This is a genomic window from Virgibacillus dakarensis (genome assembly GCF_900155625.1).
Taxonomy (GTDB): domain Bacteria; phylum Bacillota; class Bacilli; order Bacillales; family Amphibacillaceae; genus Lentibacillus_C; species Lentibacillus_C populi.
On sequence record NZ_LT732554.1, the window covers coordinates 2595172 to 2652842 of the forward strand.

The following is a 57671-nucleotide window of genomic DNA, read 5'->3' on the forward strand; positions in this document are numbered from 1 at the left end:
ACCTGCATTTCCATTGGTCATCACATCCTTTTTATTAAAAATAACCATAAAAAAAAGCAGCAGCTTATTATCTGCTGATACACAAATGAGGCTTGTTAATCCCTACCGCACTACCGTTTGGTCCACCATTTTTTTGCAGAACATAAGAAGACCGCTTATCTTCCACAAAAAAACGGTATAATTTAAGCCCCTATGATTCGATTAAAGAGGTTTAACAACACATCTTTCACTCCGGCCGCATTAAAGACTAATCCAACCGCAACCAAAGCAATAATTAAAAAGCCTATCAATTTGGAAAACTCCCGTTTAAAGCCTAAATAAATTCCAATCACGACAATTGCCATTAATACTAACGATTGTGCATTACTTAGAAAACAGTTGTATAAATTCTGCCCAAAATTCATTTGGATTTTCTCCCTTCATAAGTTAATCATTCGTTATCTGATGATGGTTGAATCACTTTCTCTATAGGAATGGTTTGTTGCATGAGTATTTTTTGATGGCGCTTGGATAACTCTGTCTGTTCCAACATATCCTTAATTACACTCGTTTGATTGAGTTCATCTATCTTTGTCGCTAGTTTCCAAGTTGGGGCGACTTGATGAGCTAGCCATCTGAGTGTCTTATCAAAAGTGTAAGGTTCGGGCTTTGTCGTTAATGAAATTTTTCTATTCACACCCAAATCCAAAAATCGTTGCCATTCCTTATTCATTTTCCAACTACTGCGACGTTTTTCCTCGTTTTTATCGACAAAACGAATATACCGATTAATGATCGAAAAGGCAGTCCGTCCTGCGTCTTCATACATCATTAGATCGACAACCGCATGGTAAGCACGATCATTTTTCAAACGGATTTCAAAACGATTTTTCACGTCCGTATCTTCGAGTGATGTTCCATATTTCACGTATTGTTCATAATCCTTTTCATACGCACAAAAGTACACGTCACTTTTTAAAGAACCAATATATAACGTATTTCCCATGTCAGGCTTGTCTTCACTCTGCACAAGTTCACCAGAACGATAGCTTTTAAAACTACGGAAAACAGAGATACATTCTTCATTACGACATTTGTTAGTCAGAAATGGAATATCCAATATCCCTGTTTTATCGTTTATCGCAAGATCAATTCGTTTAAAAACTCCACCAACACGAAACACTTCCATAAAAAAATCGAACCATGTTCGTTGCTGTGCTAGTAGGAAATTCTCAAATTGCCTGCATCCTTTTCCTTTAAGTTCAAGTAAACAGCCTTTGTCTTCATCAGGAGAAACCATGACCACAATATCACCAAAAACGTATTGTTCCATATAAGAGTAAAATGCAAAATCCTCATGTAACATGTATTCCATTTTAAGTTTCAAAATATCTTCAATAACTGGTTTCGGGTTTGTCGTTAAAAATCGAATTCGCACATAATCAAATAAGATTTCTAATGGAGCATCTGGGTTAAATTGTTCTAAAATATCGAACAAGGCAGCTTGTAGTGAATCGGAAGGAGTTACTTTTCCTGTTTCGATTTCACTCATATATTGTCTTGAAATCCCAATATGAACAGCCAGTTTATTTTGAGACACACCGTATTCCAGTCGTTTTTCCTTTAATTGTTGATACCAAGGTACTTGGTTCATGTGCATTCCTCCAAACTAAAAAAGATGTCAACTAAAGGTTAAAAGCTGACATCTTCTCCATATGTTCCAAACCGTTGCGCCATCAGGTGTTATTAGCTTTTGGAACAGTTTCTTATTGTTTTTCTACCCCCCTGTTAGATACGGGGGGTTAAGGCGTGGCTGTCGCCACGCAGACTTCGCCCAGCACAGCGGCTTTCGCTTCGCACGCCGCCGCACTGGGCAGCCTTTATTGGGCTAGTTTAGCAATTTCCTTTAGAAAATCATGTTCTTTAGGGACAAGTGGTGTATAAAATTCAGAAATAACACTATCTCCTTTGTCAACGTATCCACGCCCTTTGATTGGTTTCAAGAAAAATTGTTTCTGTACATCTGAACCGAAAAGCATGCCGTATCCGAGTTCACTCATTCTGCCTAATCCTAATCGAAAGTTAAATTGATCCCTTATTCCGTCCCCAAGGTATTTTGCATCTGGACGTTGACAGGCGAGGATAAGGAAGAAACCTGATTGTCTACCTAACATGACGATTTGTTTCAGTTTACTCATGACTTTCACGCTTTCTTTACCAATCATCTCCATAAACGAGGTGTACTCGTCAAAAATCAAAAAGTGGGCGGGCAAACCTAAATAAGCATAGTTTTCTCCTGTCTTGTAGTTCGGCATTTGCTTCATTTCTTCATTTCGTTTCATCATGTCCTCATAAAATTGATCAATACAAGTCATCATATCTTCCTTTTTGTAGTACACATCGGGCATGACCGTGGCTAAGTCCGATAAATCGGCATTTTTGGGATCTAAAACATACAATTTCGCATTTGTTTTTAATAGTGCTTCAATGAGTGTAAGAATAAAATATGTCTTTCCACCACCAGTTCCACCGGCAATCAACATATGCGGAAGTTTATCGTATTCCCAATACATCGAGTCCATAAGCCTTAAACTACCATTTTGTACAATGACTTCATTAATAGAAATACGACTATTAATTGTGTCATAGAGCAAGATGTATTCTACATAGGAATCATGTAACTCTTTTGACACTAACTCACAATACAAACCACTTTCTAATTTGGTTTCTAAATTTAAAAGGGGTTCTTGATACTTACCGAGTGTAATTTCCACTTGAGTATGAAGCAATCCTTTTTCAAACCGATAATATATCTTTGGAAAATGGCTGATTTTTTCCTTCGTTTTATTGGATAAAATATCCTTAAAAAAGCCTTCTTGTGTAATTTGTTTAGTTTCATACCAGCCATTTTCTAATATCATTTTGGCAAGCTTTTGACGGTGAATGACTTGCTTTATTTTGTCATACCGATAGCGATAATAGAGATACGCACAGCCTGCTGTTATAGTAATACTGATAAGCAATGTTACCAATCCATAGGTGCTGATAAAGTGTGCTTGAAACACATCCAATTGCCATGTGGTAGAGAGTAAAAAGTACAGATGAAAAGGGATAAAGGTAACGAGCCATACACCAACCAGCCCAAAGAATACAAATTGAAAAACGAGGGAAGCATCTTTTTCCTTAATGCGTTTCCCTCGTCCTTTGAAAATCTTCATTATTTATCCTTCGTTGGCGTAGCTTTTGAAACATTACTAGTCGATGTTGTTGCTTTTCCCTTTAAGACTAAATCATCTGCTTTAATGTACCAATCAACATCTGCGCCACGAATTGCATTTGCAACGGTATCTGCGACAGGGTTAATAATTTCTACTTCAGCATTATAATCAAATTCTTTTAAGGGAACGGAAGCAGGAATACTCACTTGAATCATACGGCCTTGTTCACGAGACTTTAAGTCATACGTGCGTTCCTTTACCTCGGTTGATACCGTTCCATCTTCGTTTTGCAGGAACACTTCACGTCGTAAAGCAGAAAACTTTAATAATCCAAATGTCTTTTCTTTATCAATGACAATGCCTTGTGCTAATCTCATCTTTTTTCCTCCTTATGCTTTTACCATGTCATCTGCATGTAAAATATAATTTGTAAAACCACGTTCTCCAATTTTATAACCCTCTGCGGTGATTCTTGCATTGACTAATTTTACTTTTTCTTCATGTTCAAAGAATTTTTCTCCTGCTTCTTGTGGGAGAACCACCTCAATATCATCTGCACGTTGAATATCGGAATATAGATTATAGCTTCTAGAAAGAGTGGTCATACGTCCATTAATCCGTCGCTGTTCAACTTTTCCTTCTCCTGCATATTCTAAATTTCCAAAGGTCTTTTCCATGTTCGGAATGACATATTTTAATTCCATGATACATACCTCTTTTCTTATTTTAATTCTTGCTTAACCGTCCATATGGGAAGCAAAAAGAGTGGGGGGAGAGCGAGAATAAAAAGCATTCATAGAGACATCACTCCCTCTGCAAATTCTCTAAAGAAAGGCTATTTTCTACTTCATTTCCCCAAGCGTCCCATCCAGCGGCACGTTGTCTAGCAAATAATTCAATCCGTGGTACATCACCCATTAATTCAACAATTTTATCTCTAGCCATATCAGGTTTTTTACTGTGTCCTTCCACTGGACTAACTATGAGTTGATGAACCTTCTTTGATACTCTTTTGGGACGTCCTTTTACTGCTAATAAACAAATTTCCGCATTCGATCGTGTCCAGTGACCCAAACCAAAGAAAAAGCCATTTCCTGACTTGTTTTGTTTCACCCAGACAAAGGCAACCGTTTTAAATGTATATCCCCACGCAATTATCACTTGTAATGCTTCTTGTAGCATAGGGAAGGTCGTCCATAAAAATAAAACACTATCTTTGTGAGAGATAGTATCAATAGGTAAACTACATATATCATTTAAACTCATGGTCGGATAGTGATTTTCTGCCACACCTTTTCCTTTACTTTGTTTATACCGCCATGGAGGATCTCCGTATACAATGGAATATTTCATTCGTTTATCCCTCCAAACATTAGCCGCAACTAAAAAAGCAACCTTTTATATAGAAGAAAGCCTTCAAAGGTCGCTTGGATGTGCTAATAAATTTATTAATATTGTATTTTTGTCCCAAAAAGGATTCATTGTCTCACGCTTCTTGAAAACGATAATCCACATGTCCATAAATGACACACCAAAATACAACCATCGTTTCACCGTGTTTGTCACGTACCAATTTCCCGCAAGGGAAAAACGGAAAATCCTCAATCTCAATTTCATTCATAACAAAATGATCGTCAATCCATTCCATCACCTTTTCGTCATTTCCTTCCAAAAAAACCACTCTCCCTCATTGATCTAGCCAATAAAAAAAGCATGACAGATGGAAGTTGTAACACGTTAGTTTGCTATCTATAAAACTTCTGCAATACCAGCCATTATATATTCTGCACATGGTACGGCAATCGCATTTCCAATCGCCTTGTACCTTGCATAATCACTAATCACTTCATCTTTGTGTCCTAAAGCTGTCCAGCCCTCTGGTAATCCCATTAAACGTTCACATTCCAGTGGTGTAAGTTGTCGGATATAACCTTCTTTTTCGTTCCCTTCATACCAAAAAGAAAAGATATTGACCGAACCAGCTAACAAAGTGGGGAAAGGGTCATTTGTCCGTCCAAAACTTCCAATGAATCCTGATTTGTTTTTATCTTTTGCTGTACTTCGCATACGTCGTTTTTGAAAGGGGCGGATGACGGGTATTTTCCTCCTTGTTTTTTCAGAAGATCTTCGACTGGCCGCGGTGGAGGGCAACCTGTCTTCTCCGCAAGACGCAGGAAATGATTGCAATTCGCGGGTTTTAAATAATATTTCTCTGGCACGTTTTCCTCCAAAATCTGCCACGAGGAAGATACGTCTTCTTCTTTGAGGAAGCGTGGGCTTTCCCCAATATCGGGCATCCAACACGCGCCAGCACACATCAACTTCATTCCCTCGGACCATTCCCGCTTTTGCCCAGACTCCAGAAGTAGGCATTGGAATTTCGGTATTTGTGAACGACTCCAGCACGGCTTTAAAATCCAACCTGTTATTTGATGAAAAAGCTCCCATGACGTTTTCCCAAACAGCGATAGCTGGATATGCTCCATTCGTTGCACACCTCATTTCTTCGATAATTCGTATCGCATGATAAAATAAACTGGATTGACTTCCTGTAAGACCTTCTCGTTTACCGATATTCGATAAGTTTTGACAGGGTGAACCAAAGGTAATGATATGGACAGGTGGTATTTTCCCACCATCTATTTTTGTAATATCTCCAAAATGAAGCATAGTTGGAAAATAGCGTTTCGTAATGGAAACAGGTGCTTTCTCTATCTCACTTGCCCATGTTGGTGTAATTCCATAGCGAGAAGCGGAGAGGGGGAAGACACCGATTCCATCAAAGAGACTTCCTAATTTTAAATTTGTGCTATAATTATTTTTAGGCATGTCATCTATCAAATATTTCACCCCTAATCTCAAAACCTAAAAAAGTCATTTGTAGGTGAAAACCATTCAAATGACGTTAAATATAATTATTGAAATGATAAAAGTGTAAGACGAAACTTTAAGCTTTATCACTAATTTTCCCAAAAAAAAAGACGCTTCAATATGAAACGTCTCTTGTTTAAGATATCAAATATTTTAGTGATAACCCTAAGCAGTGATTTGCATTTATTGCATTAAAATTGCATTATTTTAATTTTTTTTATCATATTATAAGCATTGATACTTCCTAAAAATCCTTTAAAATCAATGATATTGCTCTATATCAAGCACCGTGAAAGTAGAGTGGGAGTAGTAACAGGTGCCCTAAAAGCCTTGGTAGCACAGGGTTTTTAGGGCTTTTTTATTGCTTATTTCATATTTAGTCATAAAGCTTTAATAGATTCCAATTCGTATTCAATATCAATTTCTACGCGTTCAGATGGATCATTATTTTTTTCACTTTTGATTACTTCTAACGCATTATGATATTTTCCTTGGTAGTTTTCTATTTCTTTAAATTGAATGGAAAAAATACTTCCTAATTGGCTCTCATCAAATTCGCTGTAGACTTGTACGGCAGAAAATGCCCTATCTAAAGCTTGGTAAGCTTTCGCAAACTTTTTCAAAAAAGGAATATGATGAAACGCTACTTTTTCTGGAGAAGCTGCCACTTCACGCAATTCTTGTATAGCTTTTAGGAAGGCTTGTTTGGTTTCCTCCCATTCTGGTGCTAAAACATCATTTTCTCCACCATTTGAATATAAAACCAAGGCTTTTTTTACCTTTTCTTCAAATGTCTTCGGTGTTTGGAACGTCACGATTATGACAAAGTAGGTAGATATCATGTTTTTTAATTTGAATATTCAGATTTTTAATGGAGAGAAATAGATGTTGACAATCTACGAAGAAAAGCGTAAAATATACACTTGAATAAATTTTACTCATTAATAACTAATCATAACATTTTTTAAGTTGAAAGTCAATAGTTTTTTAAGAATATATTTAAAGGAGGTAATGTGTATATGTTTTTACCCAAAATGTTACATTCTCTAGATTCTTCGATGCTGGAAAAATATACGGATGAAATAGTAGAGGTAAACCAAAAAGCAAAAGAATTTGGGCTTGTGTTAACTCGGGATGAAATAAAAAATATAATTGTTTCTAGAAATCAAGTACTTCATAGCTATGGTCGAGTGGAATTAAGTGTTGAAGTAACAAAAGAGTTAGCTGAGGTTTTTTGTGCCTCTCCCTATGTTGATGATAAGAACTATGTATCCGCTCTATATGAGCTGCAAGAGATCTTTTATTACTTAAAAAATGAGACGGAAGATAAGATTGGCGACTCTCCATTGATTGCCGTGATGAAGGATTACTTTGACGGTGTTTGTAACGGCTCTTTGGAACTTTTAAAGAGCAAGCTTGAAGAATTTGCGGAAAGGTTTAGAAGTGAACCTTCATTCAGGAACTCCTTTCTTGAAAGGGATGAACGATAATGGAATCAGAAAAACGGTACAATGATCACTCCTTAGTGACACAAGGAAAGGTAAATCAAACTCGTCTATTACAAAACCAGTATACACTCTCCATTTTGAATGAAGGATTACGAATAGGTTTGTTGAATAATGAGGATATATACGGAACGCAAAGGCAATTGATGTCTATATTAGAGAAGTTAATTAGAAGGTATACCCAAGGAGAAAGCTCTTCTGTAACATCTGAAACAGCTGTCAGTATATTATCTTCGGTTCTATATGCTGTGGATGCGTATCTGCTCCATTTTAACGATCCAGAAAAAGCAATGGACGTCTTAAAAAACGGTAATATAAAAAATGGATATGACCAAGGGATAGACTTGATTTGCCATTGTTTTGAGGAAACAAAACAACTCTATAAAGAGATCAATAATAATAAATTGGATGTTGCAGTAGAAGCTTATAATCTAACGATTGATGAATCAATCCCTGTGTTTCTAAAGAAATATGGTATCATTTTCGATGCGCATAATACGATGGCAAGCATTGATTATCCGTTAGCGATTGATGATATGAGTATTCAGGGTGTTTATTACTTTAGGCAATATTTAACTCATTTAAAAATGGAAAACCAGTTTTGCCTCTTGTTTAACAAAGACGATATTCAATCGGTTTTGGTTAACTATGGGAGAATATGTGGGTTCGACTATCGAATAGAACTATTCAATATATTTGAGTTGGTATTAAATAATGCGGTTTTTTCCATTTTATCAGGAGGACACGCTAGCCAAATAAAAATCTCAATAAATCAATATAAACAGTTAGTAGGTTTATTTGAGAAATTGGATGATAGTCAGATTCAGTACATTATTTTAAAAGCCGTAAATCGGTTACGACATCATTTCAATATTAAAGATCCTCAGATGACTGATTATTTGAAACGATGTGGAATGAATCTAGTAAATAGGGTTAAAAGTGTTGTAAAACATAACCGCCTAGACACAGTGGTTATCGTGGAAAAGGAATTGAGATCTAAACCCATTGTAACGACATTCAAGGCATCTGATAGAATGAGTGATAGCCGCTTTCGGTTATTAGTTGAAAAAATCATGAATTGCGAAAAGACAGTGGATAAAGTGAACATGATTCGGACAAATTTTCATTCCCTTCATGATTATATCGATATGCTGAATACCAACTGTTTATTGGATGATGAATATGAAGAACTTTTTAAGACTTTTGGTGATGTAGATCTAGCTATTTTGACAAAAATAGTGTTCTATGAGGAATTACGGAATGGTTCAACGGATTTATCATCTCTCTATGACAAGGAAGAGCAACATGAAAGTGAATGGCAGCCCCATTTTATTGAATTTATTAAAAGCATCAATATCAATAGGAAGGGTGCCATTGAGAAATATGTTAATGATATTGATTATGAAGAAATTAGTTTTTACTAACATTGGATTGTAAAGTAACTGTATATAACCTAGAAAACCAACTTTATACCCTAGACAAACATTGCACAGGGAAGAGTCATAAGATTTTCAAGTGGCTGGAAAAAGAGTCTACCGAAACTGATTGCAAAGGCTATGTACACGTTATCAAAAGAAAAACGTACCGCTGTCCTCCTATCCTATTTCTTGCACCTATCTGATGTGGAATTAAGCAAGTTGTTCCATCTCTAGAATCGTAATTATCGTTGCCGAACCTTGCTTTAAAACCACAAGAAACATTTTATTGAAATAAGTGTGAAAGACAATAATACGATCTGGTTCTATCATGCATTTCCTCTCCCTTCGCAACTGCAAAGGTGGGTAATGATTTCTCCTTTCATAACCTTCGACAAGATTTTTATGGGAGTATTCTATATTCTTAAGAGGGAGGTGACGTCCATACAAGATGGACTAAAAGGCGGTTAACTAATCTGGTCAACCACCTTTATAATATTTCTTTCACCATTTTAAAAATTATCTTAAATGATCAAAGCTTTGTTTCTGACTTTACTTCAAACTCTTAACCAGTGCATCTAGACTATCCCACGTTTGCGTAATGCCTTCCAACAATCCCATGTCCAAAACAGCTTGCAGGGAATTCGCTGAATCGAATTCAGAACGACTGATCAATTTTGTTTGACTTCCCAAATCGTTGAATTCCATCGTGACCTCTGGAGAAGGCATAGATTCATTGATATTGCCTTCTGCATCTGAAAAATAATCCTTATAGACAATCTTTTCTGGCTCAATAATTTCTTTATAAATGGTTTTGTTCCAAGATTCCATTCCATATTCTTCTTGATTCTTATCAACACATTTCATGCAATAGTGCCATACGCCTCCCGTGCGAAAGTCCACGTTGCAGACAGGCAGTTCCCAACCGTCCGTACTCCACCAGCGCTTTAAATGCTCTGGTTCTTTAAATAATTGAAATAGTTGATCACGTGGCATATCATAAACGCGCTCTAAAACTAGAACCCTTTCATTCTCTACTCTTGAAACCATTTTGTTATTTGACATAATTTTTCCTCCTTATTTTTCACTCGTCCCTTTTTCGTTTGTTTTGCAATTCTTGTACATAATCGTCCAAGTTGTCAAATCTCTTTTCCATATCCTTTTGAAAGGAAGTCGCCCAATACTCTATTGCCCGGAAAGACTCAAGACGCAGCTTGTAAAATCGACGATTAGCTTCCGGCTTCACTTCTACAATTCCATTGTTACTTAACACCTTTAAATGTTTTGAAGCATGCGGCTGGCTCATTTCCAGCCGATTTGCAATTTCCCCTACGGTTAGTGGACCATCGCGCAGCAGTTCAACGATTGCCATCCGATTAGGTTCAGCCAGTGCGCTCAGCATAGATACATCTATGCCTTTAAATTTACCTAACAATGTTGCTCACCTCATTAATTCAATTATCTATTTTCATCGCATCCCCTTTCTGATGGCTGACATACTAATATGATTAGAATATAACTTAATAGGAATATAACTGTCAAGTTATATTCGAAAATAAAATCATTTTATTTGTAAGAAGTCACTAAAAATCTTAACAATAGGCTTTCTCTTGAATATTGAATGATACAACTATATATAAATAAATTGAAATTAGTATTTTAAGGTCTGGATTTCCACACGATAATCCGACTCCTCTTTTTTTCTTTAAAATTAACCATCTCTAAAGAATCCTTGACACAAAGGGTATTTGCCTAATTATATAACCCAACAAGAAGCAAAGTGGTATCGTGATCAGCACCGTAGCTAAAAACATGAAGGATGGTGGAAAGTGAATGACTTTCAATCCAGCAATAACAATAGCGATAATTGGTATATGAATGATGTAAATCACGAAGGAATGTGCTGACAAGAAGCTCCAACCCTTTCCTTGATGATAAATTCTTTTGCGAAAGAATATAATTAATCCAAGGATGATTCCAACGCAAAATAGGGCTTCCCAAAGAGAATAGACCAAAGATGTCCAGTTCCAGCCGCCAGAAAACTGTAATCCGTCTAACCCGAATATCAAGGCTAAGGGAAGGAGAAGAATCGATGCTCCAATTGCAATTCCAAACCCCGCCTTACCCATAGAATCAGGAGTATTTCGAAACCAATTGCGTTGGTAAGCAATGATGCCCAAAATGAAGAGCCCGACATATTGTGGAAGATCATAGCCACTTGCTGTAAAAAGTCCAACAAATGCTTGAACCCCGGGAGATCCGCCAGGCAAGCCGAGAGCCGGGACCCACAGTCTTATGATGAAATACGCTACTGCTAATATCATGACAAAGACGGTAACCATCGTGTAGGTAGGTGGCGTACTCTGACGAACTACTGAAAGCTTATTTTTGCTCATAAACTTCGTCCAGATTGCGTATAAACAAACGAATATGAAAAGTAGACCAACATACCACATCGGCCCATAGGTTAAATGTGAAAAGTAAGTTTGCCATGTTAATGGCTCCTGGTTAAGCATATAGGCTTCAATTGATTGAACTTGGCTAAGAATGAAAACGTAGAAGATAAACGGGACTAAGAACCGGATGCATCTATCTTTGATAAATCGGGCTGCCCCATTTCGTTCAAAAGATGAAGGGACAAAATAACCGGAAATAAGAAAAAATGTCCCCATGAAGAAAGTCTGATTAAAAGCAAGGAATAGAAGGCCCATAACAACCCCAATAGACCCTTGTGTTAATACCTCGTTATAGATGGAAAAATACACTAAATGATGTAGCACTACCAACACTGTAAGAGCTGCCCTTAGGTTATCAATAAAGTATAATCGTTCTTCCTTTTGGGGAGATGAGCTCCCTATATGGCTTGAATTCATCATAATTTTTATGTTTCCCCCTATAAAAATTTACAAATATAAATCAGGCGGAGCATTTCTAAAACTGCACCAAGTATCAGCACATCAAATTCGTACTTAACATGAGTTTCTTATAATAACTGTGGATAAATCTGAACTCTTTAAATTGCACGGCTATGTATAAGCCGTCCTATTTGCTGTATATTTTAATTTTCACTTTTAGTTGACCCGCTTATTTTCCAAGAGATTAAAGCTATGATCCCGCCAACAATTATAAATACAATGTCCATAACAATTTCAAATCCCTGAAACGCTTCAATATAATTTACCAAAAACCAACTTTTTCCGCCGTTAGTCAAATGATTAATTAATCCGCCTACTCCTTGTATAAAGAAAAGTAAACTAAGTCCACTGATAATTTCTTTCATGATGAACACCTCTTTTAATTTTTTAATTTAATATGCCTCTAAGGCCGATGTTGAAAAAAACCGCACCTACGATTCCTATCGCTACTAGGAGTGAAGAAATCGGGGCTTCGATTAATTTTGACCTGATTTTATTAAGAAATTGTTGCAGTCTCTCTTTAAACATAATATTAACCCCTAACAGAAGAAGAGAAGGAAGCACCATTACAAGATTGTAGCCAATTATAATAAAGATGGAGGAGACGGGCTCAATTGTTAGGTGATTCATTAACAAAATTGAATAAAAGTAAGGCAATGCAGTTACAAATTCAATTAGAAAAACAATGATACCTAATATGATTATCCCTTTCATCGTTGTTTTTTGGGGTATAAATGAAATTAAACGTTTTTTTGTAGTATCTTTTGGTTTACTGAAGCTAATTAGAACAATAACCGCTCCAAAAAGGATATAAAACCAATTGATATAGTCAAATTCAGATAATTGTCCGATTCCTTCCAATAGTGAATCCCCACCAAAGTATAGTAATAAGCCCACCAGAAAATAGCCAAACTGCGTAATAAACAAAAAAACAAGCAAGCGAGAGGATAATTGATTAGGCTGTGTCAGTAATAAATAAGCTGTTACAGCAAGTACACCAGGACTTAATATATCAACTAATGCGCAAATAGAAATAATTAGCAAAGCTATTGATGTGTCTATTGATGAAGAAGGCATTAATGCTTCAATACTTTCGATCAAATATAGAGTCCCTCCTTTTTATATGTTATAATTTAAATAACACAGTGTGTTGAAAACATAGTAACACACTGTGCTAAAAAAGGGAAGTGATTTTTTATGCCAAGGATTGTTAATCATGAAAAAAAGCGGAAGTTAATTGCTGAGGCCGCTTGGAATATTATTAAGGAAGAGGGAACAGAGAAAGCGTCAATAAGAAGAGTTGCAGTTGAAGCAGGCATGTCTACTGGAGCGTTAAGACATTATTTTTCAACTAAGGATGAAATGTTATTATTTATCATGAATTATTACCTGGAAGAAGGGAAAAAACGTTCTCAAAGTAAAAGTTGGTCAGAAAATCCATTGCAGGCAGTCGAGGAAGTTTTATTGGAGCTTGTACCAATTGATGAAGAAAAGAAAATCGAAACGAGTGTATGGTGGATCCTTGCACTTCAGTCACTTACAAGTGATACATTAAAAGAAAAAAAAGATGAAATGACTAACGGTACGTATGAATTAGCAAATTCAATGATCGAGATATTAGTTCTACAAGGGATTTTATCTGATTCAACTAATGTAAAATTAGAAAAAAGTAGGCTATCGGCATTAATTGATGGATTGTCCATTCATGCTCTGTTAAGACCTGATGTCTACTCTCCAGAAAAGGTGAAGGAAGTAATCCATTATCATTTAGAAACACTCTGCAATGAAGGTCAATTGAGTTAATTAGTAGATTCTGTTTTCAGAAAAAAATTTGACTTTTTTCACTTAAAAGGTGCAATAGTTGAGCAAGGAGGAGCCCAAATTTGGCAACTCCTATTGTGTTAAAAGGCAGATTAGTGGAAGAGGAAAATATAACTTTAATATTAAAATTATATATAAGTTTTTAGGGGCAAAAAAGTTTAATAGGGGATTCGAGTGGGAAATACTTCAGCTACTTAACGAGTTTTTACCGGTTATAATTGTCCGATTTCTTATATACCTCAATCTTAATATTGCAAAGCTCCTTCTATCAAGACTTTTCCAAAATCATTTAGTCAAATGATTAACAATATTATATTAGAAAATGGTGATTTAGATGGTGAATAGTGAGGATATCCCTAGACCAGAAAGTATTATTTTATTTGAAAAGACCATAAGACAGCATAATAAAGTAATAAATTTAAAAAAATAAATGAATATTATTATTCAATTGGATTGAATAATGGACGTATTTATAAAATATATCTTACTGATATATATACTGTTAGTTTGGCAGATGTAATGGAGTTATCCAGTTCTTATGATATCGATGCCATTGTAACTATTTCAGCATGGAATGGATATACCCTTGAGGCTAAGGAATACCTGAGCGCAATGCGATGGAAGGCAAATTTGGTGAAGGCAAACGGTTCTATGGATTGGGCCGTATTTTAGCATGCCTACGGGAAACAAGTGAAACAGTCATTGCCCTCCAATTCCTGGTGATGAATTTAGAAAAGGTCCTCCGGGATACTTTTTTGTCTTTTTTTCGTTGGATAATTGATTTATTCAACTCGAACAACAGCGAAAAAGTGCGAGTGATTTTGAATTATTGATTAGTTATTCAGTAGCCCCTAGTTAGTAGTCTATTTCTTGAAATTGCAGAGCATATTTATTGATTAAGTCAATTTGCATCCATTTCCAATCAAAATTTAGATTACCTATCACTGCAATTTGATATACTTTATTTTCATTAATATTATCTTGGATTTTTCCTCTGTAGATTTTTGTTCTAAACTTCCATTCACCTTTTTGATTCATAGTTTTAATTATGAGATTATAATAATAGTATTTCTCTCCTTTAGAATTTATTTTTTCCCTTTCTTCAACCTTTAACTTTACTTTTCCATAGAAAACATGTAAATCTGTTCCATCTGATTCATCGATCCATCCAGCTAGCCTTTTCCTTCTAAGTGATTTTAAAAGATGTTTTTTTCTAGTCGTATCTGGAATTAGCATAGGATGTTCTTTCGGCTGCGTACTTGTTTTTTCTTGTTTAAAAGCAGTCTCTTCTTTTTTCTTGTTTTTACAAAGTATATTCAAGATGGAATTTAATCTATCTTGAACTTGCTTAGGAGTTAAACTGTCTACATATTGTTTAATATGTTGCTTAGGTGCATATTCATATTTATATGAACAGTTGTCTGGGTGTTGAGTTGAAGGTTTTCTTTTTAAATGCGCACGTCTTTTTGAAGTCTTCTGAACAAAAAACAATTCAGCTTTTTGACATTCGGGACAAAACATAAAACCATCGTAAGGTTCATAATTACCGTTGTGTTTATTTGCGTAATCACTAATTTCTTCTACAGTACAAATATTTTGTGTTTTACTATAGAAAAAGTCTTCAAAGCTTTTGGGTTTATTAGTCATATAATCACCTTTATGATAAGATATTGTTAAATATATCCTATCATGATATTTCAATATATTCATGTGGTAAATCTCTTATAGTATCTAACAGAAGGCGTAACTAGGTTTAGCTAAAGATGCTATAATTAAATAAAGATGATTTTTTGTTTGACGTTTTCTAAACGCAGTTCTACCATTGTGATACCCGTATATTGTGGCGCAACATCAGACAGTAAAAGGAGTGTCTTTGAAAAAGCGCCATCCGCACCAATCATTACGTCAACGATAGCAGTTTTCCCATTCTTGAAAGAAAGCCTGATTTTTTCATTTTCCAACTGATTTGCTTCTAATAATTCATATCCCCAATGGATCGTATCAGGATCTATAGATTCTAACAGGAGTTCCCGTAATCACCACGATCTATTTCTGGTCGTTGGATATCATCTTGATTAGTAATTTCGTCCATATATATCTTTCCTGTTTTATCAAGTAAGCGAAAATCCTGTCCTTCGTGCCTTGCTAATGATTGAAATGATTCAAATAACCCGGCTTCTTTTAAAGCCTGTTGTCCTGTTCCGCTATGAATATCCAGTGTACCGCCTTGCTGCCGATGTGTTGCAGATGGTTCGCGTTCGAAGACGATCGGTTCTAATCCATGTTTTTGCAGAATGCTGCGTAAGGTAAGTCCGTCTAAACCAGCTCCGATAATCGCGACGTTTTGTTCCGTTTTACTATCTGCCATTTTAGAGCCTCGCTTTCTATTTTAGATAAATTTTCTCTAAAAAGTCATGATATTTGGGAACAAGAGGAGTATAAAATTCTGATAGGTTACGTAATAAGGTATACATTTATTTTTAAAATCTATCAATAAAGTTAAATGATTTTTGAAAGAACTTTGTTAATCTATAGTGAAGAGTTTTTTGTTATGAGTAGGTGAGGAAGATCGAAGACTATATCTTAATTCGTAAAATAAAATCTGGTGATACTGAGGCCTGGGAGAAACTAGTAAATAAGTACTATAATCAAATCTTTACATTTTGTGTACGAAGATGTTGGGGCGATCAAATTTTAGCTGCTGATTTAACCCAAGATATCTTTCTAAAAGTCATTGAAAACATCGAGAAATACAAGTTTAGTGGGAAATTCTTTAATTACTTATTTACGATTACTGTTAATGTATGTAACAACTACTATAACAAAAAGAAATTCACACAGTCTGAATTAGATGAAAAAGTTTTAAATCTTGGTTCTGAAAGCCTTATTACTAATTTAATGATGCAGGAAAGTGCAAACCAAATACAAGTCGCATTAAATACGCTTCCTGATATTCAAAGAGAAGCTTTAATTTTGAAATATTACTATGATTTAAAAGTGAAAGACATTGCCAAAATTACTGGTACAAGCGTTTCTACATCCCAATCAAGGATTAATCAAGGTCTAAAAAAACTCAGTAAATTATTAGATAGAGAGGGGTTTATGAATGAATAATGAAACAATTGAAAAAATGAAAACCTACGAAATTAAAATTGATGAATTTCAGAGGCAAGAGATAATTGATTTAGGAAAGCAAAAAATAATTAAAAATCAACTTTGCAAATATTCTCTGTTTGACCTTTTTCGTTCGTCTATTCGATTCACTAGACTACATACTTGGTTGATTCAATTCGCTCTCCTCATCTTGACAACCTTTTTAATTACTAAAGTTATTAACGATGAGCCATTCATATTTATCGTGCAAAGCTTAACAGTGACAGTTATCTTTTCTGTTATTTTCTTTATCGATGAATTATTCCGCAGTTTTACATCTGGAATGTGGGAATTAGAGCAAACACTAAAATATGATTTGCGTCAGCATACAGTTATAAAATTACTTATTTTTGGATTGGCCGATTTATTATTAATTACTTGTCTAGCTTTTATTTGTCAAGGTGTTATGGCAATTTCTTTTTGGAAAATCATTTTATATTTACTCGTTCCTTTTAACCTTACTTGTATTGTTCTGTTTTCTCTTTTCACGATTTGGAGAAATACTCTCTCTTCTGCTGTTTTGTGGATTAGTTCAGGACTAGTTCTGATGTGCGTCATGTTTTTAGCCAACTTTTTCAATATTTATGAGTTCGAGATGAAATATTGGGGGGCAGGATACATTTTTTCAATAATACTTTTAATATTTATTGTAATGAATATGCTTAAAGTAAAAAAATGGGAGGCATTTTGCTAATGCTATTAGAGCTAAATAATATTACCAAAAACTATGACGATACGGTTGTTCTTAATGATGTCTCATTTAGTTTAGAACCAGGCGTTTACGGCCTTTTAGGTTCAAACGGATCAGGAAAAACGACTTTATTTAGAATCATCTGTGGCGTGATTAAACAAAATGCAGGCACAGTCAATTATAATCATGACGATGCACGAACCAATCCAGATGCCTTTCGCTCAGTATTGGGCTTTTTACCACAAGATTTCAGTTATTATCCTGACTTCACAGGGATGAAGTTCATGTTATATATCGCTGCTCTCAAAGGGATAAACAAAAATTTTGCAAAAAAAAGATGTCTAGAACTTTTAAAACTAGTTGGGTTAGAAGATGTGAAGAATAAAAAAATAAAAAAGTACTCTGGAGGAATGAAACAACGGTTAGGGATTGCACAAGCAATGATAAATGATCCAGAAGTATTGATTTTGGATGAACCAACAGTTGGTTTAGATCCAAAAGAACGGGTTCGATTTAGGAATTTAATTAGCTCTTTTTCTGAAAATAAAATTGTCATCCTTTCGACTCATATTGTTTCAGATGTTGAGTATATTGCAGACGAAATACTTGTTTTGAATCAAGGGAAACTTGAAAACAGAGGTGTTTCCTCTGCACTAGTCAATACCATTAATGGGTATGTTTGGGAGTCTATGGTTGAAACAGATAAACTGGATGAGATGTTAGCAAAACATATTATTAGCAACCAAAAGCACGAAGCAACAGGAACAATATTAAGAATTATTTCAAAAGAAAAACCTTCTAATAATGCCCAACAAGTTCAACCAACATTGGAAGATTTATATCTATACTATTTCAGAGAGGACGCTGAAAGATGAGAACAATTGTTAAGTATGAAATTGAAAAAAGTCTAAAAAACAAAACGTTTATTGGCGCGATGATTGTATCATTGTTTGTTTTGGCAGGTATATTGTTCATTGGTTTTCATTATTCACAACTAAACACTAAACAAGGCGAGGGAATGGAACTTTATCATAAGGTCGTTGGGGAAAGTACTGGAGAATTTTCAGATCAAAAAGTAAGAGAAATTCTTGCAGATTATATGGATAGATTCCAAAGTACTGATGTGGATAGCAGAACTTTTGATTTATTCTCCTGGGAAATTGCTGATACATTTTTCCCAAATGATGAAAGTGTCTATTCAAAAATGAATGATGCAATGGAACAAGGTGAAAAAATTACCATTGATCAAATAAACCTTAAAACAATGAAAGATATAGGGTTTACCCAATTTCAAATGCCTTTGAAAATTGGAAGTTTTGTTACATGGAAGGACCTTTTTAAAGTCACAAGCCATTTATTCATTCTTACAAGTATTATAGCAATTTTAATATGTTCTCTTGTTTTCTCTAGCGATACTTCGAGAAATATGAATCAGTTATTATTGTCTACAAAGTTTGGCAGAAATAAATTAACAATCTCAAAAATCATCGCTGCAACTTTGATTTCGATTTTTGTATTTCTCTTTATTCAAGTGATATCACTAGGAGCTTTCTATGTTTATAATAGTGGCTTTAGTGGTTGGGACACTAGTATTCAAACAAACTTTTCACTAGAGCTGTTTAGTTTTCCGGTTGAGATCAATCATTTACAAGTGTTCTGTTTAGCTGTAGTTCTTCATTTTTTTAGTTTGCTAACGATCGTAGGGATCACAATATTTGTTTCATCTATCACTCGTTCACCGTTCAGTGCTTTAACAATATCATTAGGTTTGTTCTTTTTGCCAAAAGCATTAACTCAACTATTTAAAAGGGGCATGGTATATAAGCTATTAAACTTGTTTCCAATCAATAACTATAGTATTGAGGATTTTTTAACTCTAATGAGTACAAAACGAGAATTTATTCTCAATTCTTTTGTACAAAATATAGTGGTTACCCTGGTTGTTCTATTGGTTATGAAAATCGTTTCAGATGGTGTCGTGTATTTACGAATGAAACAGTACCAAGTCACATGATATTTTAGAGGGTTGGGAGAATATGGAGGATTATAAAGCTGTTCTAACCAACCCGAAGCAATACAATTAAGAACAATGGCCTGCTTGCGAAGCTACCTCTTTAAGGCGTTGCAAGTAACATGCCCTTATAGAGCTAAGCCAAACCACCTGTTGAACAGGTGGTCCGTGATTTTCAGGTTCTACTCGAAACGCAAATATTCCAATTTATCAATCGCATGATCAAAGATGCGTGATGTTTAGTATTGGGGGAGTGGATGTGGAATTCGAGTGTCGCTCGTCTCCCCCGAGCTCCAGTACCGCTACGATCCGTTCCTGCGGCCGAATTCCAAATGACTTACACCGTTCTCGATCATAAATCCATTCCGGAATCGTGCGGCGCACGTGCCACGGTTTGGATTTAGCCAACAATTGAAAGTTCTGGATCAAACAGCATATCGCTGCATAATCCTCTTCCTGCTTGTGGGGATCAGCTTCTTCCTTTGCCACGACCAGAAGAAACCACGGCGAAGCATCCTCATATGAAGTTCGGAGTTTACCAGTCGCTTTACCGCCAGTCACATAGATAAAGCGCCACGGTTCCCGTAGTCCGTCGTTCGGTGCCCAGACGGCCTCATTCAGAATTTCCAGAACGCTTTGCGAAGAAACCCGAAGATTATCCGATTGCGGCCTATCGTCCCCATCGATCGCGGTCCATTTCTGTTCCGCCGGCGTTCTTTTTTTCCGGGTTCTCGGCGTTTTTTCAAGGTATCCTATGTTTAAAATCCCGGCGAACCTTTCCCCTTTTCGCAAACCGATTTCCTTAAAAAATGACTCGCTTTTAATCATTGGTTCCGTATACCATAGCATGCCCAACCCGTGTTCCCAGCCGAGCAGTTGAAAATTTTGCATGATGCTGCAGACCGCAGCGTAATTTTCGTCGCTCTGCCGCTGATTTCCGGCGGATTCTGCAATGAAGATCAAGTGAGCGGGTGTATCTGATACTTTTTTTGTGATAAAATCAATCATTTTGGCGGGAAAAAGCCTTCCAAGATTGCTTTCCTTCATCTTAGCTATCATGCTCTTGGCCAGCCTTTGACGCGACTCCTGCGTGCCGAAATGCACACAGCGCCAGTGTGGCGTTCCCTCAGATTCGTACAGACTTGCAGCTTCATTCAGCAAGGAAACGATCAATTCTTGTTCTATCGGAGTAGCATTAAATTTCCGGATGGATCTACGTTCTCTTATCGTCTTGGAAACATTCAATATAATCCCTCCTAATCATTATTGTTTATAAGTAAATTAAAAACAAAATTTAGTCTATTGTTTCCTTGCATTCGGGCTAAAAATTGCCTGAAGCTCATTATCGGAGTAGCTGTTTAAAAATGGGTAAAGCGCCGCTTCTCCTCTTCATACAAAGCGCGATGAAGTTCAAACAGTTAACTATAAACGCCCGGAAGTCAATGGTAAGTAATTGAGGGAGAACGTGTTCCTGATTGTGAATGGCTCTGTTTCTTGCGCCAGTTTTATGTGCATTAGCCATATGCATTTCCTACCATCTTCAATTTTTGTTTACATGTAAACTATATACTATGTAAAGAAGGTCTGTCAATTTATTCTTTGAGACTGTATGTGTCATCATGGTGGAGTACTCCACCGAGATTCACCAGTGCAAAATGTGGCGGAGAAATTTTTCCAGAGTATTATAAAGAGATACAGAAATATAAACTATCGGATTTTCTATAACCTTGATAGATTGAAAAGGACCGGGCGGGGTTTGCTTGTTTTTCTTAAATGATTGGTATTTTTGGATAAATATGTAAGTATTTATTTTTTATAAGCAGCCCGTATAGACATAGACTTCCTGAGAACAAAGCCATGGAGGTTTCCTCACCTAAAAAAACACGCAAATGCGTGTTTTTTTATAATAAGAACTGCATGAAAGCTGTTGCCATGCCGAAGTAAATCATGATGGATATGATATCATTAATCGTCGTGATAAAAGGCCCTGATGCCACTGCAGGGTCGATTTTCATTCGGTCCATGATGAGTGGAACTACTGACCCGGCGAGGGTGGCTACGGTCAATGCGACCAGTAATGTCATCCCTACAAGCAAACCAAGGAAAAGCTGACCTTTCCATAAGAAAATAACCAATGCGATAACAATGCCGCAAGCTGTTCCCGTAATCAAACCGGTACCAGCTTCTTTCAACATTAAGCGTGTTTTACCGCCTTGGCCATACTCACTAGTAGCCAATCCTCGAACCGCTACAGCCAAGGCTTGCGTTCCCGAGTTTCCTGCTGTTCCAGCGATAACAGGTATAAATGCTGCCAGCAGCGCCACCTTGGAGATGGTTTCTTCAAACATGCTGATCAAACTGGCAGTGAACATACCGAGAAACAGCAAAATGATCAGCCATGGCAAGCGTTTTTTAGCGGCTTTGAATGGATTGCTTTCAGGGGAGTCGACATCTGAGATTGCAGCGAATTTCGAATAATCATCACTTGCCTCTTCATCCATGACATCCAAAATATCATCCACTGTAATAATCCCGAGTAAATGTTTTTGAAAATCAACGACGGGTACAGCCAAAAAGTCATAGTCTTTCATCATCTGGGCGATTTCTTCCTGGTCCCTGCCGACAGAAACATACACTACCTTTTCATTCATAATATCACGAACGAGGGTATCCTCATCGGCAATAATCAAATCACGCAAGGAGAGTACCCCAACTAAACGTTTATCTTCATCAACGACATAAAGATAATAAATCGTCTCGGCATCAGGAGCCTCCTGTTTTAACTGTTTCATTGTTTCGGCGACCGTGCTTCGTTTATTCAACGCGACAAATTCGGTCGTCATGATACTTCCGGCCGTTTTTTCCTCATAATGCAGCAATTGCTTGATCTCCTCAGCTGCATCCTTGTTCATGATAGTCAGGAAACTGGCTACTTTGTCCTTTTCCATCTCATTTAAAATGTCGACAGCATCGTCTATTGCCATTTCGGATAAAACAGCTGAAGCAAATCGCGGATCCATTTCCGAAAAATATTCACCGGTATCGTCCAATTCAATATGCTCCATTAAATCAGCTGTTTCTTCAGGAGATAAAAACGTATAGATTTTCATCCTGCTTTCTTCAGGCTGCTCTTTGAAAAATGTCGCCCGATCATATGGATGTATATCAAGAAAATATTGCCTAAATAAGGTAATCTCACCCATATCCAGTGCATTTTGTAAGTTATCATTATATTCTTTCAGTGTTTGGTTATTTTCCAATGAAAACACCCTCCTTTCGTTTTTTTATCTGAAAGATCTTGGCGCTTAAGGACTCAAAATTATGAAATTCATTAATAGAATAAAGGGCTCCCCCTTCAAACACTTTCCTGAATTACGGGATCGCAACATTCATCATTGTTACATTTATTGTATTAAACAACACCATAAAACAAATAGAATAAAGTAATAATTTTTGTTTCCCTGTTATGTTTTTAAATCCGCCTTATCTAACTTATCCTTTAAAGGCCTCCCGGTTTCCGGAAATACGATACGGGGCTGGCCTTCAAGGGGCAGAATCGACCAAAAAGGATATATACAAATCGCTGCCATACACCTTTTTGTATTTGTTATAAAACCACCATTCGTTTTTGTTATGGATAATATGTTGCCCTTAGGCAAACTTTATTCAACACAGAAACATAGTAAGATGAATTGTTAATGCTTTTTTAAAATCATTTGGGGAAATCGACATATCACTTGCTACCCCCAACGATGGAGGACTATCTATATATTTGTTAACGCAACAAAAAGGTTATGTCCGAGTTTAAGATGAAGCGCTCGACATTCAACATTGTGAAAGGCTCTGTTTCCTGCGCCTGTTTAAAGTCTTGAGAATTAGCCGCCAACTCTCTTTAATTTTTGTTAACAAATAAACCATATATTATTTAAATAATATAAACAAACACCTTTATTCCTTTGAATTATTGTTAATGTATAAACTATATACCGTGTAAAGCAGGTTTGTCAATTTATTTTTTGTGATTCACTATCATGTATTGAAGTAACCGACAAAGCCGGCAATGGAAGCGACCAAACGGGGCCTGAATTTGATCATGAATTCAAATGTATGTTCAGAAATTGATTGTTTATAATGAATATGATATGTTAGTTTACAAACAAACAATTGTACAATAGAGGATAGTATAAATATAATTTTGGAAAAAAGGGGATGTTAAGCATAATGGATCCGTCCGAGGGACTTAAGCGATTACTGTACGACCGCTTTCTCCACTTTTCGCATCTAACCGAACAAATTTTCACAACCGAGATTGATGAGTTTGATAATCTCGCCCGGCTGCAGGGGATTACCTCATATCCGAACAATATGACAACCGTTCACGTTATTGATTGCATCGGCAACAACGAGCCAATAAACAACAAATCTATTGCAGAGAAAATGAATTTGTCCAAGGCGAGTATTACGAAAATCAGCACCAACCTGCTTAAGGAAGGCTACATTAAGCGGAGCCGGATGAACGACAACAAGAAAGAAGTGTATTTCAGCCTTTCATCCAAAGGCAGACAGATCTTCGAGGTGCACGCCATGATGCATGAAATAATAGAGCGTAGATTTATCAGTTTATTGAACTCATTTTCGGAATCGGAGCTGCAGGCATCGCTGAAATTTTTCCAAACGATGATCGACCAAAGTGACAACATCGTGAGAGGAGACGGAAGGGCGTGAGTAGGCTACAACTCGAATGAAGGTCCGTAACAGAAGGTCCGGGTAGGAAAAGCCATACAACTGGCCGTTTTCGTTCTGGTGGAAGAAAATCTTTAATTTGCCCCCATTGGTCATCACGTATTTCGTATCCCGCCATATCAGTATAATACTCTTCCATTTAAAGGTCAGATTCATGAGATAATAATCCATCTATCATATGTACAGCATTCCTTAAAATTCGTATTGAATACTTTTGCATAAAAAGAAGAAAATTTTGTGGAGACAGGTAAGGCAAATGGATTAAATCCAAATTACTATCTTCGCTATCTTTCCGGGAAGCTTCCCAACATAGATTTGACAGATATTGATGTCTTAGACTAATTACTTCCATGGTCAACAACTTTACCAGTTACTTGCATTTCCTTTAACAAGTTATCTAAATAATAACCCAGACCCCATATAAAAATATAGGTGGGGTCTATTTGACGCTTATTACTGAACAATTCGCTAAGTTTAATTAGATGCGTCGTAGAACGAGAAATACGATCAAGTTTATATACAACAATTTTATCGCCACTATGTAAAACTTCCTTCTTTCAATCATTATAATAGAACCCTTAGTCATTGGGTATTTCTAATAAATTAATTAAATTGGGTACTGCTCATTTTGCCAAATGCAAAACCGAGTTTTCCTTCTTTGATGAAGTTTTCCATTGTTCCGCGCTTAGCGTAAAATTGCACGACATCCTTTGGTGAATCTTCTAGCGTTGTCACAATAACAGTATTCTTACATGTTGACAGTATTAAAGCTAGATGATATTATCATTTTATAAAATGATAATGATTTGAGGGTATATGGACAAGAAAAGACTAATTTATATCTTGATCGTGTATGATAATGAAGTATTTTGAGCACTTATTACGACGACGATCAAATTGGGAGTAGGTGTTAATTAACTATTTTAATTCTCCAATCACTAAAGCCTATCTGGGATCCTTAAAACGTATAATCATGACCATGTTTGGTGTGATACTCTTTTGAGGGTCTTTTGCAGTAAAATACAGGTTTGTTTATTATCTGAAGTTGTTGGAATAATAGTCCATGCTTTTGATATCGGGATGCTATTGAAAAAAATAGAGCAATATGGAAGAAAATGAACGAAGTCACGAATATTTATTTTAAATTACCTGCAAACCAGCAAATTAAAAGTTTATGAGGTGAATGATTTGATTTCTAAACCTAGTAAGATAAATACACTTTTTCTTTTAATGGTTTGTGTGTTTATCGCCACGGCTGCATTTGGGTTGATTATCCCGATATTACCGGCCTTTATGGATAAATTCAATACAAACGGACAAATGATGGGGTTACTAGTTGCGACATACGGCATTATTCAGCTTTTTTTATCTCCAATTGCTGGACGTTTTGCTGATCGCTATGGTCGAAAAAGAATCATTGTGATGGGTTTAATTTGTCTTACTTTATCTCAATTATTCTTTGCTTTTTCTTTCCATTTTTGGTTGCTTTTTTTGGGAAGGTTTTTAACGGGTATTGCAGTCTCCCTGTTAATTCCCGGTGCTATGGCATGTATTATTGATATAACGACAGAAGAAGAACGTGCTAAGGGCCTGAGTTTCCTTAATGCTTCCATATCATTTGGTTTTGTCATAGGCCCTGGGATTGGGGGTTTTTTGACAGCGTATGGTTTATATGTACCTTTTTATTTTGCTGCTGCCGTATCTTTTGTTTCCTTTTTACTTTCGTTTTTTTTACTACCTGAAACCTTAGAAAAGAAGGGACAGATGCCAAAAGAAGCCACCGCTTCAACCCAATCAATGATACAGCAATTATTACGTTCAATTCGGGCACCTTACGTTGTTCCATTGCTTTTGGTTTTTCTCTATAGTGTATCCTTATACATTTTTGAAGCGATTTTTGGACTGTTTGTCGACAAGCAATTTGGTTTTACAGCAAAAGATATTGCGATGGTGATTTCGATTGCAGCGTTTGTAAGTGTCATTGTTCAACTAACATTTACGAATAAATTTGTTTCCCTTTTTGGTGAATCGAAGGTTATGAACGGTACATTGGTAGCTGGTGGCTTAAGTTTTTTATTGCTCTTATTCACCACACGCTTTTTTAGTATCTTATTGATGACATGTTTGCTTTACACTGCGACTTCTATACTGCGTCCAGTTATCAATACAGTGCTATCCAAGTTAGCTGTAAATGAACAAGGATTTATTGCAGGTATGAACAATGCATATGTAAGCCTAGGGAGTGTAGTTGGTCCTATATTAGGGGGGATTTTATTTGATATTAACACTTATTTCCCTTATATAGTAGGAGTATTAGCTTTTTTGGCTGGCTCAGTGCTGTTAACATGGAAGCATAAATCCCTTTTGTCAACAAGCATTTCGTAATTGCATTATAGTTATAAAAGGTTTGGTAATAGGTTGATAGTACCCGTGATGATTTAAGAATCGAGCTGTTTAGAAATGCAGCCAATGAGATACATAATTAAAGCCCAACGTGGATATCTGATTAGATTTTGCTGAATCTGAATAGACTCTCTTACAAATTGACAACGTTATATTGAGATGATATTATCATTTTATAAAATGATAATGTAAATGGAGGGTAATCCAATGAAAGGAAAGGCCGATTTACTTCTTCATCCCGTGCGAATGCGAATTGTACAACAATTGTTGCTAAACAAATCGCTGACGATAGCTCAACTTGTAGAGATACTCGGTGATGTTCCTCAAGCTACGCTATATCGTCATATAAATCTTTTACTCGAAGCAAACCTTATTGAAGTCATTGAAACAAAAAAGGTGAAAGGAACAGAGGAACGCAAATTCTCAGTTAAAATAGATAACTTGCAAATTCCTGAAAGCGAAATTGAAACGACATCACGGGAAGATCACATCCGTCATTTTTCCGTATTTCACAGTAATTTGCTTCAATTAGCGACGTCTTATTTGGCGGATACGTCTCCTGAACAATATAAAAAAGAGGGATTTAGTTATGCGTATACACCTTTGCATCTATCCGATGAAGAATTTCATGAACTTACACAATCCATTCAACAGGCCATTGAGAAAGTGATCCACAATCAGCTAACACCTGCACGAACCACTCGAATTTTTGCTAGTATGTTTATCCCACAAAAATCACCAAAAGAGTAAGGGGGTCCACACATGCATTATGGGTATCACATTGGGATCGACGAATTCGCAGATTGGTTACCGCTGCTTTTACCCATCTTGATCCTACATCTCATATTATTATCTGTGGCATTATGGGATTTAGTAAGAAGAGATCAAAGTGCGGATTATAAATGGATGTGGGGAGCGATTATTATTTTGATTAATATAATCGGCCCCATTTTATACTTTATCTTCGGTAGGAAGGAACGATCATATGCATCTACTTCAGGTAAGTCATCTTCAAAAAAAGTACGGAAGTCATGAGGTTGTTCAAAACATTAATTTTCACATTAATCGGGGGGAATGTGTCGCTCTTCTTGGTCCTAACGGGGCAGGTAAAACAACGATTATTAAAATGATCTTAAATATAAACAAACTTACAGGTGGTCAAATCTTGCTTAACGGAAAACGCCATGACCAAATGTGTCAATTTATTGGATATTTACCGCAGCATCCCACTTTTGATCCGTGGATGACAGGAAAGGAATTGCTTACATTCATGGGCGGACTTTCAAATATAGATAAGGAGGTATTGGAACAAAGAATCAACGAATTGCTGGATCTGGTAGGGCTGGGTGGGGTGGAAAATCAGTTTATTGGGACCTATTCGGGAGGGATGAAGCAAAGGTTAGGAATTGCACAAGCACTTATCCATCAACCAAAATTATTGATCATGGATGAACCGGTTTCTGCATTGGATCCATTAGGACGAAGGGATATATTGGAATTGCTTAAAGTGATCAAACAGACATCAACCATTCTTTTTTCCACGCATATTCTGCATGATGCCGAAGAGCTTTGCGATAAGATCCTTATCATAAATCAGGGGCAATTACTTGTTAACGGATCCATTAATCAAATCATTGAAGAGACTCAACAACCTATTTTTATTATTCAGGCACCTCGAATAGGCGAATGGACACACGAGCTTGTTAATGAGGACATTGTTGAATCTATTGAACTAACAGGAAATGCTGCCAAGGTGCGGGTTAAAAATATCGAGCGGGGGAGAAACTGGCTGTTAAGCAATATCACGCGTTTACAACCCCCGGTTCAAAAGCTTGAACTCGTACAGGAAAGCTTGGAAGAGATCTTTATAAGGATGGTGAAATCATCATGAATCACTTCACTGTTCTGTTAAAGAGAGAGTGGTTGGATGCAAGGAGAAGTTACAAAATATTATGGTTGCCCGTCGTATTTATGTTTTTGGGAGTCCTTCAACCTTTATCGTCTTTTTATTTACCGAAAATTTTAAAAATGGCCGGTGGACTGCCTGAAGGAATGGCTATTTCATTACCCGAGTTAACGGCTGACGAAGTATTAGCTGGTACCTTAACCGATCAATTTGACCAAATGGGCTTAATCGTCATTGTTATAGCGGCGATGGGTATCATCGCATCGGATAAAAATAATGGTATGTTAGCGTTTATTTTGACGCGCAACACGACACTTGTTGAATATTTGTTAAGTAAGTTGTTGGGGCATGCAGTAATGATTCTAGGTTCCGTATTCCTCGGATTCCTGACGGCAGTTTTTTATACTTTTCATTTCTATCAAACGGTTTCCGTGGCTAGGGTTGTGGCAGGACTGGGTGTTTATCTCATCTGGAGCCTGTTTATGTTGACCTTCGTAATCGCCATGGGCACTTTATTGGCAAGATCATCGGTTATTGTACTATTGTCCATTTTTGTTTTAATCCTGTTGAAAATTGTTACCTTATTAGGTGGAGGATTTCAGGTCTTAAATCCGGCGCATTTGACCAATCAGGCTGTTAGCATCATAACGTCCGGTAATATGTTACCATACTTTTTCATAACAGTGACTGTAACGTTATCGCTTATTGTTTTGTGTTTATTATTTGCAACATCGTATTTATCCCGAAAGGAACTGCCTTCTATGTGATTTTTTTAATTAGGTTACTGGTTAAATAATCCATGGATGATATGCTGTCTAAATTGGAGGGGATACAAGATGAGTTTTCAAGTTGTGGCGGGTGATCGTGTGTTACTACTAAATATTTCAGGATGGACAGCGGCTTTGACTTTGAGGAAGGAGATCAAAATACCTTACACCTCAATTGAAGAAATTCGGGTGGGGAAATTTCATTTTCCATTGACAGCTGCTATTAAGAGAACGGGCATCACGACACTTGACTATAAAGCCGGAATATTCATTATTGAAGGCGAGAAATACTTTTTAGTCTATCGTAGTACAAATGAAGTCGTTATGCTTCGTTTGAAGGGGTGTGAGTTTGATCAAGTTGTATTTGAAAGGGGAGATCAAGAACAACTGGTAAATGATATTCTGAGGCGTTGTCCTTCACTCAATGTTACAAAGGATGATGAAATATGATTGAAAAACTTACTCCCTTTCTAATTTTTTGCGCAGCGTTGGGATCTGGGCTGATTGCAGGATTGTTCTTTGCATTTTCGTCATTTGTCATGAACGCTCTCTACCGGATCCCTCCAGAACAAGGAATTTCGGCTATGCAGTCCATAAACAGCGCTGTGCTAAACCGACTATTCCTGACTGTATTTATGGGGACATCTCTCGTTTGTATGGTACTAGTGATCATTTCATTATTTAATTGGAAAGATCCGAATGCCATTTATATACTTGCTGGTAGTTTACTTTATCTTCTAGGTAGCTTGCTAGTCACAGCGGTATGCAATGTTCCTCTAAACGATGTGTTAGCCAAAGTAATGGCCACGGACGCAGAAAGTGTGGGTCTATGGAAAGATTATCATTTAAAATGGACCGTTTGGAACCATGTACGGACTATGGGAAGTTTTGCTGCATTAACTATATTCGTTTACGTACTCTGGCGAATGTAATCCACTTTCTTTCATCATCAATCAGGAATACCTAAAGGCATTCCTGATTTCTCTTGTCCGATCTTCATTTCGCTATTAAACCTTCTTCCAAACATTTTTCTATGGCTTGATCACGATTACTTACATTAAGCTTCGCATACATGTCGGAAGCATAGTTCCTAACTGTACCTTCTGATAAATAAAGTCTGGCAGCAATGGCCTTATATCGCAAACCCTTGGCTAAATAGTTGATAATCTCAAGCTCCCGCGGCGTAAGTCCATAATCATTTTTGTTATATTCTTCATATGAAACATTTCGGTCTTTCAGTTCTTCAAACACCTGATTGGCAATTTCATGATGAATAATGGTATCTCCACGGTGTATGAAGCGAAGGGTCTCCATCAGCTCTTTCGGTTGAATGGACTTGAGCAAATACCCGTTTGCTCCTTTTTGCAGAGCCTCTACAGCTTGATTGACGTCCTCGAAGGATGAAAGGATGACAACTTTTATCATGGAGTTCTTTTCCTTTATCACCTCCATGGCCTCTATTCCGTTCATATTTGGCATGTTCACATCCATGAGTACGATATCGGGCTTGGTTTGACCGCATAATGTCAGTGCCTCCTCTCCTGATTCAGCCATGCCGACAATTTGCAACTGACTTTGACTCTCCAATGCCGTCCTCAAACTATCTAAAATAATACGTTGATCATCCACCAGGACTACCTTGATGGCTTCAGTGTTGTCTTCTGAGTTTCTTGGAATCGTGCAGATCACCACCGTTTCTTCAATATTGTCTGTATGTATGGATAAGTTTCCTTGCAAGGCCTGCAATCTTTCTTTCATAGCGCTTAAGCCAAAGCCCAGCTCCATTTTTTTCCCTCGTTCTTTTACACCATTGTCTTCAACTTGTAAGCGTAACTCCAAGCTGTCGAAGTAAAGGGATACTTTAATCTCACTTGCCCGCCCGTGTCTGACAGCGTTCGTTAATGCTTCCTGTATGCAACGAATGATTGTTAATTTAACTGCCTTCGGTAAGCTGTACTCATCTCCAAAACACCGAAACTTCACAGAAGTATCCGTACTCTCCATAAATTTGTTCATTAACTGCTTTGCATATTGAATAAGGGATAGATCCATTGTTGATGGTTCCAACTGGTGTACAAGCAATCGCATATCTTTTAAGCCGTCACGTGCTGAATCCAGCAAAGCATTCAGTTTATGTTCAACCTTTTCATCAGCCAATGAAGAACGGATCGACTCCATCCCCATGATCATAGTTGTAAAGGTATGACCGACCGTATCATGCAATTCGCGTGATAAACGATTCCGTTCCTCCAACAATGAGAGTTGCTCCACCTGGTGCACATATTGTTCAAGCACGCTGTTTTGCTCACGTATGATCAAACCTTGCTTGTGGTTAGTTACAAGTAATTGAAAAGCATAGCCGAGTCCAAACGCTACACCATAATTCGATATTAAACGAAGAACGGTGTCGGCCAAAGACTGATCGGTCACCATCCCTATGATAAAAGGAATGGCCGCGATGGTTAGGGGGCCAGACCAAATATATACGCTTTGAATGCTGTAAAAACCTATAACAAAAGCAATCGGGATAAACTGCCATAATGCATCGTGAAGAACGAAAGCTAAAATAATACAGTAGCTCCCAGAAATGATGATCTCGGTAAGTATGAAATATTTTCTGTAAAATTGCTGAATTAAAAACGGAACTGAAAAGACGATAAAAGGCAATCCAAACAGAATCCAAAGCGGAAATGATAAATCATCATGAAATTCCCATAAGCCGATTAGTACCGAGAGTAACCAAATGGAGCGAACAGCAAATACCATCCAGTCATACCAGTACCACTTTTTTATTATGTCATACATAATAGTACCCTCACTTATCTTTTCACACTGTTACTATCATCATTTTACTACAAGCTACTAGGAATATCAGTCACTAAAACAAATGACAAAATATCACTATGCCTTATGACACAAAGTATGGATAATGAATAACCAAATGGTGTTAAGGACCTGATGGAGGGATCATCGAATGGAAATATGATGAATAAGCCAATCAATAAATTATTATTTCATTAAAAAAGAAAAGGTGGGTTTCCGTTATGGGATTTATTGTAACTAATTTTAAAAATTTGGTGTATATGCTTTCCTGGTTTTTCATTGGATTTTTATATTTTTCGTTTTATTTAATAAGCATTACCTTTTCCGTAGGAGTAAGCTTTACAGTAGTTGGAATTCCGATTTTGGCGGGAGTTTTTCGAACCATCCCTTTTTTATTGGATATTGATCGAAAGGCAGCGGAGAAATATGCGAACATAAATATTCCTAGCTTAAAGTGGGATCCACAAGATAAAGTAACAAGGGAAGTATCAGACAAAAGAAATTGGTTTGCTGCGGGAATCATGATTTTTCCAAGGTTTCTTTTCGGCTTTTTAAGTTTTATTGCTGCTTTTGTATGTTATTTGCTGCCAATCGCTATGATCCTATCACCCTATTTGTACAGATTATTTGATATGACGATCATGATGATTTCGATCGATACATTACCACGTGCTGTTATTGCTTGCATATCAGGAATCATTTTGTTGTTGTTGTTATCCCGTTTGGCAGCAAAAATTGTAAAATGGGCAGGGAGTTATACAGAAAATATAATGGAAACGATTCGAAGTTGGCGATGAACTTTTGATGATGGTACAAAAACAATTAGAGGGATCATTTTCTGATTGTATATTCTAATAAAGTAGTCACTATTAAAAAATTCGGTCTGTCTTTAGGATTGCAGACCAATATGTTGTTGCAAATAGGAACCAAGTCGTTTATTATGGATATTGTAGGTCCATAATAAAAAGTAATATTGGTAAAGGAGGAGGAAAACATGCAGTATTCTAAAAGCACCGATTACGCCCTGCACGCTTTAATTCATTTGGCTCACTCGGAGCACCGCAACAACATCGGTATCAAGGAGTTATCTGCAATGCTTAGCGTTTCGGAAAGCTACTTATCCAAAATCATGTCCAAGCTTAGAAGGGATGGGATCGTACGTGCTGTACCCGGAGTGAAAGGCGGTTATGAGCTTGCACGACCGGCTGGAGAGATTACGTTTCTTGAGGTTATTCAGGCGATCGAAGGCAGGCAGCAGATGTTCGAATGCTCTAATTTAAATTCGCAGCAGCATCGGTTGTTAGCCGAAGTGAAAGATGCCGAACCGATTCAAAACGATTCTGTTCACGGCGAATGCCTGGTTAAAAAAGTGATGGACGGAGCTGAACAGCATTTGCATCAATACTTGCAGGAGCATACGATTCAGTCCGTGTTGGATACGGTTGCCAAGAACTGCAACCATTTGGCAAACAAGAAGTGATACACCTTCTTGTACTTTAATTATGGATATTATAGGTCTATGGAGGTTTAAATTAACAATGGAAAAACAAATTCTCGATGTAGCCATTATTGGCGGAGGCCCAGCAGGTTTGAACGCTGCCCTCGTTTTAGGAAGAGCAAGGAAAAATGTGACGGTGATCGATGAAGGGCGTCCGCGTAACGCGGTGACTCGGGAGTCTCACGGGTTTCTTACTCGTGACGGGATTAGCCCTAGTGAATTGCGACGGATTGCGAAGAAAGAGATATGCACCTATCCCTCTGTGTCTTTTGTAGCGGATATCGCTACGTCGATTGAGGGAACGGACGGTCAGTTTCAAATCACGACTAAGCAAGGAAAAACCTTTACAAGCAAAAAGATATTGTTTGCTGTCGGCATGAAGGATCGGCCGCTGGACATACCGGGCTTAGCAGAGGTCTATGGAAAAAGCGCCTTCGTCTGCCCATATTGCGATGGGTGGGAATTAAGGGATGAACCGCTAGTCATTATTATCAAGGGGTCTGAGGTCATGCATTTCGCTCCACTCATATCTGGATGGACGAACCATTTTACCATCTGCACGAATGGCCCTGATGAGCTTACAGATGCTCAGCGCGAGGAGCTGCAGCGGCATCAAGTACCTCTGTTCGACTCGGCGATCCGGTACATCGATTCAAACGACGGGCTCGTGCGGCAAGTTGTTCTCGAAGACGGAACGACCATTCCCTGTAGAGGAATCTTTTTTAAACCGGATCTAATTACAGGATCGGACTTACCGCGAACCATAGGATGTGACATCACGGATGCGGGAATGGTTGTCACGGATGACTTTGGAAAAACGACCATTCCGGGTGTATATAGCACCGGGGATGCAGCATCACGAATGCATCAGTTGATTGCCGCCGCTTCTATGGGCGCATTTACTGCAGCGGCCATAAACAATGAACTCAATATGGAAGCATGGAGTAGAAATGAATGAAGATTTTTGCAACATGTATGACAGGTTATATTGGAGGATAGGCCAGTCATTCGGTATTGGATTGACCAATAGCGCCATTGTGATTGCAGAAATTCTGGACTATGCTATATCAGTTCCATTTTAGTAAGAGGAGGTTAAATCATATGCAAAAAAGAGAGTATAATTCTAATGACATTTTTGCAAAAAAAGTTGAATTCCTTGATAATCCTGAAAGAAGAGGAGATATACCCCCAAAACAGCTGCCGCCTGCCAATTTGGAGCGGGAATAAACGAATATTTATTATATAACAAATATTATTATTCGGTTTTTTATTGACTGCAAGTATGTTTTCTTGTAACATATCTTTAGATAATACTAGCGTATAATTTCGGGAATATGGCCCAAAGTATCTACCAGATCACCGTAAATGGTCTGACTACGCAGGTTAAGAGGTAATTTAGGTTCGTTGACACGATTATCGAATAATTCGTGTTTCATGTTCTTCAATAACTCTTTCTTGCATAGTTAGCACTCTTGGTCGTGGATCAAGAGTGTTTTTAATTTTACTTTCGAGGAGGGGAAGCATGAAAAAATACTTCCGTTTTGAGGAGTTAGGTACAAATTATAAAACTGAATTCATGGCGGGGTTAACGACCTTTTTGGCAATGGCCTATATCTTATTTGTAAATCCGGCAAATCTTGCTTTAGTCGGGGTCGAAAACCTTCCGGAAGGGGTAACCCGGATTGATCAAGGGGCAGTGTTTACGGCAACAGCCATTTCTGGTGCGATTGGCTCCCTGTTTATGGGGGTTATTGCCAAATACCCAATTGGACTTGCACCCGGAATTGGGTTAAGTGCGTTTTTTGCTTATACCGTTGTTCTCGGTTATGGAATCCCGTGGCAAACAGCTTTATCTGGGGTATTAGCATCTGGACTTATTTTTGTTTTATTAACATTGACAGGCTTGCGTGAAAAAATTATTAATGCCATTCCAGCTAACTTGAAATTAGCTGTCGGTGTTGGAATTGGATTCTTTATTGCATTTATCGGATTTCAAAATGCCGGGATCATTGTTGGCAATGAGTCAACATTAGTGGCTATCGGTGATTTAACATCACCAACTGTGATGCTGGCAACGTTTGGTATTGTCATTTCGGTCGTCTTGCTCAGTTTGAATATCAAGGGTGGCATCTTCTTTGGGATGATTTTGACAGCAATTGTCGGCATGGTAACGGGATTAATTGATCCGCCATCAGGATTAGGCGGAATTGTCGGCGAAGTACCAAGCTTAGCACCAACGTTCGGACAAGCATTTGCCCATTTTGGTGATATTTTTAACATGGATATGCTTGTCGTTATTTTAACCTTTTTATTTGTCGACTTCTTTGATACAGCAGGAACACTGGTGGCAGTTGCAACACAGGCTGGTTTGATGAAGGACAACAAATTGCCAAGGGCTGGAAAAGCATTGTTTGCTGATTCCGCGGCTACGGTTGCTGGTGCGGTAGTTGGAACATCGACAACTACATCGTATATCGAATCATCAGCAGGTGTTGCAGCAGGGGGACGATCAGGCTTTACCGCTGTCGTTACGGCAGGACTTTTTATTTTAGCGTTGTTTTTCTCACCGTTACTTAGTGTGATTACTCCGGAAGTGACTGCACCAGCACTAATTATTGTCGGTGTTCTGATGTCGTCATCGCTAAAGGATATTGAGTGGGATAAATTTGAGATTGCAGTACCAGCATTCTTGACGATTGCTGCAATGCCATTAACCTACAGCATTGCAACCGGAATCGCGATCGGCTTTATTTTCTATCCGATTACGATGATCATGAAAGGCCGGATCAAGGAAATCAACCCGATTATGTATTTACTGTTTGTGATTTTTGTATTGTATTTTGTATTCCTAAGTTAGATTAAAAAAGCGGAGCATAGTGGCTCCGCTTTTTTGGTGTAAACATCTTCTAATGGCTAACCTAACAAACGTTACTCCACTTCCCTTGCTGCATGTTCTTTCCCAAACGGTAAAACATGGTAGAGTGTTAAGAAAATCGTACCCGCCAAGGCAAAGCATCCCATTATAAAGTAAAGTGTATTTCCTCCATATGAATCAATTAACGCACCCCCGATAAGGGAGCCGAAAATGCCTGATACCCCGAAAAAAACGGCATAAAAAACAAGATGCCCGGTTGATTGCAGCAGCTTTGGAATCAACCTGGTAATGTATTGAAATGCTGCCAGATAAAACACGCCAAACGTTACCCCGTGCAGTACTTGTAATGAAACGATGTAAATGGGGTCATTAATTGCTGCGTAAATAAACCAACGAATGGTATATAAAATGCCAGCAATCATGATGAAAATCAATGTATGGAATTTTTGAAACCAGAGCCCAGCAAACGCGAATACAGCAGCCTCGCTCACGACGCCAACAAACCATGCCAGACCAATCATTGTTTCATCTCCACCAAGCTGTTCGATGTAAAGCCCGATAAAACTGTCATTTGCCCGATGAGAAACGGAAATTAACATGATGATAAATAAAAATATAAAAAACGGCTTATTTCTAATAATTTTCATAACATCTTTTAGCTGAACGGGCTCGGTTTCGACTTTCACGTCGGTTAATCGCAATGCTACCATTAATGCACATGCTCCAAAAAACAGATACGGCAAGATCATATATTGCACACCAACAGTAGACAGCACCTTACCGACAATTAGGGAAGATGTTGCAAAGCCAATCGACCCCCACATGCGAATTCCGCCAAAGTTTACATTCAAGTCATCTGCCCGCCGCTGGGCAAGGCTGTCACCTAGTGCTCCGATCGGTGTGGTGAAAAAGTAAAAAACGGCTCCCATTAAGATGATTGCAATTAATTGATTCATCTGAAAGAATAGGACACTACTGATTAACAGTCCGATAATACAAATTACTAATGTCCATTTGACCGTTTTATACTTGTCGCTCATGTAGCCCCAGAAAGGCTGTGAAAAAATAGCTGCGAATGGACCAACAGCAAGAACCCAGCCAATTTCGGTACCGTCTAACCCTTTGTACTTTAAATAGATAGGCAAGTAACTCAAGATAATAGTATTTGTCGCATGAAAGCAAAATAATAGCATTTTAAGCGGTGTTAACGATTCATTTTTTGACATGCACACTCTCCTAATCTGCAAAAAGCTATGTAAGAGATTATTATACTATGATGTGAAATAAAACGGAATACAAAATGAACGAAACATCCCTCATTAACTGGCAGTAAACCCCACTTCAAGAATTCGAGAGCAGCCGAGGATTATAAGTGGGGGATCAACTTCCCGTAGGTGTCCGACCATAGGAACAGGAACTAAGAACCTAAATCCAAGTTTGCGTCAGGGCTTCCTTACGTTGTATCCTATCGTACACGACCAAAAAGAGTGGGGGAGACAGAAGGAAAAGATGGTTACTTTATTACAAAAGAAGAATTTTTTCAAAAAGAATGGATTGCCAAAACCAATTACTCCGGTAATTTTTATGGTATAACTCATAAGGAAATTGAACCTTTAAAAAGGTCACATATGGTTTATGTAATAGACTGGGATGGATTTATTTATATGAAGAATAAATTGAAACCCATTCACAAAAATGCAGAAGCAATCAGTATTTTTATTGATGTAAATATAGAAGATCTTCAAAATCGGATGATAAAACAACAGAGGTCAGACACTGAGATTAAGAAGCGAATGGACCGGTTGCATATGGATCTCCAGGTAAAATATAAGTGCGATTATATTATTGAAAACAAAACAACCCTTGAGAATGCGGTTTCACAATTACATGCTATTATTACTCAAACAAACAAAGTACACTGCTAAATTAGTTGGTGTACTTTGCTCATAGATTTGCAGTCGATCAGATTAACAAACTTTAAAACACAATAGGATGTAGATGGTTCATCGCTGACTGTTCTATGTTGTCAATGCAAGTATTATAAATATCCTCAATGTAATCAACTTCTCTACCCATTATAATATAGATGGAATTTTTTATCTCCGCTTTTAATTCATTTACATCATAATGATCTAAATACGTTCCATCCCTTAACTCATCATAAACAGAACTGGAAAGGAATAATAAAATTTCCTCTAATTCCAACGAATGTTGCGATTCGTCTAATACACTAAAAAAAGTATAAATTTCTCCTTCCACCTTATCATTAATTACATACACAATAATCGTTCATTACATGCTGCATAAATAAATAATTAATGGATGAGACAGCAATCTTAGCAATTTGGTTCATGATCCTAAATAACCCCCTCGATCTTATTGTTTTAAATTAGTATAGCAAAACGCAATTCGATATTCAAGATCATGTGTTCGTATCTTAGTAATAAAAAAGAAAGTATTAGTCCTATTTCTACAAAATGGATATCAAATATACCATTCAATTTTGACAATGAAATTGTAAAAATTGATAAAGCTATTAATACAGTATCGACACAGCGTTCTTCATTAGGTGCTGTACAAAACCGCTTAGAACATACGATTAACAACCTTGGTGCATCATCAGAAAACTTAACAGCAGCTGAATCTCGTATTAGGGACACCGATATGGCCAAAGAGATGATAGAATTCACAAAGAACAATATTCTTACACAAGCAGCTCAAGCAATGCTTGCCCAATCAAATCAGCAGCCCCAAGGTGTGCTACAATTATTACGTTAATTATAAAGGGAACCCTGCATCGGGGTTCCCTTGGTTGATTATATAGTACCCCAGATTTGTCGCCCAGGTTTTTAGGGTTATACCCATTTAGAAAACGCTTTCATTAATTGAAAGAATAGTATATAATTGAATTTGAAATAAGAACCCATTTGAGGATTACTTATTTCAATATTCGGTAGTGTAAAAAGTTCTATGAAAACAACCTCAAAATAAAACTTCCAAATTTTTGAGAGGAGAAAAACTACCGCCATCGCTCTTGACAAACACGACAATGGTTTACATGTGAGGTGTCAAGGGCGAAGGGAACAAAAGAAGGCATGACAAATAAGCCCTTGACTTTTACCATTTTAAACCATTGTCCAGTTCGGTTTGTCAAGAGTTCGCTACGCCGATGGCTAGTTCGTCGGGCTCAGCTAAACAAAAGCTAGGCCGATTGCTGCTCTATCAAGAAGTCCTGAGCCATGGAGATTAGCTTTGTCCATCTTTCCGGCATATTTGGCATTTTTTCAAGTTCCGGGATGATGACAGGAACACTGTATTCAAGTGATGCGTGCGGGCGTAAGAAGTTAAAATACGCCACAAACAACGTCACGTAGGAAACAGATCCTTCCTGGGAACCAAACCCAGTTGTAGCCCTGTAGTTGCCTTTAAACGAGCGATTCAACCGTTCAATGATTTGTTTCAAGGGACGGTATTCCTTGGAAACAGGGTCGTCGTTGGTAAGCCCAATTACCTTATGTATATCGAAGTGAATGCCATGTTGTGCAAAGTAATGCTGGGCTAGAATATAGATTGGGTTGCCGTCAACGACAAACATTAAGTCATCAGGAATTGTCTTGAACTTTTGCAGGACTTCATCCAATGCCTTGATTGCGGATTGTGTATCACGATTTGGTGAAACCGGATAAGACAGGATAATTTTCTTCACCGCATCAAAGAAAAAGAATAAATAATGCCAACGTCCTTTCACGCGGATATAGGTTTCATCACCACAGAAGCTGTTAGATAGTTCATACGGATAGTGATCAACATATGGCTTTGTGATGAGTGCGACACTGTTCATGTAATTCAATATCGTCTGGTGCGAGATTTTAATTTGATGAACATCGTACATCAGTGCAGCTGTTTTTCGGGCAGAGAGACCATAGTTCACATGATACGTTAAAATAAGTCCTAATGTATGTGGTGAAGCATAGATCCGTGAAAGATCCACTTTAGGATTCACTGGTGATTCCTTGGATAAAGGTTTGAAATCAAAGTAAAATTCACGAAAGATATACCGAACCTTAAACGCCTGTGGATCTTGTTTAAAACGTTCTTTTTCTTCTTCGGTCATCTGGTTCAGCTTCTTTTGGTAAAAGGAACAATTATTGTTTTTACACTTGAAAACGTAGAAATCCTTACGTTCTTTGATTCTTTCTAGTGTTTTCAAGCAGTGAGGGCATTTGATAATAGCCTCTTTCAAAAAGCGATTCTGTTTATTAAACAGACAACCACACACTTTACATTGGTATTGCCCTTTGTCACCGTTGTTGGCATATAAATACGAAGCAGGGGCCGAACACTTTGGGCATGTTAACGTCGCTGGCACCTTAACCACACTATTTTTACGGCGAGCGACAGGTTTTAATACTTTACCATGTTTAGCTTGGTATTTCAGGATAAGTTCTTGAAAATCGAGTTTTTCCAGGGTTTCGATGACAGGCATTTCATCGACTTCCAATTTTCTGTAAGGCTTATTAACAGGCTCATCAAATTGAGCTTTAGCGACCGATTTACCTAAAATAATTCCTAAGAGCCCAAAAATAATCTTTTCTTGGTACTTGATATATTGAAGCAAATAGGCTATAAATTGAGGTAACAACTTGTCACTTCCTTTTTGGGTGTTTATGGGTGTGTGGTTACCTCATTAATACCCTAAATTTAAGGGGGTGGCAAGTTTTTTTGTATAAAAACGCATGAAATCGGGAAAGACAATAGTTTTTACTAAGAAACATTTGACAATACGCAATATTCTTAAGGAGTGTTAGTATGAGAAAAGTTTTAGTAGGGGTTTTAGCAGTTTTGATGAGTGTAATTGTTTTTTCGTTTTCTGGTGAAGTTACACACGCTTCAGAAATATCTCCAACAACACCGCCTACACATATTCTGATAGTGAGTCAGAAGTAACTAGATTTGTAGAAAGTAATCTTATTGGTACAAAAATTAATGTACCAGGCAACAATGGTATCTCTCCTCAAACAGGAGGATATTTATACAAAAATGTTAGTTGGAGTGAAAAAAACAAAAAGAAAACTTATTTAGGGATAGTAACGAAAGGTACTACAGTGAGTTTCGGAGTTAATGCAGGTGGAGGTTTTATCAGAATTGGTATTGCAAAGTCAACGAGTCGGAAATATCGTGAATATCGTGTAACAAGTCAATTTAAATCTACTTGGAAAGTTTATGACAAGTATTCAGGGTATTATGTGCGTACTGAAACTTTTAATCAGAAAGTAAAATATAAGAGTTATTCACGGGTTAAATAGTAAATAAGCAGAAAATATCTTGCTTAGTTTAAAGAAAATAAGATCCAAGAAAATTCAGATATAAAACATCCCGGATCTTATTTTATTTATATAAAATATAAAGCAAGGTATGGGGTAGTACCAGAGACTAGGGGAAAAGTAAATGGATTATAATTGGATCTGTCAATAACCTCGTTATATTTATCTTTTTATTATCAAACAAGTGACATCAGAAGTACAAAGCTATTGTAAAAAAAGTGTGTGCATATGCAATAAAAAATATTGTTAGTTCTTATATAGATTATCCCCAAACCGATTCCCAACATTAAAAATTGAACCAGCATTGCAATATTTCCATCAACAGAAACTCCGTGCGAAAACGTAAAGATTAACGATGATAGTATGACGGCTGCTAATTTTACTTTGACTTGCCAGTTATTATTGATGAAGATAAATCGATAGATAAATTCTTCATATATAGGACCGATGACCAAACTATTAATAATAAACAAAATGCTAAATGAGAAGGATTCTAGCACCAAACTATCAAAAATTAGAAATAAAAGAAGTAAATTACCAAATAATAGTATAATTGCAGGAATTAACGAATAAATACATATTGTTTTAAGCTTAATATTTTTAATGGATGCAAGAATATCACGATAATAACTTATCAAAATTATAACTATAAACAATATGTTGAGAAGCAATTGATTGTTTTCAACTAGAATTATAAAATAGGGGTTTCTAAGTACACCGAAATGGGTTTTTAAATATATTATAGCCCATAAAGTAAATATAATAAATCTTTTAATGGAGACCCCCACCTATCTTAATTATTTTGGATTTCTCTTGTATGAAACCGTTTAGCATATTATACAACAACTGAGATGTTAGTTCGCTATATTGGGGTCCAGTCAGGAAAATGCGCATTTACAACGATTAGATTTATTAGTGAGTTTGTCCAATAAGCCCCCCTTATAAGAAACTCTCAGGGGCTTTTCGATTTACTCTGATTTATATTTTTTTGATAAAGTTTCGATTCCAATTGCTAAAAGTATTTTTGCAGCTACTAGAAATAAACTAATGACTAGAAGTATGTCAAAGAATGATTTCCATAGTAAAGATAGTTCTAGGCGTACCAGGGGGCAACCTATCGTTGACACTTAAACATTGTCTTATCAGACATTTTTCAACGCCGAGATTTAATTCTTATAACTGATGATATTGAAGGAATAGGTGCACAATATTTTTAAAATCGTCTTCGCTTAGTTTTCCTACAGGAGTTAACGCTTGATTATCAAAGTAACTGTATCGATCATATTGTACAAATGATTGTTTTGTTAAGTTTGAATCCGGACTGTTTTTTATTTCCTCACGAAATTCATAATCTCCATTTCCCGTTATTTTTAATCCCACCGCTTTGCCATAATCCGTGTTTACTACAATAATAAGGACAGGGCGATTTTTATAACCCTGTCCGAATTCATAAGGAAAATCAAGTCTATATATATGTCCTGGTTCCATTAATCATCTTCCGTCCAATATCTGTAATCAGGGTGGGTAGGATCAATTTTTACACGTCCAAATTCATCAAGAGAAAGAGATTCCTTTTTATCTAGCTTCGAAAAGTCTATAGAGTTAGCTATAGCTCTTAATTTGCGATTCTGAACATCATCACGCACTCTTTTAGGAGACTGCTTATATGGAGTAGACGTTGGCATTTTTTCATCCTCCTTATCAGTCATATACATCACCACCTTAATTGGGACAGATGGTATTAGTATATGCAATAGTCTTAATAATGATAAGTAAATACTTGATATTAGTATCTATATTTTACCGTAGGTACAACGGACTTGTCAATTTTCGAACAGAATCACATCCTTTCGGTATTAATGATAGCCAGATGTAAATTACGCATAACACAAGTTATATGTAATTTACTTAAAACTCAGGCATCTAGGTGAACGAGCGTTTGCCTATTATTGATAAATGAACCCTGGTTTAGGCATAAAAAAGGCAGGAGATTTTTATTTTCCCCTGCTCTCTTCGTGATCCAATTTAAAATAAAAACTTTTCAACACCAATTAACACAATAGATAATAAAACAAATCTAATAAATACATCTTTCTTTGATAGCTTTTCTTTTTCAATATATTTATCTGCCAGTACTAGCAGGAAAGCTAATATTATTAAACTAATGGTAGGCATGTATCCACCCCGATTAAAATTTATATTCTAATTCATCGTAAAACCTTTTCAACACTTTACCAATCAAATATTAACTAAAATTCTTTTGAGGTTATACCACCGTCCGCATGTACTTCAAAACGTACCTTTCCATCCCACGTTTTGCCGTCATTATCGCTAATGTATAGGATAACTTCTTTGCTACCTATTTTAGGGACAGAAGTACCAACAATCTTATTCCATACTGGTATTTTATCTTGAATCGTATAAGATGCCCCGTGTTTTGCAACCCCTTTTACGTTTGGATTTATTTTAATTTTATTTACTACGTTTTTAATCGTATTTATTTTATCAACAGAATACTTTCCGATTCTTCCAACGGCCAATGTTCCTAAAAAATTTGCCGTTATCCAAGTACCTTTTGCTGCATAATAATTAATTACACCCTGCTCGGCGTTTTGCGTGAAGTATTTTAAATCAGGGTTATCCTTAAAAATGATAAAATTACCGTCTTTCATGGTGTAATTAACGTCATAACCTTTTAGATCAATGGTCGATGGATTAATGCCTAATCCGTCATAATCAACCCGTTTACCCCTACTGACCTCCATATTATTTTTTTTCCATTCTACTATTCCGGAACCGTCTGCACCTTCCGTATTATAAAAATTTTCCTTTGATACGGTATGACCAAATTCAGTATAAGGCAATCCCATTGCATTAAACATATTTTCTCTCCGGTACGTTTGGATGTAACCTTTTAACACTGGAAGCCCTTCAAACGCTAACGTACTCATATAATCTGTAAAACGTGCTTCTCCTTTTTTCGTTCCAGCTCTGTCCATTGTCACTTGGATTTGATGCAATAAGTCCTCTGTTTGGTGTCTATTCTTCTGTTGAGTAAAGGAAGCAAGCTTTTCTTCTAAATCTGTTATGGTTTTAATCGTATCATTTTTTATACTTGTAACGGGCTTAAAATCAGGTTTAATTGCACTGCTAATATCGGCCACATTATCAATGGTTCCATTAATGGATTGTTTTACATTCTCCATTTTCCCATACATTTCTTCAATATCTTGTTCCAGGTCGAGCAAATAATTGCTTTGGATACGTGCAGCGCTGCTTGTATCTACGTTGGTATAAAAAGTCTCTATATGCTGTTCTAAATTTTGCTGAAGGTCTGTGAATAATTTGATGAAGGCATCTAATAGTGTCAAATGAATTTCTGCAAAATAATTTTTTGCCTGATCTGCTGCTTTTCCGGAAAAAGAATCCATTGTTTGAATCTTACTGATACCCGACTTAATGTTTTCCAGGGTTGTTTTTGTTTCTTCTGCGGACACTTTGAGGTAATTTGAAAACTCGGTTACTTCTTCCATATCCACCTTATGGGCCATTGGTTTCCACCCCCATTTCATTTGCCAATTGTTTATCTGTTGCTTGCATACGCTCACCTACATGTACAAGCGTATCCAAATCTGAATTAAGTAATGTTTGGTATTGATGAATCATTGTTATGGATTGCTTTGTCATTTCTAAATCCTGTACAAATACTTCTATGTTGGTTTGATCGAATTCTGTTTCAGTTCCGGGTTTTAAATTAGAAAGAACGGATCTCACATTTTCAATGTTCTTCCGTAATTCATTAAATTTAATATTAATCTCGTTGGCCATCACCTTCACCTTTTACTCATATTATCCGACAGAATGGCTTTTAATGATTCCGTCCTCCTAATATCATCATCTATTGTTTCTTTCGTATCTTCTGCATTTGAAATATAGGCTTTTATTGCATTTTTTAAATCCGCATACTGTTCAACAAATTTGTTTTCTTCCTTCCCTTTCCAAATTCCTTCACTAACCATTAAATTATCGGCATAGGTTTTCAATGCTTCCAGTTCCGCAATATGGTTGGAAAGTGTTGCAGACGCTTGTTGCAATCTTGTTGCCTTATCCGACAGGGCCGCTATTTGAATCCTGGTATTACCTATTTGTGATCGTCCTTTCTCATTGTTCGGAAAATTTTTATCGTACTTTTATTTTATAACAATGATTTATGGTTTTAAACGCTTTTGAGGAAATAAATTCCCATATTAATTTCCCACACATCTAATAAACCTCTGTCTGAATACCACCTTCACTACCAACACGACTTAATAATCCTTCTTTATATGTAGCTGCAGACACATAACAGAAGGATCCACATTCTCTATCGTCCTCTAACGTTTTAAAACCAAATTTATTCATGAGTTTTGTTGCAAGTTCCCGGTGAAAATCATTTTTAAAATACATCTTTATTCCTCTCCTATTTATTAATCTTAAAGTTATCATACTATAAAATAGAACAATAAAATATACGAACATGCGTTTATCCTTAATGCTGCTTTAGTTGTTTAGTACATAATGATATGGTTATGCGTAATTTACAAAGCCCAAGAATCAGTCAATATGTTTCCATGTTCTTCTCAAAACAATGTCAGATATGGTTGATCTTGATACATTAAATTTCATTGCCAACTCTTTTTGCGATTGTGTTTTTTTGCACCCCTCTTCCAAAAGCTCCTTATATAAAGTCCGTATATAACGAACACTTTTATCATTTAGTTTTGATGATGGGTTTGTATTTCCAAGTTTTGTTTCAGATAATTTCTTAAGATACTCCTTATCTGTCTTTCTTTTTTGCGTAGCAGCTTTCGTAAAGCTACACCTCTGATCGTCCGTCAATCTTTCAAACTTCGTCTTTGTGACCCACATCGTGATGCCCTTAACTAACATTCAGTGGGGGATGAAGGCATAAGTGGCTCACATCCTCATGCCTTCGCCTGCATTAGCACTTCCTGTTCGCCAAAACCCCCACTAAATGAAGTTTCACTTTATTGGATTTATTCGTATGATGATTAAAACCTTGGAGTAGGTGTGATGCTATGATGGTGGTTACGGGTTAAAAACAGGATGAAGTTTGGGAAATTGCTTGGGACGAAGATGATACCCTCGATAAGTGATTGAAATGACAGGGGAGCAGAGTCGATGAAACGAACTATTCGTGAAATCATTGCCGGACGTTTTTACAAAGAATAATGAGAGATAATAGTGGAATCCTCGGGGGTACTCCCCAAAGACCCCGCTTAACTCTTCCAATTAGTCTCAATAAATTCATCCCTGCCAGATTTGGCGCGATCTTCTTGATATTCTTGTTTGTTCTTCTTATAAAAGTCCTGATGGTATGTTTCGGCAGGATAAAATGTTGATGCCGGAAGAATGCTTGTAACAATCGGTTTAGCAAATTTCCCACTTGCATCAAGCTCTTGTTTGGATGCTTCAGCAATACTTTTCTGCTCCGTGTCATGATAAAAAATAGCAGTACGGTAAGAGTCACCGCGATCATGGAATTGCCCGCCGTCATCGGTTGGATCAATTTGCTGCCAATAGATCGTTACAATTTCGCGATAAGAAATAAGCACTGGATCATATGTTATTTCAACAGCCTCGTAGTGTCCGGTTGTACCTGTTTTGACATCCTCATATGTCGGGTTTTCCGTATGACCGCCAGTGTAGCCCGAGACAACGCGGTGAATTCCGTCCCATTGATCAAATGGTTTTACCATACACCAGAAGCATCCCCCTGCAAATGTAGCTTTTTTTAGTACGTTATTCATGCCGATTCCCCCGCAGTAGATAGTTTTTTTACAGTATTTGCAGTAAACTAGAAATAGTATTTTTTAAGGATAAGAAATTATATAAATCTAGACTTTATTCTGCTTATGGCAGAGCAGGATGTTTCATGCGTCCAGTCGCGAAACGGACGTTTACGCCTTCGTTTACTATACCATATTTGACAGGAGGAAACATGATGAATGCACCGTATGTAGATAAATTACTGACAGGTAAAGTGAAAAAAATGGGTCGGCCTAACGCGGAAGAGCGGATGGACAGGCTATGGGAAAGTGGTATGTTTAAAAATACGGTTGATGCAAAAGTATGGCTGGGGAAAAGCGGATTAGCAGAAGACGAAGTGGCGGACACCAAAAATCATGGCGGACCGGAAAAGGCGATATTTTCCTACCCAATGAACCATTACGATGATTGGCGGCGGGAGCTTGATTTGGCTTCGATCGGCGTAGGTGCAATGGGAGAAAACCTTTCTGTCATGAATATGGATGAGAAATCCGTTTGTATTGGTGATACATATAAGTTCGGTGATACCATTATTCAAGTCTCACAGCCCCGCCGCCCTTGCTGGAAACCTGCCCGCCGTTTTCGGATTATTGATTTTGCCCTCCGCATCCAAAATAGCGGACGGACAGGCTGGTATTTCCGAGTATTACAAGAAGGGTTTGTGCAAGCTGGTATGGAGCTGGAATTGGTGGAACGCCCATATCCGAACTGGACAATCGCAGCTTGTAATGAGATCATGTACGTTAAAAAAGGTGATGTAATGCTTGCTGAAGAACTGGCATCCTGTGAATTTTTAGCGGAGAACTGGAAACGTACGTTACATAAACGGTTGGCCGGGAGGGAATCTTCTATTGAAAAACGAGTGTATGGACCGAATAAAAACTAGTTTAAGGAGTTTTCTGTCGGTGCAGAAGGCTCTTTATTAAACTTATAATGGCAGGGCTCACCTGCTTGGCGTAAGAAAATCGGCGTGGAGATTGCAGCAATTACAGTAATGCGTATAACATCTGCAGAAGCGCGTCAACATCAACAGAGAATGGACAAACATCAACAGTAAATCATGTAACTTCAACAGAGAATAGCCAAACATCAACAGTGAATCATGTAACATCAACAGAGAATGGCCAAACATCAACAGTGAATCATGTAACATCAACAGAGAATGGCCAAACATCAACAGTGAATCATGTAACATCAACAGAGAATGGCCAAACATCAACAGTGAATCATGTAACTTCAACAGAGAATCACCAAACATCAACCGTACTGTGCAATATCAACAGGTAACGAACCGAAGCACGAAACATCTCCTTTTATCGACCCTTTCCAGCTTCCTTATAATTATAATCGTTTTTTATCACGCAAATGGGGCAGCCTGGTTCAAACTAAGTTATTTACATAACCTTGCCACTTTCCACTACACATTATTCGATTGTAGTGGTGAAAGGAGGGGAGATGTTGAAAAAGCTTGAGCTTAAATTTTTGAATGAGCATGGCAAAATCGTCACTTATGCATTGGAAACACCGATTGAACCAGTTGCCCCGACTGCTGTAAAAAGTGAAATGAAAGAAATCCTGGTACAAAATTCTTTTACTGGTTCAGGTGGGGATCTTGTTTCGATAAAAGGAGCCCGTTTTGTGGAGCACAACGTAGAGGAGATCGAATCTGTTTAATTAGAGCAGGAAGGATTTGCCCAATAATTTTCTTCCTATGACCAGTGGCTTGGCCTTGGTTTCATTTTTTCAAAAGATCGGAGGGAGCATATATGGAGGCGTGGATGTCGTTTGTAACAGAGGTTGGCTTTCCGATTGTCGTGACATTTTATTTGTTGCATCGAATTGAAGGAAAACTCAACACCCTAATTGAATCGATACATGCATTGCCGGAAAGAATGAAATAATGGAAAGGTTTTCCATCAAGGATCAAACGAATTTGCTCACATGGACAACCTTTTTCACCGATAAACTTCCTAATTCATCTTACGTACTATTGGAAAGTTTTTAAAAGGGAAATTTTTACATGAGAAGGAATATTGTTTACCTTGGAAGAATTTCAAAAAAGACTTAAGGATAGGTCAATGTTTAACAGACCTATTCAGTTATATAATAAAGGGCTGAATATCCCGCTGATTCCAGCCCGTTAGAGAAATACATGTTCATCAATCTGCAAGCAATTTGACTGGTACACGATGTTTGCTGCTGGTGTTTGAAATCAAGCGGTATAATTGAATAAACACAATCCCATCCCGGTAACTTGCTTTTATTTTGTCCGACCTTACTGGAAATGGCAGATTTATTTTTCGTTCAAATACGCCTTGCAAAATTTCCTCGTTTAGCACTGTTCCGCCACTATGATTAACATCTATTACCCCATTTATTTCAAGCACCGTGTAATCCACATATATATCCACTTTGTTTAAATCGGTTAATCCGGGAATACTTATCAGGCATGTAACCTCATTTTCCGTTTGATACATGTTGATTTGTGGAATAGTAGGTTTTATAATACCTTCAAACTCGTTCCAAAAATTTTCGCCAAAAAATGTATCCATATTCTTTTTCCAATCAGCCATTTGTTTAAACGGATCCATTATTACACCCTCTTTGTTCCTGAATTAGATGATATGCAATAGGTTATGCAGGTTATTTTAACTGGGTGAATGTCATAGTATTTAATTTTGGGGGGATTTGTGTATATTGAACAAAGGCGCAAGAGCTGGGCGCTTGTGCTGGACGTGGCCTACTCTGACATGTGCGGAATAGAGCCCGTATTCTTATACTTTCTTACCTATTAAAATAAACGTTCGGGGGAATTTGTTGTGCTGAGTAATGCATATGTAATGGTTGCCATTATTCTTGTCATTAATATTGTTTATGTCTCATTCTCGACGATGCGAATGATTTTGACATTGAAAGGGCGCAGGTATTTAGCCGCATTTGTTAGTATGTTTGAAATCGTTGTTTATGTTTTAGGTTTAGGTCTGGTGCTTGATAATTTAAACCAGATCCAAAATATTATCGCATATGCGGTTGGGTTTGGGATTGGTGTGATTGTCGGGACAAAAATTGAGGAAAAACTGGCGCTCGGTTACATAACGGTCAATGTTATTTCATCCAATCCAGACATTGAATTTACTCGGAAGTTACGAGATAAAGGATATGGTGTGACAAGCTGGTTTGCTTATGGAATGGACGGGGATCGTTTGGCTATGCAAATTCTTACTCCAAGAAAATACGAGCTGAAACTGTATGAGACAATTAAAACCATTGATCCAAAAGCATTTATTATCTCATATGAACCAAAGCAAATTCATGGTGGTTTTTGGGTGAAACAGGTACGGCGAGGACGATTGGGCAAAAAGGGATCTGTAGGTAGTAAACCTGGTGCACAATCGCAATTTACAGGTTCAAATCTAGAATAGCAGGAATAATCCTTATGACACTTTGGGAAGTACTACTTATGAATTGAAATGCAGATATAAAGGACCCTGTTAACGATAATGTTCGCTAACAGGGTTTTTATTGTTAGCTTTAGGTGGAGATATCAACGGTTTGTTTTCATCTGTTACAGGGCAGTCATTCATGTGAACGGTGGGCCCGATTAGGTTCTTAACTCAAGTTTCGGAGTAAAAAAATCCGTTCAAACCCATATCAAATCAGGGTTTACTATCAAAAACAAATCAAAAAAATACAAAAAACACCCTATTCTTTGGTAAAATATAGGTAACGACACCAACCAAAGAAAGGATGTTTTCCTTGTCTACTATTTTACCAAATTCTAATGAAAATGAAAAATCAAATTCACGTATGCTGCGTTTTTTCACCCAAGCAAAAATTGGAACTTTCCTGCATCAGTCCAATATTCATAAGGAAAAGGGAGTTTCTGCTCGTATTATTGTTCAATTCATTTTTGCACTCGTTCTTCATGGCATGGGCTTTTCCCGGGCACTCGAATCCGAACGAATTCCAAAGCATTTTCAAAAGGATACTGTATACGACCTTTTGAAAAACCCTACGTATAACTGGCGTAAGTTTCTTGCATGTGTTGGATCATACCTCGTTATAAAGTACATTCTCCCATTAACGTCCAAGGACCGGGATCGTGTGCTGATCTTTGATGATTCTCTATTTAGTCGCAATCGGAGTAAGGTCGTTGAATTGCTTGCACGTGTTAAAGATCACACAACCGGGAGATATTTCAAAGGCTTCCGTATGCTTACACTCGGTTGGTCTGATGGAGCTACGTTTATGCCACTTGCTTTTTCGCTTTTAAGCTCCAAAAATGTTGCCTCTCGTTATCGAGAGATGGACTCGAAAATAGACAAGCGAACAGTCGGTTATCATAGACGCCAAGAGGCAACACAAAAGAGCACCGAAACAATGTTCAATCTTTTGGACTCCATTCATCCAAAAAAGCTTGGCGCGAAAACCGTTCTTTTTGATAGCTGGTTTGCTTATCCGGCAATCATATCGAAAATCGTGAAAAACTACCCTCTCCATGTTGTTTGTATGATTAAACGTTCTCCAAAGATTCACTATACATATGAAGGAGAGTCTTACACATTGAACCAACTTTACAAAAAGGTTCGCAAAAAGCGTGGTCGCGCCAAAATTCTTGCAAGCATCGTAGTTGGACTTGGTCACGATGACGAAAATGGCAATGAAATTCAGGCGCGGATTGTTTTCGTACGTGATCGAAACCGTTCCAAAAAGTGGCTTGCACTTTTAACAACCAACCTCGCCCATACGGAAGAAGATGCCATCCGAATTTATGGAAAGCGCTGGGAAATTGAGTGCTTTTTCAAGGTGGTCAAATCTCATTTGCGACTGGCCAAGGAGTTTCAATGTCAAAGCTACGATTCCATGACTGCACATACAACGATTGTCTTTCTGCGTTACATGATGTTGTCATTGAGCGCCCGTGAGGAAGAAGATCCCAAAACTCTTGGACAGCTGTTCTATATGTGCTGTGATGAGCTTGATGATCTTCGCTTTGCCGAAGCATTAATGACCATACTGGAAGTATTAGGATCCATGCTTGCGGAAGAATGTCTTCTAACGGATGAACAAATTAATGAATTTCTGGATCGCTTTTTTAACAAATTACCTGGATTCTTACGTAACCCGTTACTTAATCCAGGTGCAGCATGATATAAAATCACCTCTGTTCTATTTATACCATAGGTTGAGGTTTATTTATCATGTCCGATACTTGAGTTCTTAAGTTTAAAAACCGAACGTTAATCAGTGTTAATTATCTATTGTTCGATTTTGTGTTGACATGTATGGAGGCCGTTTGCTATGCTAAGGACATCAAATCAAATAAATACGGTACCTCATATATTTCCTGAGAATATGGCTTGGAAGTTTCTACCCAGCACCGTAAATGCTGGACTATGAGGGAGGGTGAATCGTTGTTGATAACAATGATCTGTTTGTTGATGTTTGAAAAAGTCTATTCATCTTCTCTCATAATAGAGGGGAGACGAATAGACTTTTTTAATGGAAAAAGGAGAAATGCTGAAGATAGATACGAAATGGCTGAACCTCGACATGAAAATGCTGGATTTTGGAATAAAAGTGCTGAAGTTCTAGAAGAAAATGCTGAAAAACGGCATAAAAGTGCTGAAGTTCACATCTCGTTCATCAAGCTAGGAAATTTCACATGAAAAGAGGGGTAAAATGGCGCTTGTTGGCGTAATCATGGGCAGTATATCGGATTGGGAAACAATGAAGCATACATGTGACGTGCTGGATGAATTGCAGATCCCGTATGAAAAAGAGATTATTTCCGCCCATCGGACACCAGATGAGATGTTCAACTATGCAAAATCAGCCCGGGAACGTGGTTTGAAGGTGATTGTTGCTGGTGCGGGTGGCGCAGCACATCTGCCGGGAATGGTGGCAGCACAAACGACATTGCCTGTTATTGGTGTTCCTGTTCAAAGCAAGGCATTGAATGGGCTTGATTCCTTGTTATCCATTGTGCAAATGCCTGGTGGTGTTCCAACAGCGACGGTAGCCATTGGTAAGGCAGGTGCGATAAACGCTGGAATCCTGGCTGCACAAATGATCGGGGCTTTTAACGATGATGTTGTGGGGAGACTAACGCAGTATCGTGACAAAATGCAGGCAAAGGTTGCGGAAATGAGGGAAGATCTTGCAAAAAAATAATGTGATTTTACCACCAAAGATGATCGGCATTATCGGCGGCGGACAGCTTGGAAGAATGATGGCAATTGCGGCGCGGCATATGGGGTATACGATTGCGGTTCTTGATCCAACACCAAATTGTCCGACAGCGCAAGTAGCGGATGAACATATTGTTGCGGCATACGACGATATGGAAGCAATTAAGAAGCTGACGGAAATCAGTGATGTGGTCACATACGAATTTGAAAATGTTGACCTTACAGCCGCTAAATATATAGAAGCAAAGGGAAAACTGCCACAAGGTGCACATGTCTTGGAGGTCACGCAAAATCGGGAAAAAGAGAAACAGCAAATGAAGGAAGCGGGATTACCGGTTCCAGACTTTTCGATCGTAACAAACGGGGAAGAATGCAAGACTGCTTTAGAAAACACCACATTTCCCGCTGTAATCAAAACATGCCGTGGCGGTTACGACGGCAAGGGTCAACTCAAACTGACCGGGAAAAGCGAAGAACAAGAGGCAATCGAATTCACTGAAAAGCACCAGCATTGCATTATCGAACAATGGGTGCCGTTTGATAAAGAAATCTCGGTTGTGTTTACGAGAACGCAAAATGGCGGATTAGAAATTTTTCCGATTGCAGAGAATACACACAAGGATCATATTCTGTATCAGACTGAAGCCCCGGCATCCATTAGTGAACAGGTAAGGATTAAAGCGGTTGAGGCAGCAACGATCTTAGCTGAAAAAATGCAGATCGTTGGTACATTTGCGATTGAAATGTTCGTAAAAGGGGACGAAATCTACTTAAATGAAATGGCACCGAGGCCGCATAATTCTGGCCATTACACGATTGAAGCGTGTAATATATCACAATTCGGGCAGCATATTCGCGCAATTTGCGGGTTGCCGTTAACCCCAGTAAGACAGCTTCAAAAAGCGGCAATGGTGAATATTCTTGGTGACGATATGGAGCATGCATTAACGAAAATGCCGGTCCTGGAAAAGGGATCCTTCCATTTGTATGGAAAAGCTGGCGTTAAGCCAAAACGAAAAATGGGGCATGTGACGTTTACCGCAAGCAAGGATGAAGAAGTTAGTGATTTGGTAAATGCATATAGGAGGAAAAACAATGATTGATCGTTATACACGTGAGGAAATAGGAAATATTTGGACGGATGAAAATAAATTTAAGGCTTGGCTGGAAGTAGAGATTTTGGCATGTGAGGCCTGGAGTGAGCTTGGCGTCATCCCAAAAGAAGACGTTGCCAAGATACGACAACATGCTTCATTTGATATCAATCGCATTTATGAGATTGAGCAGGAAACACGACATGATGTTGTCGCATTTACCAGGGCCGTTTCCGAAACACTCGGGGAAGAGCGGAAATGGATCCACTACGGATTAACGTCTACGGATGTTGTTGATACAGCTCTTTCTTATCTATTAAAGCAAGCAAATAACATCATTCGGAAGGATATCACCAATTTTGTCGAAATACTAAAAGCGAAAGCAATTGAACATAAGCATACGGTTATGATGGGTAGGACGCATGGTGTTCACGCGGAGCCGACAACATTTGGGCTAAAGCTTGCATTGTGGTATGAAGAAATGAAACGGAATCTGGAGCGTTTTGAGTTGGCAGCGAAACAGATTGAATTTGGCAAGTTATCTGGTGCAGTTGGAACGTACGCCAATATTGACCCGGCTGTTGAAGCCTATGTTTGTGACAAATTAGGACTGACACCTGCACCGGTATCAACGCAGACCCTGCAGCGTGATCGCCATGCTAATTACGTTGCCGCACTGGCACTTGTTGCAACGTCGATCGAGAAGTTTGCAACGGAGATCCGCGGTTTGCAAAAAACGGAAACACGGGAAGTAGAAGAGTTTTTCGCAAAAGGACAAAAAGGGTCATCGGCAATGCCGCATAAGCGCAACCCGATTGGTTCAGAAAATATGACAGGGATGGCACGGGTTGTACGCGGACATGTCGTTACGGCGTACGAAAATGTTTCCTTATGGCATGAACGAGATATCTCCCATTCCTCTGCAGAACGAGTGATTTTGCCGGATACAACAATCGCCTTGAACTATATGCTAAATCGCTTTGGGAATATTGTGAAAAACCTTACAGTGTTCCCGGAAAATATGAAAAAGAACATTGATAAGACACATGGGGTTATTTTTTCACAGCGTGTGCTTCTAGCCCTTATTGACAAAGGCATGACGCGTGAAGCGGCGTACGATCTCGTGCAGCCGAAAGCAATGCAGGCATGGGAAACGGAAACCCATTTCAAAGAGCTGGTGGAACAAAGTGAACGAATTACGAGCAAGTTGTCACAGGAAGAAATAGACGATTGCTTCGATTATACGTACCACTTGAAAAATGTTGACCGGATATTTGCGCGAATCGGACTGAATTAGTAAGTTGCAAAAAGAGGAAGTGCAGTGACTCTGGTTAGACTATTAGAAAAAGCTTCCATGATCTTTTTGCACATCCTATAAAACGGGGGGAATATCGTGAAGGCGGAACTTTTATATGAAGGAAAGGCAAAAAAGGTCTATCGGAAAGAAGGAACAATGGATCAGCTTGTTTTGGCTTACAAAAATGATGCGACCGCATTTAACGGGAAAAAGAAAGCGAGTTTTTCCGGGAAAGGCCGATTGAACAATGCAATTTCTGCACAGATTTTCCCGTATCTTCTGGAAAATGGAGTGGAAACCCATTTTATTGAAAAAATAAATGAGACGGAGCAGCTCGTTTGGCAAACGGAAATTATTCCACTAGAGGTTGTTGTTCGTAATCTTGCTGCTGGAAGCATTACGAAACGGCTGGCAATCGAGGTGAAAACACCTTTTGACCCGCCTGTCTTAGAGCTTTTTTATAAAGATGATGCATTGAACGATCCGTTAATCAATGATCAGCATGCATTTGTGTTATGTAATGTGACAGAGGCGGAACTGGAGGAGATTAAAAAAACAGCACTAAAGGTTAATCGAGTATTATCCGAATTGTTTCAATCTATTAACCTCAAGCTGGTAGATTTCAAGCTTGAGTTTGGCAGGCTTGCTAGTGGGTGTATCGTGCTTGCTGATGAAATTTCCCCGGACACATGCCGCTTGTGGGATCTGGATACCGAAGAAAAAATGGATAAAGACGTATTCCGCGAAGATATTGGTGATTTGCTGGGAGTATATAACGAGATTTTAAGGCGACTGGAGGACAGATCATGAAAAAGGTAATCGTGTTTATTACGTTAAAGCAAGGAGTGCTTGATCCTCAGGGGAAAGCAGTGCAAACGTCACTACATTCGCTTGGATTTCAGGAGGTGGAAGAAGCACGTATCGGCAAATATATTGAGCTGTATGTGGAAGACCAGGAAAATGTTAGTGAACGTGTGCAAGCAATGTGTGAACAATTGCTGGCCAATCCAGTTATAGAAGACTACCGTTTTGAGATAGAGGAGGCTGTTCACTCGTGAAATTTGCCGTCATTGTTTTTCCAGGATCAAATTGTGACCGGGATATGTATCATGCGGTGAAAGATATTCTGGGCGAGGAAGCGGATCTCGTTTGGTATGAAAATAGCAACCTTGCAAACTATGATGCGATTCTATTACCAGGTGGATTTTCCTATGGCGACTATTTGCGTTCCGGATCGATCGCTGCAACATCTGATTGTCTTAAACAAATCAAAGCACATGCGGCTAAAGGGAAGCCCGTATTAGGTGTTTGTAACGGATTTCAGATTTTGCTGGAGGCGGGC

At 37.8% G+C, this 57671-nt stretch carries 67 protein-coding genes, 5 pseudogenes and 2 riboswitches (2 of these 74 only partly in view); of the genes and pseudogenes, 37 read left to right on the plus strand and 35 right to left on the minus strand.

Going from position 1 to position 57671, the window contains the following annotated elements:
• The 10 genes from CZ382_RS21955 to CZ382_RS22000 all read right to left on the minus strand — a co-directional run.
• Positions 1-14, minus strand: partial view of an antirestriction protein ArdA gene (locus CZ382_RS21955; protein ID WP_088053208.1) — the 5' portion only. The gene continues 487 nt to the left of window position 1, outside the view; 14 of the gene's 501 nt are visible here — the first part of the coding sequence; the start codon lies at positions 12-14; the stop codon falls past the left edge of the window.
• Between the two features lie 168 nt (positions 15-182).
• A complete protein-coding gene (locus CZ382_RS21960; protein ID WP_088053209.1) occupies positions 183-404 on the minus strand; it encodes a hypothetical protein in 222 nt (73 codons plus the stop codon).
• Between the two features lie 26 nt (positions 405-430).
• The gene (gene mobT, locus CZ382_RS21965; protein WP_088053210.1) at positions 431-1633 is read right to left on the minus strand and encodes a MobT family relaxase; all 1203 of its coding nucleotides are present in this window, start codon (positions 1631-1633) and stop codon (positions 431-433) included.
• Between the two features lie 226 nt (positions 1634-1859).
• Complete coding sequence (locus tag CZ382_RS21970; protein ID WP_018705631.1) at positions 1860-3197, minus strand: FtsK/SpoIIIE domain-containing protein; 1338 nt, start codon at positions 3195-3197, stop codon at positions 1860-1862.
• Complete coding sequence (locus tag CZ382_RS21975) at positions 3197-3574, minus strand: YdcP family protein (RefSeq protein ID WP_088053211.1); 378 nt, start codon at positions 3572-3574, stop codon at positions 3197-3199. The genes CZ382_RS21970 and CZ382_RS21975 overlap by 1 nt, the downstream gene beginning before the upstream one ends.
• A 12-nt stretch (positions 3575-3586) precedes the next feature.
• Positions 3587-3901: a YdcP family protein gene (locus tag CZ382_RS21980; RefSeq protein WP_018705633.1), complete on the minus strand. Its 315-nt coding sequence runs from the start codon at positions 3899-3901 to the stop codon at positions 3587-3589.
• 100 nt (positions 3902-4001) lie between these two features.
• On the minus strand, positions 4002-4550 hold the full coding sequence (locus CZ382_RS21985; protein ID WP_018705634.1) for an MT-A70 family methyltransferase: 549 nt from the start codon (positions 4548-4550) through the stop codon (positions 4002-4004).
• Positions 4551-4683: 133 nt separating this feature from the next.
• On the minus strand, positions 4684-4869 hold the full coding sequence (locus CZ382_RS21990; RefSeq protein ID WP_018705635.1) for a hypothetical protein: 186 nt from the start codon (positions 4867-4869) through the stop codon (positions 4684-4686).
• Positions 4870-4946: 77 nt separating this feature from the next.
• Positions 4947-6038 (minus strand): DNA cytosine methyltransferase, encoded by a 1092-nt coding sequence (locus CZ382_RS21995; protein WP_018705636.1) that lies wholly within the window; start codon positions 6036-6038, stop codon positions 4947-4949.
• 410 nt (positions 6039-6448) lie between these two features.
• Entirely contained in the window at positions 6449-6835 is a 387-nt protein-coding gene (locus CZ382_RS22000; RefSeq protein WP_200809554.1) for a type I restriction endonuclease subunit R, EcoR124 family, read from the minus strand.
• Between the two features lie 252 nt (positions 6836-7087).
• On the opposite strand from CZ382_RS22000, the gene CZ382_RS22005 reads away from it, so the two are divergent.
• Both CZ382_RS22005 and CZ382_RS22010 read left to right on the plus strand, forming a co-directional pair.
• Entirely contained in the window at positions 7088-7558 is a 471-nt protein-coding gene (locus tag CZ382_RS22005; RefSeq protein WP_088053213.1) for a DUF6323 family protein, read from the plus strand.
• Positions 7558-8997 (plus strand): DUF6179 domain-containing protein, encoded by a 1440-nt coding sequence (locus CZ382_RS22010; RefSeq protein WP_088053214.1) that lies wholly within the window; start codon positions 7558-7560, stop codon positions 8995-8997. Before CZ382_RS22005 ends, CZ382_RS22010 begins: the two co-directional genes overlap by 1 nt.
• Positions 8998-9540: 543 nt before the next feature.
• Here the strand turns inward: CZ382_RS22010 and CZ382_RS22015 are convergent.
• The 5 genes from CZ382_RS22015 to CZ382_RS22035 all read right to left on the minus strand — a co-directional run bounded on the left by CZ382_RS22015 (position 9541) and on the right by CZ382_RS22035 (position 13004).
• Complete coding sequence (locus tag CZ382_RS22015) at positions 9541-10053, minus strand: SRPBCC domain-containing protein (protein WP_088053215.1); 513 nt, start codon at positions 10051-10053, stop codon at positions 9541-9543.
• Positions 10054-10072: 19 nt separating this feature from the next.
• On the minus strand, positions 10073-10423 hold the full coding sequence (locus CZ382_RS22020) for an ArsR/SmtB family transcription factor (protein WP_196406374.1): 351 nt from the start codon (positions 10421-10423) through the stop codon (positions 10073-10075).
• Between the two features lie 286 nt (positions 10424-10709).
• Positions 10710-11864 carry an acyltransferase family protein gene (locus CZ382_RS22025; RefSeq protein ID WP_235000487.1) on the minus strand — a complete coding sequence of 385 codons (1155 nt, stop codon included), beginning with the start codon at positions 11862-11864 and terminating at the stop codon, positions 10710-10712.
• Between the two features lie 182 nt (positions 11865-12046).
• Positions 12047-12268, minus strand: coding sequence for a hypothetical protein (locus CZ382_RS22030; protein ID WP_088053216.1), 222 nt, complete (start codon positions 12266-12268; stop codon positions 12047-12049).
• A gap of 22 nt (positions 12269-12290) precedes the next feature.
• Positions 12291-13004 carry a GAP family protein gene (locus CZ382_RS22035; protein ID WP_088053217.1) on the minus strand — a complete coding sequence of 238 codons (714 nt, stop codon included), beginning with the start codon at positions 13002-13004 and terminating at the stop codon, positions 12291-12293.
• A 96-nt stretch (positions 13005-13100) separates the two neighbouring features.
• Between CZ382_RS22035 and CZ382_RS22040 the strand changes: the two genes are divergently transcribed.
• Both CZ382_RS22040 and CZ382_RS22050 read left to right on the plus strand, forming a co-directional pair.
• On the plus strand, positions 13101-13706 hold the full coding sequence (locus tag CZ382_RS22040) for a TetR/AcrR family transcriptional regulator (protein WP_088053218.1): 606 nt from the start codon (positions 13101-13103) through the stop codon (positions 13704-13706).
• A gap of 623 nt (positions 13707-14329) precedes the next feature.
• Positions 14330-14557 (plus strand): annotated as a pseudogene (locus CZ382_RS22050) (transposase); the annotation flags it as partial.
• A gap of 22 nt (positions 14558-14579) precedes the next feature.
• On the opposite strand, the gene CZ382_RS22055 reads toward CZ382_RS22050, so the two are convergent.
• The 3 genes from CZ382_RS22055 to CZ382_RS24450 form a co-directional block, all read right to left on the minus strand.
• Positions 14580-15434 carry a hypothetical protein gene (locus tag CZ382_RS22055; RefSeq protein WP_200809555.1) on the minus strand — a complete coding sequence of 285 codons (855 nt, stop codon included), beginning with the start codon at positions 15432-15434 and terminating at the stop codon, positions 14580-14582.
• A 62-nt stretch (positions 15435-15496) separates the two neighbouring features.
• Complete coding sequence (locus CZ382_RS24445) at positions 15497-15685, minus strand: hypothetical protein (protein WP_088053220.1); 189 nt, start codon at positions 15683-15685, stop codon at positions 15497-15499.
• Positions 15686-15741: 56 nt separating this feature from the next.
• Positions 15742-16092 carry an FAD-dependent oxidoreductase gene (locus tag CZ382_RS24450; protein WP_088053221.1) on the minus strand — a complete coding sequence of 117 codons (351 nt, stop codon included), beginning with the start codon at positions 16090-16092 and terminating at the stop codon, positions 15742-15744.
• 191 nt (positions 16093-16283) lie between these two features.
• On the opposite strand from CZ382_RS24450, the gene CZ382_RS22070 reads away from it, so the two are divergent.
• The 4 genes from CZ382_RS22070 to CZ382_RS22085 are packed head-to-tail and all read left to right on the plus strand — an operon-like array spanning position 16284 to position 19582.
• Positions 16284-16838: an RNA polymerase sigma factor gene (locus tag CZ382_RS22070; protein ID WP_088053222.1), complete on the plus strand. Its 555-nt coding sequence runs from the start codon at positions 16284-16286 to the stop codon at positions 16836-16838.
• Complete coding sequence (locus tag CZ382_RS22075) at positions 16831-17571, plus strand: hypothetical protein (protein ID WP_088053223.1); 741 nt, start codon at positions 16831-16833, stop codon at positions 17569-17571. Before CZ382_RS22070 ends, CZ382_RS22075 begins: the two co-directional genes overlap by 8 nt.
• Positions 17571-18443: an ABC transporter ATP-binding protein gene (locus CZ382_RS22080; protein WP_088053224.1), complete on the plus strand. Its 873-nt coding sequence runs from the start codon at positions 17571-17573 to the stop codon at positions 18441-18443. The genes CZ382_RS22075 and CZ382_RS22080 overlap by 1 nt, the downstream gene beginning before the upstream one ends.
• The gene (locus CZ382_RS22085; RefSeq protein WP_088053225.1) at positions 18440-19582 is read left to right on the plus strand and encodes an ABC transporter permease subunit; all 1143 of its coding nucleotides are present in this window, start codon (positions 18440-18442) and stop codon (positions 19580-19582) included. The genes CZ382_RS22080 and CZ382_RS22085 overlap by 4 nt, the downstream gene beginning before the upstream one ends.
• Positions 19583-19801: 219 nt before the next feature.
• Here CZ382_RS22085 and CZ382_RS22090 read toward each other — a convergent pair whose 3' ends face one another.
• Positions 19802-20824 carry a nitroreductase family protein gene (locus CZ382_RS22090; protein ID WP_200809556.1) on the minus strand — a complete coding sequence of 341 codons (1023 nt, stop codon included), beginning with the start codon at positions 20822-20824 and terminating at the stop codon, positions 19802-19804.
• A 656-nt stretch (positions 20825-21480) separates the two neighbouring features.
• Positions 21481-22839 (minus strand): magnesium transporter, encoded by a 1359-nt coding sequence (gene mgtE / locus CZ382_RS22095; protein ID WP_088053227.1) that lies wholly within the window; start codon positions 22837-22839, stop codon positions 21481-21483.
• A gap of 961 nt (positions 22840-23800) precedes the next feature.
• Between mgtE and CZ382_RS22100 the strand changes: the two genes are divergently transcribed.
• The gene (locus CZ382_RS22100) at positions 23801-24304 is read left to right on the plus strand and encodes a MarR family transcriptional regulator (RefSeq protein ID WP_088053228.1); all 504 of its coding nucleotides are present in this window, start codon (positions 23801-23803) and stop codon (positions 24302-24304) included.
• Positions 24305-24774: 470 nt separating this feature from the next.
• Here the strand turns inward: CZ382_RS22100 and CZ382_RS22105 are convergent.
• Together CZ382_RS22105 and CZ382_RS22110 are read right to left on the minus strand one after the other, a co-directional pair.
• Positions 24775-24873 (minus strand): annotated as a pseudogene (locus CZ382_RS22105) (recombinase family protein); the annotation flags it as partial.
• A gap of 58 nt (positions 24874-24931) precedes the next feature.
• Positions 24932-25057: pseudogene (locus CZ382_RS22110) on the minus strand (transposase); the annotation flags it as partial.
• Positions 25058-25510: 453 nt separating this feature from the next.
• Here CZ382_RS22110 and CZ382_RS22115 point away from each other — a divergent pair.
• The 7 genes from CZ382_RS22115 to CZ382_RS22145 all read left to right on the plus strand — a co-directional run bounded on the left by CZ382_RS22115 (position 25511) and on the right by CZ382_RS22145 (position 30330).
• Positions 25511-26707 (plus strand): MFS transporter, encoded by a 1197-nt coding sequence (locus tag CZ382_RS22115; protein ID WP_235000488.1) that lies wholly within the window; start codon positions 25511-25513, stop codon positions 26705-26707.
• Between the two features lie 225 nt (positions 26708-26932).
• Positions 26933-27475 carry a helix-turn-helix domain-containing protein gene (locus tag CZ382_RS22120; RefSeq protein ID WP_159457859.1) on the plus strand — a complete coding sequence of 181 codons (543 nt, stop codon included), beginning with the start codon at positions 26933-26935 and terminating at the stop codon, positions 27473-27475.
• Positions 27476-27487: 12 nt separating this feature from the next.
• Positions 27488-27760, plus strand: coding sequence for a PLDc N-terminal domain-containing protein (locus CZ382_RS22125; RefSeq protein WP_088053231.1), 273 nt, complete (start codon positions 27488-27490; stop codon positions 27758-27760).
• Complete coding sequence (locus CZ382_RS22130; RefSeq protein WP_088053232.1) at positions 27711-28616, plus strand: ABC transporter ATP-binding protein; 906 nt, start codon at positions 27711-27713, stop codon at positions 28614-28616. The genes CZ382_RS22125 and CZ382_RS22130 overlap by 50 nt, the downstream gene beginning before the upstream one ends.
• Positions 28613-29398, plus strand: a complete 786-nt coding sequence (locus tag CZ382_RS22135; protein WP_140392761.1) for an ABC transporter permease — start codon at positions 28613-28615, stop codon at positions 29396-29398. The genes CZ382_RS22130 and CZ382_RS22135 overlap by 4 nt, the downstream gene beginning before the upstream one ends.
• Before the next feature lie 69 nt (positions 29399-29467).
• Positions 29468-29848 carry a hypothetical protein gene (locus tag CZ382_RS22140; RefSeq protein WP_088053234.1) on the plus strand — a complete coding sequence of 127 codons (381 nt, stop codon included), beginning with the start codon at positions 29468-29470 and terminating at the stop codon, positions 29846-29848.
• Positions 29845-30330, plus strand: a complete 486-nt coding sequence (locus CZ382_RS22145; RefSeq protein ID WP_088053235.1) for an anthrone oxygenase family protein — start codon at positions 29845-29847, stop codon at positions 30328-30330. Before CZ382_RS22140 ends, CZ382_RS22145 begins: the two co-directional genes overlap by 4 nt.
• Positions 30331-30394: 64 nt before the next feature.
• Here the strand turns inward: CZ382_RS22145 and CZ382_RS22150 are convergent, their stop codons facing one another.
• Positions 30395-32203 carry a hybrid sensor histidine kinase/response regulator transcription factor gene (locus tag CZ382_RS22150; RefSeq protein WP_088053236.1) on the minus strand — a complete coding sequence of 603 codons (1809 nt, stop codon included), beginning with the start codon at positions 32201-32203 and terminating at the stop codon, positions 30395-30397.
• A gap of 239 nt (positions 32204-32442) precedes the next feature.
• On the opposite strand from CZ382_RS22150, the gene CZ382_RS22155 reads away from it, so the two are divergent.
• The 5 genes from CZ382_RS22155 to CZ382_RS22170 all read left to right on the plus strand — a co-directional run bounded on the left by CZ382_RS22155 (position 32443) and on the right by CZ382_RS22170 (position 36576).
• A complete protein-coding gene (locus CZ382_RS22155) occupies positions 32443-33018 on the plus strand; it encodes a sensor domain-containing protein (RefSeq protein WP_088053237.1) in 576 nt (191 codons plus the stop codon).
• A gap of 197 nt (positions 33019-33215) precedes the next feature.
• A complete protein-coding gene (locus tag CZ382_RS22160) occupies positions 33216-33701 on the plus strand; it encodes an RrF2 family transcriptional regulator (protein ID WP_088053238.1) in 486 nt (161 codons plus the stop codon).
• 58 nt (positions 33702-33759) lie between these two features.
• Positions 33760-34677 (plus strand): NAD(P)/FAD-dependent oxidoreductase, encoded by a 918-nt coding sequence (locus CZ382_RS22165; protein WP_088053239.1) that lies wholly within the window; start codon positions 33760-33762, stop codon positions 34675-34677.
• Positions 34678-34820: 143 nt separating this feature from the next.
• Positions 34821-34946, plus strand: coding sequence for a hypothetical protein (locus CZ382_RS24580; protein WP_268811337.1), 126 nt, complete (start codon positions 34821-34823; stop codon positions 34944-34946).
• Between the two features lie 69 nt (positions 34947-35015).
• A riboswitch (purine riboswitch) is annotated at positions 35016-35116 on the plus strand.
• 125 nt (positions 35117-35241) lie between these two features.
• Entirely contained in the window at positions 35242-36576 is a 1335-nt protein-coding gene (locus CZ382_RS22170) for an NCS2 family permease (protein WP_088053240.1), read from the plus strand.
• 71 nt (positions 36577-36647) lie between these two features.
• Here CZ382_RS22170 and CZ382_RS22175 read toward each other — a convergent pair whose 3' ends face one another.
• The gene (locus tag CZ382_RS22175) at positions 36648-37820 is read right to left on the minus strand and encodes an MFS transporter (protein WP_088053241.1); all 1173 of its coding nucleotides are present in this window, start codon (positions 37818-37820) and stop codon (positions 36648-36650) included.
• 240 nt (positions 37821-38060) lie between these two features.
• Here CZ382_RS22175 and CZ382_RS22180 point away from each other — a divergent pair.
• Positions 38061-38519 (plus strand): annotated as a pseudogene (locus tag CZ382_RS22180) (hypothetical protein); the annotation flags it as partial.
• Positions 38520-39108: 589 nt separating this feature from the next.
• Positions 39109-39372, plus strand: a pseudogene (locus CZ382_RS22190) (flagellin); the annotation flags it as partial.
• A gap of 424 nt (positions 39373-39796) precedes the next feature.
• On the opposite strand, the gene CZ382_RS22195 reads toward CZ382_RS22190, so the two are convergent.
• The gene (locus CZ382_RS22195; RefSeq protein WP_088049299.1) at positions 39797-41236 is read right to left on the minus strand and encodes a DDE-type integrase/transposase/recombinase; all 1440 of its coding nucleotides are present in this window, start codon (positions 41234-41236) and stop codon (positions 39797-39799) included.
• 167 nt (positions 41237-41403) lie between these two features.
• On the opposite strand from CZ382_RS22195, the gene CZ382_RS23860 reads away from it, so the two are divergent.
• Entirely contained in the window at positions 41404-41541 is a 138-nt protein-coding gene (locus tag CZ382_RS23860; RefSeq protein ID WP_159457860.1) for a hypothetical protein, read from the plus strand.
• Entirely contained in the window at positions 41493-41900 is a 408-nt protein-coding gene (locus CZ382_RS24940) for an LMxysn_1693 family intestinal colonization protein (RefSeq protein WP_407701334.1), read from the plus strand. Before CZ382_RS23860 ends, CZ382_RS24940 begins: the two co-directional genes overlap by 49 nt.
• A 194-nt stretch (positions 41901-42094) precedes the next feature.
• Here CZ382_RS24940 and CZ382_RS24945 read toward each other — a convergent pair whose 3' ends face one another.
• The 9 genes from CZ382_RS24945 to msrA form a co-directional block, all read right to left on the minus strand.
• Positions 42095-42706, minus strand: a complete 612-nt coding sequence (locus CZ382_RS24945; RefSeq protein WP_088053244.1) for a CPBP family intramembrane glutamic endopeptidase — start codon at positions 42704-42706, stop codon at positions 42095-42097.
• Positions 42707-43091: 385 nt separating this feature from the next.
• A complete protein-coding gene (locus CZ382_RS22205; RefSeq protein ID WP_088053245.1) occupies positions 43092-43406 on the minus strand; it encodes a type II toxin-antitoxin system PemK/MazF family toxin in 315 nt (104 codons plus the stop codon).
• Positions 43406-43627, minus strand: coding sequence for a hypothetical protein (locus CZ382_RS22210; protein ID WP_088053246.1), 222 nt, complete (start codon positions 43625-43627; stop codon positions 43406-43408). Before CZ382_RS22210 ends, CZ382_RS22205 begins: the two co-directional genes overlap by 1 nt.
• A 540-nt stretch (positions 43628-44167) precedes the next feature.
• Entirely contained in the window at positions 44168-45469 is a 1302-nt protein-coding gene (locus CZ382_RS22215) for a T7SS effector LXG polymorphic toxin (protein WP_159457862.1), read from the minus strand.
• Entirely contained in the window at positions 45459-45746 is a 288-nt protein-coding gene (locus tag CZ382_RS22220) for a TIGR04197 family type VII secretion effector (RefSeq protein ID WP_088053248.1), read from the minus strand. Before CZ382_RS22220 ends, CZ382_RS22215 begins: the two co-directional genes overlap by 11 nt.
• Before the next feature lie 5 nt (positions 45747-45751).
• A complete protein-coding gene (locus CZ382_RS22225) occupies positions 45752-46063 on the minus strand; it encodes a YwqH-like family protein (RefSeq protein WP_088053249.1) in 312 nt (103 codons plus the stop codon).
• A 118-nt stretch (positions 46064-46181) separates the two neighbouring features.
• Positions 46182-46364: a hypothetical protein gene (locus CZ382_RS22230; RefSeq protein ID WP_088053250.1), complete on the minus strand. Its 183-nt coding sequence runs from the start codon at positions 46362-46364 to the stop codon at positions 46182-46184.
• A gap of 147 nt (positions 46365-46511) precedes the next feature.
• Positions 46512-46826: a helix-turn-helix domain-containing protein gene (locus tag CZ382_RS22235; protein ID WP_088053251.1), complete on the minus strand. Its 315-nt coding sequence runs from the start codon at positions 46824-46826 to the stop codon at positions 46512-46514.
• Positions 46827-47197: 371 nt separating this feature from the next.
• Positions 47198-47728: a peptide-methionine (S)-S-oxide reductase MsrA gene (msrA, locus tag CZ382_RS22240; RefSeq protein ID WP_088053252.1), complete on the minus strand. Its 531-nt coding sequence runs from the start codon at positions 47726-47728 to the stop codon at positions 47198-47200.
• 191 nt (positions 47729-47919) lie between these two features.
• Between msrA and CZ382_RS22245 the strand changes: the two genes are divergently transcribed.
• The 3 genes from CZ382_RS22245 to CZ382_RS22255 all read left to right on the plus strand — a co-directional run bounded on the left by CZ382_RS22245 (position 47920) and on the right by CZ382_RS22255 (position 49648).
• Positions 47920-48633 (plus strand): MOSC domain-containing protein, encoded by a 714-nt coding sequence (locus CZ382_RS22245; protein ID WP_327366067.1) that lies wholly within the window; start codon positions 47920-47922, stop codon positions 48631-48633.
• Between the two features lie 569 nt (positions 48634-49202).
• Positions 49203-49421 (plus strand): DUF2922 domain-containing protein, encoded by a 219-nt coding sequence (locus tag CZ382_RS22250; RefSeq protein WP_407701316.1) that lies wholly within the window; start codon positions 49203-49205, stop codon positions 49419-49421.
• A 92-nt stretch (positions 49422-49513) separates the two neighbouring features.
• Positions 49514-49648: a YvrJ family protein gene (locus tag CZ382_RS22255; protein ID WP_088053255.1), complete on the plus strand. Its 135-nt coding sequence runs from the start codon at positions 49514-49516 to the stop codon at positions 49646-49648.
• 258 nt (positions 49649-49906) lie between these two features.
• Here CZ382_RS22255 and CZ382_RS22260 read toward each other — a convergent pair whose 3' ends face one another.
• Positions 49907-50338 (minus strand): Hsp20/alpha crystallin family protein, encoded by a 432-nt coding sequence (locus CZ382_RS22260; protein ID WP_088053256.1) that lies wholly within the window; start codon positions 50336-50338, stop codon positions 49907-49909.
• 228 nt (positions 50339-50566) lie between these two features.
• On the opposite strand from CZ382_RS22260, the gene CZ382_RS22265 reads away from it, so the two are divergent.
• The 9 genes from CZ382_RS22265 to purQ all read left to right on the plus strand — a co-directional run.
• Positions 50567-51169 (plus strand): DUF2179 domain-containing protein, encoded by a 603-nt coding sequence (locus tag CZ382_RS22265; RefSeq protein WP_230856102.1) that lies wholly within the window; start codon positions 50567-50569, stop codon positions 51167-51169.
• Positions 51170-51494: 325 nt separating this feature from the next.
• Complete coding sequence (locus tag CZ382_RS22270) at positions 51495-52898, plus strand: IS4 family transposase (RefSeq protein ID WP_230856030.1); 1404 nt, start codon at positions 51495-51497, stop codon at positions 52896-52898.
• A 165-nt stretch (positions 52899-53063) separates the two neighbouring features.
• A riboswitch (purine riboswitch) is annotated at positions 53064-53164 on the plus strand.
• Positions 53162-53416, plus strand: coding sequence for a hypothetical protein (locus tag CZ382_RS22275; RefSeq protein WP_088053257.1), 255 nt, complete (start codon positions 53162-53164; stop codon positions 53414-53416). (Overlaps the previous riboswitch by 3 nt.)
• A gap of 13 nt (positions 53417-53429) precedes the next feature.
• Positions 53430-53921 (plus strand): 5-(carboxyamino)imidazole ribonucleotide mutase, encoded by a 492-nt coding sequence (gene purE, locus CZ382_RS22280; protein ID WP_088053258.1) that lies wholly within the window; start codon positions 53430-53432, stop codon positions 53919-53921.
• Entirely contained in the window at positions 53908-55041 is a 1134-nt protein-coding gene (gene purK, locus CZ382_RS22285) for a 5-(carboxyamino)imidazole ribonucleotide synthase (protein ID WP_088053259.1), read from the plus strand. Before purE ends, purK begins: the two co-directional genes overlap by 14 nt.
• A complete protein-coding gene (gene purB / locus CZ382_RS22290) occupies positions 55034-56329 on the plus strand; it encodes an adenylosuccinate lyase (RefSeq protein ID WP_088053260.1) in 1296 nt (431 codons plus the stop codon). The genes purK and purB overlap by 8 nt, the downstream gene beginning before the upstream one ends.
• Before the next feature lie 96 nt (positions 56330-56425).
• Entirely contained in the window at positions 56426-57139 is a 714-nt protein-coding gene (gene purC, locus CZ382_RS22295) for a phosphoribosylaminoimidazolesuccinocarboxamide synthase (RefSeq protein WP_088053261.1), read from the plus strand.
• Positions 57136-57387, plus strand: a complete 252-nt coding sequence (gene purS, locus CZ382_RS22300) for a phosphoribosylformylglycinamidine synthase subunit PurS (protein WP_088053262.1) — start codon at positions 57136-57138, stop codon at positions 57385-57387. Before purC ends, purS begins: the two co-directional genes overlap by 4 nt.
• Positions 57384-57671: the start of a phosphoribosylformylglycinamidine synthase subunit PurQ gene (gene purQ, locus CZ382_RS22305; RefSeq protein WP_088053263.1), read on the plus strand. It continues 396 nt past the right edge of the window; 288 of the gene's 684 nt are visible here — the first part of the coding sequence; the start codon lies at positions 57384-57386; its stop codon lies off the right edge, out of view. Before purS ends, purQ begins: the two co-directional genes overlap by 4 nt.

Coding starts and splice junctions, on each gene's coding strand:
- purB (WP_088053260.1), top strand. CDS start 55,034: ATGATTGATCGTTATACACGTGAGGAAATAGGAAATATTTGGACGGAT.
- CZ382_RS21975 (WP_088053211.1), bottom strand. CDS start 3,574: ATGAGATTAGCACAAGGCATTGTCATTGATAAAGAAAAGACATTTGGA.
- CZ382_RS22215 (WP_159457862.1), bottom strand. CDS start 45,469: ATGGCCCATAAGGTGGATATGGAAGAAGTAACCGAGTTTTCAAATTAC.
- CZ382_RS22080 (WP_088053224.1), top strand. CDS start 17,571: ATGCTATTAGAGCTAAATAATATTACCAAAAACTATGACGATACGGTT.
- CZ382_RS22015 (WP_088053215.1), bottom strand. CDS start 10,053: ATGTCAAATAACAAAATGGTTTCAAGAGTAGAGAATGAAAGGGTTCTA.
- CZ382_RS22160 (WP_088053238.1), top strand. CDS start 33,216: ATGCAGTATTCTAAAAGCACCGATTACGCCCTGCACGCTTTAATTCAT.
- CZ382_RS22230 (WP_088053250.1), bottom strand. CDS start 46,364: ATGTATTTTAAAAATGATTTTCACCGGGAACTTGCAACAAAACTCATG.
- CZ382_RS22005 (WP_088053213.1), top strand. CDS start 7,088: ATGTTTTTACCCAAAATGTTACATTCTCTAGATTCTTCGATGCTGGAA.
- CZ382_RS21980 (WP_018705633.1), bottom strand. CDS start 3,901: ATGGAATTAAAATATGTCATTCCGAACATGGAAAAGACCTTTGGAAAT.
- CZ382_RS21985 (WP_018705634.1), bottom strand. CDS start 4,550: ATGAAATATTCCATTGTATACGGAGATCCTCCATGGCGGTATAAACAA.
- CZ382_RS22040 (WP_088053218.1), top strand. CDS start 13,101: ATGCCAAGGATTGTTAATCATGAAAAAAAGCGGAAGTTAATTGCTGAG.
- CZ382_RS22085 (WP_088053225.1), top strand. CDS start 18,440: ATGAGAACAATTGTTAAGTATGAAATTGAAAAAAGTCTAAAAAACAAA.
- CZ382_RS24450 (WP_088053221.1), bottom strand. CDS start 16,092: ATGGCAGATAGTAAAACGGAACAAAACGTCGCGATTATCGGAGCTGGT.
- purS (WP_088053262.1), top strand. CDS start 57,136: ATGAAAAAGGTAATCGTGTTTATTACGTTAAAGCAAGGAGTGCTTGAT.
- CZ382_RS24580 (WP_268811337.1), top strand. CDS start 34,821: ATGCAAAAAAGAGAGTATAATTCTAATGACATTTTTGCAAAAAAAGTT.
- CZ382_RS22140 (WP_088053234.1), top strand. CDS start 29,468: ATGAGTTTTCAAGTTGTGGCGGGTGATCGTGTGTTACTACTAAATATT.
- CZ382_RS22220 (WP_088053248.1), bottom strand. CDS start 45,746: ATGGCCAACGAGATTAATATTAAATTTAATGAATTACGGAAGAACATT.
- CZ382_RS22075 (WP_088053223.1), top strand. CDS start 16,831: ATGAATAATGAAACAATTGAAAAAATGAAAACCTACGAAATTAAAATT.
- CZ382_RS22210 (WP_088053246.1), bottom strand. CDS start 43,627: ATGACTGATAAGGAGGATGAAAAAATGCCAACGTCTACTCCATATAAG.
- msrA (WP_088053252.1), bottom strand. CDS start 47,728: ATGAATAACGTACTAAAAAAAGCTACATTTGCAGGGGGATGCTTCTGG.
- CZ382_RS22010 (WP_088053214.1), top strand. CDS start 7,558: ATGGAATCAGAAAAACGGTACAATGATCACTCCTTAGTGACACAAGGA.
- purE (WP_088053258.1), top strand. CDS start 53,430: ATGGCGCTTGTTGGCGTAATCATGGGCAGTATATCGGATTGGGAAACA.
- CZ382_RS21970 (WP_018705631.1), bottom strand. CDS start 3,197: ATGAAGATTTTCAAAGGACGAGGGAAACGCATTAAGGAAAAAGATGCT.
- CZ382_RS22165 (WP_088053239.1), top strand. CDS start 33,760: ATGGAAAAACAAATTCTCGATGTAGCCATTATTGGCGGAGGCCCAGCA.
- CZ382_RS22025 (WP_235000487.1), bottom strand. CDS start 11,864: ATGATGAATTCAAGCCATATAGGGAGCTCATCTCCCCAAAAGGAAGAA.
- CZ382_RS23860 (WP_159457860.1), top strand. CDS start 41,404: ATGAGAAAAGTTTTAGTAGGGGTTTTAGCAGTTTTGATGAGTGTAATT.
- CZ382_RS22120 (WP_159457859.1), top strand. CDS start 26,933: ATGAAAGGAAAGGCCGATTTACTTCTTCATCCCGTGCGAATGCGAATT.
- CZ382_RS22145 (WP_088053235.1), top strand. CDS start 29,845: ATGATTGAAAAACTTACTCCCTTTCTAATTTTTTGCGCAGCGTTGGGA.
- CZ382_RS22100 (WP_088053228.1), top strand. CDS start 23,801: ATGGATCCGTCCGAGGGACTTAAGCGATTACTGTACGACCGCTTTCTC.
- CZ382_RS21960 (WP_088053209.1), bottom strand. CDS start 404: ATGAATTTTGGGCAGAATTTATACAACTGTTTTCTAAGTAATGCACAA.
- CZ382_RS22135 (WP_140392761.1), top strand. CDS start 28,613: ATGAATCACTTCACTGTTCTGTTAAAGAGAGAGTGGTTGGATGCAAGG.
- CZ382_RS22270 (WP_230856030.1), top strand. CDS start 51,495: ATGTTTTCCTTGTCTACTATTTTACCAAATTCTAATGAAAATGAAAAA.
- CZ382_RS22130 (WP_088053232.1), top strand. CDS start 27,711: ATGCATCTACTTCAGGTAAGTCATCTTCAAAAAAAGTACGGAAGTCAT.
- CZ382_RS22205 (WP_088053245.1), bottom strand. CDS start 43,406: ATGGAACCAGGACATATATATAGACTTGATTTTCCTTATGAATTCGGA.
- CZ382_RS22260 (WP_088053256.1), bottom strand. CDS start 50,338: ATGGATCCGTTTAAACAAATGGCTGATTGGAAAAAGAATATGGATACA.
- mobT (WP_088053210.1), bottom strand. CDS start 1,633: ATGAACCAAGTACCTTGGTATCAACAATTAAAGGAAAAACGACTGGAA.
- CZ382_RS22250 (WP_407701316.1), top strand. CDS start 49,203: ATGTTGAAAAAGCTTGAGCTTAAATTTTTGAATGAGCATGGCAAAATC.
- CZ382_RS22125 (WP_088053231.1), top strand. CDS start 27,488: ATGCATTATGGGTATCACATTGGGATCGACGAATTCGCAGATTGGTTA.
- CZ382_RS22235 (WP_088053251.1), bottom strand. CDS start 46,826: ATGTGGGTCACAAAGACGAAGTTTGAAAGATTGACGGACGATCAGAGG.
- CZ382_RS22245 (WP_327366067.1), top strand. CDS start 47,920: ATGATGAATGCACCGTATGTAGATAAATTACTGACAGGTAAAGTGAAA.
- CZ382_RS22255 (WP_088053255.1), top strand. CDS start 49,514: ATGGAGGCGTGGATGTCGTTTGTAACAGAGGTTGGCTTTCCGATTGTC.
- CZ382_RS22150 (WP_088053236.1), bottom strand. CDS start 32,203: ATGTATGACATAATAAAAAAGTGGTACTGGTATGACTGGATGGTATTT.
- CZ382_RS22155 (WP_088053237.1), top strand. CDS start 32,443: ATGGGATTTATTGTAACTAATTTTAAAAATTTGGTGTATATGCTTTCC.
- CZ382_RS22030 (WP_088053216.1), bottom strand. CDS start 12,268: ATGAAAGAAATTATCAGTGGACTTAGTTTACTTTTCTTTATACAAGGA.
- CZ382_RS22175 (WP_088053241.1), bottom strand. CDS start 37,820: ATGTCAAAAAATGAATCGTTAACACCGCTTAAAATGCTATTATTTTGC.
- CZ382_RS22170 (WP_088053240.1), top strand. CDS start 35,242: ATGAAAAAATACTTCCGTTTTGAGGAGTTAGGTACAAATTATAAAACT.
- CZ382_RS22055 (WP_200809555.1), bottom strand. CDS start 15,434: ATGAATATATTGAAATATCATGATAGGATATATTTAACAATATCTTAT.